The following is a 55,374-nucleotide window of genomic DNA, read 5'->3' on the forward strand; positions in this document are numbered from 1 at the left end:
CCATCGACGGTGTGGCCCAACCCTCCGGCGTGAAGCGCCCGCTCGACATCCCACGCTCGCTTCTCGATTTGCAGCGGGAGGCGATGTATCAGGTGGTCAATGCCAGGGGGGGCACGGCGGGGCGCTCCCGCTTCGACATGGGCGGGGTGAAATGGGCCGGCAAGACCGGCACGTCCCAGGTCCGCAACATCACCGCGGCGGAGCGGGCCCGCGGCGTCTTCCGCAACGAAGATCTGCCATGGGAGCGGCGCGACCACGCGCTCTATGTCGGCTATGCCCCCCATGACGACCCTAAATACGCGATCTCGGTCGTGGTCGAGCATGGCGGCGGCGGCTCCGCCGCGGCGGCGCCGGTGGCGCGGGATGTGATGCTCTATGCGCTCTCGGGCGGGATGCCGCCGGTCTCGGCCTATCCCGCGGGCCAGCAGGGGGAGATGGCCGAATATCTCGCCTCTCTCCCGGTCGACCCCGCTCTGACCCCGCCCGCAGGCAAGTCTGAGGCGTGAGCTATCTCGAATACAACGTCGCCCGCGTCCCGCAGGGCCTGCAGAAGGTGCTGGCGCTCAACTGGGCGCTTGTCCTGCTGATCACGGCCACGGCCTGCATCGGGTTTGTGGTGCTTTACTCGGTCTCCGGCGGCGACTGGCGTTGGGCCGAGCCGCAGATGCAGCGCTTCGCCATGGGGCTTGCGGTGATGTTCATCGTCGCGATGATCCCGATCTGGTTCTGGCGCAACGTCTCGGCGCTGCTCTACGCGATGACGCTGGCGCTGCTCTTGGCGGTGGAACTGGTCGGCGTGACCGGGGGCGGCGCCCAGCGCTGGATCGATCTGGGTTTCATGCGGCTCCAACCCTCGGAGTTGATGAAGGTCACGCTGGTGATGATGCTGGCGGCCTATTACGACTGGCTCCCGCCCTCCAAGGTGAGCCGCCCGCAATGGGTGCTGCTGCCCATCCTGATCATCCTGCTGCCCGTTTTCCTGGTGCTGAAGCAGCCCGATCTGGGCACGTCGATCCTGCTGCTGGCCGGGGGCGGGGCCGTGATGTTCCTCGCGGGCGTCCACTGGGCCTATTTCGCCACGGTGATCGCCGGGGCGGTGGGTCTGGTGACGGCGGTGCTGCAATCGCGCGGGACCGACTGGCAGATCCTTCAGGACTACCAGTATCGCCGCATCGACACCTTCCTCGACCCGGATTCCGATCCGTTGGGGGCGGGCTACCACATCACCCAGTCCAAGATCGCGCTGGGCTCGGGCGGTTGGACCGGCAAGGGCTTCATGCAGGGCACCCAGGCGCGGCTGAACTTCCTGCCCGAGAAGCATACCGACTTCATTTTTACGACCCTGGCCGAGGAATGGGGCTTCGTCGGGGCGCTGTCGCTCCTGGTGCTCTACCTGCTCATCATCGCCTTCTGCATCGCTTCGGCGCTACGCAACAAGGACCGCTATGCGTCGCTGGTCACCTTGGGCATCGCGGTGGCGTTCTTCCTGTTCTTCGCGGTCAACATGTCGATGGTGATGGGGCTCGCGCCGGTTGTCGGGGTGCCCTTGCCGCTGGTCAGCTATGGCGGCTCGGCGATGCTGGTGCTGATGCTGGCTTTCGGAGTGGTGCAATCGGCCCATGTCCACCGTCCGCGCGCCGCCGGGGAAGGGCGCCTGCTGCGACGTTAGCCGAAAGTTTTCCCGAAAACTTTGGGCAAATCCTTCACGAAGGATTTGCGCTCCCGAACCGATCCTGTGCGGCGATTGGCCTATGTTCCGAGCCGCAGAGCGTTATCTGTGCGCCAACGCAACGCACGGAGGCACCCATGTCCGACAAGCGCATCACCGGCCTGCACCATGTGACCGCCATTTCCGGTCCACCCCAGGCCAATGTCGACTTCTTCACCAAGCTGCTGGACCAGCGCCTGGTGAAGAAGACGGTGAATTTCGACGATCCCGGCACTTACCACCTCTATTACGGCAATCGCACCGCCGATCCGGGGACGATTCTGACCTTCTTCCCCTTCGTCGGCGCGCGGCCGGGCCGGCCCGGGCCGGGCATGGCCTCGGCCTATGGCTACTCGGTCGGCGCGGACGTGTTCGACCATTGGGCGGCCGAGGTCGCGAAGCGGGGCGGCAGGGTCTCCGATCCGGAGGAACGGTTCGGCCAGGCCGTCGTCACCGTCACCGACCCGGATGGCGCCGCCGTTGAGCTGATCGCCGAGCCGGGCTCCCACGACCCCGCCGAGGGCGGGTTCCATTCGACGACGCTCTGGCTCCACGATCTAGGCCCGACGCAGCGCCTGCTGGTCGACCATATGGGCTATGAGGAGGCCGGGCACGAGGCGTCGGACGGGTTCGAGCGGCTGCGGCTCAAGGCGCCGGGCGATGCGCGCGGCACGATCGTAGACCTCTACCGCAAGGAGGGCGCGGCCCGCGGGGTGCAGGGCGCAGGCACCATCCACCACGTCGCCTTCCGGGCGCTGGACGATGCCGATCAGCTCGACTGGCGCGACCGGATGCTGCGCGCCGGGATGCAGGTGACGCCCGTGATCGACCGGCAGTATTTCAACGCGATCTACTTCCGGGAGCCGGGCGGCGTCCTGTTCGAGATCGCCACCGATCCGCCGGGCTTCACCCGCGACGAGCCGCTGGAAAGCCTGGGTCAGGCGCTGAAGCTGCCGGACCAGTATGAGCCGCTCCGCGACCGGATCGAAGCGGCGCTGCCCCGGATCTCGGCATGAGCGCCCGCATCCTGACCGGAGGGGATGAGGCCGCCACGCGCGGCCTCGTCCTGATCCATGGCCGCGGGGACTCCGCCCAAGGCATCGCCGGGCTGGTCCCCGTGCTGGGCGCCGCGGAGCGCCGCATCGCCGCGCCCGAGGCGCCAGGCAATTCCTGGTGGCCGACCTCCTTCCTCGCGCCGATGGCGGAGATGGAGCCCTGGGTGGCGCGCGGGCTCGACGCCGTCGATGCGGCGATCGCGGCGACGGGGCTGCCCAAGGAGGCTGTCGCGCTTGCGGGCTTCAGCCAGGGGGCCTGCCTCGCGCTCGAATACGCGGCGCGGCGGGGGCAGGGGCTTCCGGCGGTGATCGCCTTCTCCGGCGGGCTGGTCGGGTCGGCGGACGCCGAGGGCGAGGTCTATGGCTTCGCCGAGAAGGCGCTCGATTACGCGGGAGATCTGACGGGGACGCATATCCTGGTCACCTGCCACGAGCGGGATCCGCATATCCCGCTGTCACGCGCGGAAAAGAGCGTCGCGGCGCTGCGTGGGCTCGGCGCCGAGGCGCGGCTCATCGCGCATCCCGGGCCCGGCCACCAGCCGATGCCCGATGGGATCAAGGCGGCCCGCGCGGTGCTGGCGTAGGGCGAGGATATCTCCGCCCTACCGGCAAACGAAAAGAGCCGCCCCGAGGGGCGGCTCCGTCGTTTCAGGACGCGTCGGTCACTCTTGGTTGCCGAAGAGCGAGAGCAGCATCATGAACATGTTGATGAAGTTCAGGTACAGGCTCAGCGCGCCCATGATGGCGGCCTTGCCCAGCCACTCCGTGTCGCCATGGGCGGCGTGGGCGATGTACTCGGTTTTGATCCGCTGGGTGTCGTAGGCGGTGAGGCCCGCGAAGATCAGCACGCCGATCGTCGAGACCGCGAAGGCCAGAGCCGAAGACGCCAGGAAGATGTTGACGATCGAGGCGACGATGATGCCGATCAGGCCCATCAGCAGGAACGTGCCCCAGCCGGACAGGTCCTTCTTGGTAACGTAGCCCCAGAGGCTCAGCGACGCGAAGGCGATCGCGGTGATGAGGAAGATCTGCGCGATCGAGGTGCCGGTGAACACCAGGAAGATCGACGAGATCGAAATGCCCATCACGGCGCCGAAGGCGTAGAACACGACCTGCGCGGTCGCGGCCGACATCCGGTTGACCGCCGCGGCGAAGCCGAACACGAAGATCAGCGGCGCGAACATCAGCAGCCAGCGCAGCGGCGACGCATAGAGCGTCACGCCGAGTTGCGTGAGCTGCCCGTCGGGCGTGACGGCTAGGCCGGAAATGGCCCAGGCGGCGGCGAAAGTGATGAGCATGCCCACGGACATCGTCCCGTAGACCTTGTTCATGTGGGCCCGGAGACCCTGATCGATCTCCTCGGCGCGAGCGCCGGAGATCTGTCCGGTCCGCAGGGCGTCGTATTGTGCCATGGAACTCCTCCAGATGTGACAGATAAGACGCACGCCATGCGCGCCTTCGACTACGAATATCGGCACGGGCGGGCCTCAGTTCAAGCAGCGTCTGGCTCGGAAACGCCCGGTTTCGATTGATTTTCACTATCAGCTCCGCAGCTTCCTCTCGCGGCGCGCCATCACGTTCCGTGAACGGGGCGGTGATCAAATCTCATTTCCCGAACGCGGCTTGGCCCGATAGTTTGTCGGGGAAAGGATGTCGCATGGCCCGAAATCTTGACCTGACAGCGCTCCGCGCCTTCGCCACCGTCGCCTCGACCGGCGGCGTGACGCGCGCCGCGGCCCTTCTGAACCTCACGCAATCGGCGGTCTCGATGCAGGTGAAGCGCCTGGAGGAGGCGTTGGACACGACCCTCTTGGAGCGGACGAGCCGCGGGATGCGGCTGACGCCCGACGGAGAGAGCGCCTTGGGGACCGCCCGGCGGATGCTGGCGCTTAACGACGAGTTGCTGGACCGCATGCGCAACGCGACGCCGGACGGAGAGATCCGGCTGGGCGTGCCGCATGATATCGTGCCGCGGGCGATTCCGGATGTCCTGCGCGCCTTTGCCGCGGAATATCCGAGGGTGCGCATCACGCTCGTCTCCTCGGTCACGGCGGCCCTGCACGACGCCTTCGCCGCGGGTGAGGTGGACGTGATGCTGGGCACCGAGGCCGCGGTGCGGGACGGGGGCGAGGAGATCGTGCGCCTGCCGCTGATCTGGGTCGGCGCCGAGGACGGACGGGCTTGGCGGCAACGGCCCCTCCGCCTCGCCTTCGAGCAGCACTGCGTCTTTCGGACCAACGCGCAGGCCGCGCTGGACCGCGCGGGCATCCCCTGGGAACTCGCCCTGAGCGCCGCGTCGAGCCGGGCCATCGATGCGAGCGTCGCGGCGGACCTCGCCTGTCACGTGGTCATCGACGGCTTCGACACCGCCGAACTGACCCCGGTGCGCCATGGCGGCGGGCTGCCGGAAATCGGCGATGTGGGCATCACGATTTATGCCGCCGAAACCGAACGCGACCCCGCCCGGGACCGCCTGCTGGAGTTGCTGCGGCAGTCTTACAGGGCGCTCAGGGGGTCACGACAACCTTCCCTGTCGATCGCCGCGTCCTGAGCAGCTCGAGGCCGTCCGGCGCGCGTTCCAGGGGCAGCACATGGCTGATATGCGGCGCGATGTCCCCGCGTTCATACATCGCCATGAGCGCGGCGATGCTGTCGGTGACGACCTCCGGGGCAAAGCGCAGATACCCGCCCCAGTAGACGCCCATCGCGTCGATATTCTTGACCAGAAGGTGGTTGGCCTTGATCTGCGGGACATCGCCGCTGGCGAAGCCGATGACCAGGATCCGGCCGCCGGGATTGGTCGCGCGGAAGGCCGCCTCGAAGGCGGTGCCGCCGACCGCGTCATAGACCACGTCGGCGCCGCCCAGCGCGCGCAGGCGGTCCCGCAGGTCGGGCACCTCCGCGTCGATCAGATGGGCCGCGCCTGCGGCCCGGGCGACCTCCAGCTTGGCGGCGCCGCGCGCGACGGCGACGACTTCGGCCCCCATCCGCGCGCCGAGTTCCACCGCCGTCAGCCCGACCCCCCCGGCGGCCCCGAGCACGACCAGCCGTTCGCCCGCTCGAAGGCGCGCCCTGTGGGCCAGCGCGACATGGCTGGTCGAATAGGCCACGAGAAAACCGGCGGCGACGTCCGAGGGCATCTTTTCGGGAACGGCAACGCAGCGTTCGGCGGGGAAGCAGCCCATCTCCGCCAGCCCGCCCGCCCCGCCGAAGACCGCGACCCGGGCGCCCAGCGCCGGTGCCGAGACGCCCTCGCCCTGCGCGGTGACGCGGCCGCATACTTCCATGCCCGGCACGAAGGGCGGGGCGGGCGTATCCTGATAGCGCCCTTCGATCATCAGAAGATCCGCGAAGTTGAGCCCGCACCCCTCGATGCGCAGCTGTACCTCACCGGGGCCGGGCTGCGGCTCCGGCAGGTCGGTGCAAAGCTGCGGCCCCGTGCCGATCTCCGTGACCGTCCAGCCCTTCATCGTCGTCCCCCGTGTCCTTCGCCACATCCTCGCGGCGGCGGTCGCCACGGTAGCGGAGGGGAGAGACGGGCAACAGGGCCAACAAGGCGCTGAAATCGAGGGTCAAACCGAAGATTTCGTGCTTCGGCCCTTGGGCCATGTGCGCCGCACGTCTTAATCCAACATGCATTCGTGCAAAGACGCTTCTAAAATTGCGTCACTGGCGGCCACGCCCGCAGCGTGGTTGAAACAACTTCAACGTGCATGGGCTCCGAAAATGCTCCGGGCACGTGACCGAGGCAAAGGGGGCGAGGTTTGAAACACCCTGTCGATATTCACGTGGGAAAGCGAATCCGGCACCGGCGCTGGATGATAGGCACGACGCAGCAGCAACTCGCCGAGAAGGTCGGCATCAAGTTTCAACAGATCCAGAAATACGAGACTGGCATGAATCGCGTCTCGGCCTCCCGCCTGTGGGACATCGCCGAAGCGCTGGAGGTGCCAGTGGCGCATTTCTTCGAAGGGCTGGAGGAGAAGGAGGCGGTCGAGCCGGCCGTGGATTTCCTCGCCGACAAGGAAGCGCTGGAACTGATCCGCAGCTATTACACGATCCCCGAGAACCAGCGTCGCCGCCTGTTCGACCTGGCGCGCGTCCTGTCCGAAAGCGTGGCCTGACTCCAAGGCGCGGGGCCGACCCGACTTCGCGCGCTTGACCAGAACCGGCGCGGATGCCACCCGACCCGGGTGAGACCGCCCCGGAGCTTGGTATGCGCGCACTCGATTTGCACTCCCTCGCCGATGTCGCCCACGCCGTCGCGGATGCGGCCCGCGCGCCCGCGCTGCGCTATTTCAGAAAGCCCGTGACCGTGGACAGCAAGGGCGCTGCCTTCGACCCCGTGACCATCGCCGACCGGGAGACGGAGGCCGCCATGCGGGCCGTCCTGGCCGAGCGGCGCCCGGAGGACGGTATTCTGGGCGAGGAGGAAGCGGCGGTGGACAGCCGCTCCGGGCTCACCTGGGTGCTGGATCCGATCGACGGCACCCGGGGCTATATCTCGGGCACGCCGACCTGGGGGGTGCTGGTCGCGCTGCGCGACGCGAGCGGCCCCCTGATCGGCATCGTGGACCAGCCCTTCACCGGGGAGCGGTTCACCGGTTCGCCGGACGGCGCGACCTGGACCCGCGGCGGCGAGACGCGCCGCCTGACCACGCGCGACGTCACCCGGCTGGACGACGCCACCCTTTTCACCACCTTTCCCGAGGTCGGCACCGCCGACGAGGGCGCGGCGTTCCGACGGGTGGCCGCGCGCTGCCGCCTGACGCGCTACGGGCTGGATTGCTATGCCTATGCGCTCTTGGCGGCCGGGCAGGTCGATCTCGTGATCGAGGCCGGGCTACAGGCCTATGACATCGCCGCGCCCGCCGCTTTGATCACCGCCGCGGGCGGCGTGGTGACGAATTGGCGGGGCGGCCCGGCCCATGACGGGGGCACCGTACTGGCGGCGGCCACGCCGGAGCTCCATGCGGATGCGTTGGCGCTTCTCAATGGCTGAGACGCTCATCGCGGGCGGGCTGCTCTGGCGCCCGGAGGGGGTGCGATCGGCCGATCTTCTGATCCGCGACGGCGCCATCGCCGAGATCGGCCCCGGGCTGGCGACCGAAGGCGCGCGGCTCGATGCGGGGGGCTGCCTCGTGACGCCGGGCCTCGTGAACACGCATCACCATCTCTACCAGACGCTGACCCGCGCGGTGCCGGCCGGGCAGGATGCGCTTCTCTTCGGCTAACTGCACGCGCTCTATCCGATCTGGGCGCGCTTCACGCCGGAGCATGTCCATCTCGCCACGCAATTGGGCTTGGCGGAGTTGGCGCTGTCGGGCTGCACGACCTCCTCGGACCATCACTACGTCTATCCGAACGGGGTGCGGCTGGACGACACGATCCACGCCGCCGCCGAGACCGGCCTGAGCTTTCACCCGACCCGGGGCGCCATGTCCATCGGCGAGAGCGGTGGCGGCCTTCCGCCCGATACGCTGGTCGAGGGAGAGCGGGCGATCCTCGACGATTGCATCCGGGTGATCGACGCCTTCCACGACCCCAGCCCGGGCGCGATGTGCCGCGTCGGCATCGCCCCCTGCTCGCCTTTCTCGATCAGCCGGGAGCTGATGCGCGATGCCGCGCTGCTGGCCCGCGACAGGGGCGTGCGGCTGCATACGCATCTCGCGGAGAACGAAGAGGACGTCGCCTTCTCGCTGGAACGGTTCGGCTGCCGTCCCGGCCAGTATGCGGAAGATTTGGGCTGGACGGGGGAGGATGTCTGGCACGCCCATTGCGTGAAGCTGGACGCGGGCGAGATCGATCTTTTCGCGCGGACCGGCACCGGCGTGGCGCATTGCCCCTGTTCCAATTGTCGCCTGGGCTCGGGCGTGGCGCCGTTGCGGGCGATGCTGGATGCGGGGGTGCCGGTCGGGCTGGGGGTGGACGGATCGGCCTCGAACGACGCGGCCTCGCTGGTGGACGAGGCGCGGCAGGCGATGCTGTTGCAGCGCGTCACCCGAGGCGCGGATGCGATGTCGGCGACCGAGGCGCTGAGGATCGCGACAGAGGGCGGCGCGCGCGTCCTGGGCCGTGACGATATCGGCTGGCTGGAGGTGGGGCTGCGCGCCGATCTCGCGATCTGGGACATGCGCGCGGTCGAGGCCGCGGGTAGCTGGGACCGCGCGGCGCTGCTGCTGGCGGGGCCCCGGCGGGTGCGGGATCTCTTCGTCGAGGGGCGGCGGGTGGTCGAGGGCGGCCGGTTGGTCACGGTCGGCCTGCCGATTCTGATCGAACGGGCGGAGCGGGCGGTCCGGGCGCTGATGGGGTAGGGGCGCGCTCCCCTTCGGCGGATGGCACCCTGGTGCGCAGTCGGACTGGGGCTCTGCCCCAGACCCCGGAGTATTTTCCGCCAGAAGAAGGGAGGGGGCGCGCCGTCAGAGCGGCGGTTCGGGTGCCCGGTCCCCGATCTTCTCGCGGAAATGCCGGCGGCAGAGCGAGACATAGCGGTCGTTGCCGCCGACCTCGACCTGTGCGCCCTCGGTCAAGGCGTGGCCCTCGGCATCGACGCGGATGACCATCGTCGCCTTGCGCCCGCAATGGCAGATCGTGCGCACCTCGCGCATCTCGTCGGCCAGCGCCAGCAGCGCTGCGGAGCCGGGGAAGAGTTCGCCCCGAAAGTCGACGCGCAGCCCGTAGCACATCACCGGGACGCCCAGATCGTCGACGACACGCGCGAGCTGCCACACTTGGTCGCGGCTCAGCCATTGCGCCTCGTCCAGCAGGACGCAGGCGCAGGGGCCCGCTTTCAGCCGTGCGGCGATCATCGCGTGAAGGTCCGTGTCGGCGGCATAGGTATCGGCCACGGCCGAGATCCCGATCCGGCTGGCGATGCGCCCGGTGCCCGCGCGGTCATCGAAATTGGCGGTCAGCAGATAGGTCTGCATGCCGCGCTCGTTGTAGTTGTAGGAGGCCTGGAGCAGCAGCGTGCTCTTGCCCGCGTTCATCGTGGAGTAGTGGAAGTAGAGCTTCGCCATGGGCCTGTCCTCTGCCTGCCCGGACCGCCCGGGGCAAGTCAGGATCGGGGCCGTATCGGGAATGCGCGATTCGTGGTATCCTTTGAATTGAAAGGGGGGCGCCGGCCATGACGCGCGACATCGACAGCTTTCTGAAGGCGCGGACCGAGGCTCTGGTCAAGGATATCGGCGTGGAAGCCGCCTGCGCGGCCACGGGCAAATCGAAGGCGACGATCGGTCGCTACTATTCGACCCATGCCGAGCATGCGACCCGCTTTATGCCCGTCGATGCGGTGGCCCGTCTCGAGGCTGCGGCGAGCCACCCGCATGTGACCCTGGCCTTGCTCGAACTCGCGCAGAGCGATGCGCTCGGGGGGCGGCTCGACCGGCTGGCGGCGGCCATGCCCGAGGCCCCGGAGTTGGAGACCATCCGCGCCGCGCTTGACGCCATGGAGTCCCAGCTCAGGCGGGACCGGACCGGGTGACGACCACCGACCCCACCGAATAGCCCGCGCCGAAAGAGCAGATCAGACCCTTGTCGCCTGGCGCCAGATCGGCGGAATGCTTGGCGAAGGCGATGATCGACCCGGCCGAGGACGTGTTGGCGTGGTCCTGGAGGATGTTGGGCTGTTCCTCGGGCGTGGGCGCGCGGCCAAGCACTTTCTTGCCGATGAAGTCGTTCATCGTCTTGTTCGCCTGGTGGAGCCACAAGCGAGTCAGATCGTCTGGCTGAACACCCTCCGAGTCAAGATGATCGGCGATGTGCCTGGAGACCATGGGCAGCACTTCCTTGAAGACCTTCCGCCCGTTCTGCATGAACTGCATGTCGCGGCGGTCCTCCATCTGGTCGCGGGTGCGGCGCAGGAAGCCATCGTTGTTGCGGATATTGTTGGAGAACTGTGTCGCGCAGCGGGTCGATTCGATCGTGAAGCGGGGGCCTTGGGCGAGGTCGTCGGCCTCCAGCACGAGGGCGGTGCAGACGTCGCCGAAGATGAAGTGGCAGTCGCGGTCGCGCCATTCGAGATGGGCGGAGCAGATCTCGGGGTTGACCACGATGGCGCGGTCGATGGAGCCGGCGCGGATCATGTCGGCGGCGGCCTGGATGCCGAAGGTCGCGGACGAGCAGGCGACGTTCATGTCGAAAGCGAAACCGGTGGTTCCCAATAGGTTTTGGATCTCGATGGCAATCGCGGGGTAGGCGCGCTCGTGGTTGGAGGCGGCGCAGAGGACGGCTTGGATCTGGCACGCCTCAAGGCCCGCCATGGCGAGCGCGGCATTGCAGGCGTCGCGCGCCATCTCGGCCATGACGCTCGGGTCGTCGTCGGCGCGGGCCGGCAGGCGGGGATACATCCGGTCGGGATCGAGGACGCCTTCTTTGTCAAGCACATAGCGGCGCTCGATCCCGCTGGCCGAGGTGATGAACGCGGCGCTGGAATGGGGAATGGGCGGCTCCGCGCCCGCGGCGTTCTGCGTGTCGGCGAAGGCGTTGAACGCCGCGACGAGCTCGTCATTGGTGATGGTCTGGGCCGGGGTGAAGACCCCCGATCCGGTGATCGCCGCCTTGCGCATGGGGGCCTCCCTCAGTGGGACAGGGGATGGGGGTTTGGCCGCGTTCGGTCAAGGGTTCCGCAGCGTCGTGATTCCGGTCGTGACGACGGTCATGATCCCGGTCGTGACGCGGTCCGGCGCGCGTTGGGGCCGTTTGGTCACCGCCTGTTAACCGTTTGTGCGCAGGGTGGTCCGCTCGGAGGAGGGTGCGATGGGGCAGACCAAGGCGCAGCGGGCGCGGATGCATGATATGTTCGCGATGATGGAGCGGTTCGAATGGGATCTGAGCCGGGCGGCAACGCGAGAGGCCCGCGTCCCGGAGGAATGGCGCGAGGTCTGGCAGACGCGATCCCGCAAGAAGCAGAAGCTGAGCTTTTGGGTGGATGCGGACGTGGTGACGTTCTTCCGCTCGCTGGGGCCGGGCTATGGCCCGCGCATGAACACCGTGCTGCGGGCCTTCATGCTGGCCCGGCTGGCGGGGCTGCTGGAGGGCGAGGACCTGCCGGAGGCCTACCGTGAGCGCTGGATGGGCAAGCCAAAGCCCTCGGTGGCGGAGGCGCGGGCGATGTATGAGGGGATGGAGTGAGGGGGGTGGTTTCCGATGGCGGCGGGTCGTGGGCGGTGGGCATGGTGATGCCCACCCTACGGTTGCCTGGAGCGAGACGGGATGTGCAGGCCTTTCAATCAAGCATGACCAAGTGGCGTGCCGACGTTTCGGTGACACGCCTCACGGTTCTTGCGGGTCGAACCGGCTCTTGAACCCTTGCGCGGCTGTCCCCTGGCTCAGCAATGCATCAAGTTGGCGCGATATGTCCGTCCAGTCCCACTTCGCGGGTACTTCCAGAAGCGGGAGCCGAGCCATGGCGAAGGCTGCCCGCTTGGTCTTGTCGCGTCGCTCGGTGGCGGCGCCGCCGGAGGTCCAATGCCCACCGCCTTGATACTCGACGACGCAGACCGGCCTGTTCGTCTGGTCGGTCAGACAGAAGTCCACCCTCTTGCGTGAGATGGCGTTGAAACCTTGGCTGCGCATGTTCCGATCCGGATGCTGCACGGAGAGGATGGCGGACATGGCGGTCTCCGCATGGATCCGGAGGTTACGCTCCGAGCAATATCCCGCAAGTTGCTCGCCAAGCCGGGCCTGCGCCTTCGACATCAGGCTTCTGGTATCGAGGTTACATTGCGACAAGGCGGCGAGGCTGGACTGCGCCGCGTCGTTCTCCTTCTTTGCGGGAGTTTCGGTTCGGGGTGCCGCCCGCATGGCGACGACGTTGGTCTTGCGCGACTGGCGGTATGTCTTGCGCCGCCTACCAGAAACCACGGGTTTGAGCGCTGCAATCAGGATCGTGGCGACGAGGGCCAATGCGGCGATCGGTCCAACCTGTGTGATGAGTGTTTCGAGGATCGGCGAAGACTGGGGAGGGACGAGAAATTCCATGACGCAATCGCTCAAGAGATGAATCAATGCGTCGATGCTATGCGGCGTTGGCTCGTCCGGGCAACGATTTCCGTGAGCGCGGACGCTCTCTTGCATGGCCCGGGACGGGAGATGCGGGTTTGCGACAGTGGAAGCGCGATGGCCGCTAGGGCGAGCTTGTTAGCCTTCGCGCTACTGCAACGACCGCACCTCCACAGCCCCCTCGGCACGCGCTTTCATCGCCAGCGCCGCCGCATGCGCCCCCGCCAAGGTCGTGTAGTACGGGATGCGGTCGGACAGGGACACGGCGCGCAGGGACCGGGAGTCCTCGACGGCCTGGGCGCCCTCGGTGGTGTTCATCACCAGCGCGACCTCGCCGTCCTTGATGACGTCGACCACGGTGCGGCCGCCCTCGTAGGCCTTGTTCACATGGCGGCTCTCGATGCCGTGGCGGGCGAGGAACTCGGCGGTGCCCGACGTGGCGAGGATCGAGAAGCCCATATCGACCAACAGACCCGCCGTCTCGGCCAGTTGCGTCGTCTTGTCGGCGTCCTTGATCGACAGGAAGACCGTCCCGCGCTCGGGCAGGACCACGCCCGCGCCCATCTGCGCCTTGAGGAAGGCGCGGGCGAAGCTGCGGTCCCAGCCCATGACCTCGCCGGTCGAGCGCATCTCCGGCCCGAGCAGCGTGTCGACGCCGGGGAAGCGTGCGAAGGGGAGCACCGCCTCTTTGACCGAATACCAGGGCGTGTCGGGGTGGGCGAGCGTCATCAGGTCGCCGATGGGGACGTGGTCGGGGTTGGCGTCGCCCGGATAGGGATCGCGCAGCGGGAAGGTGGAGAGCGGCTCCCCGGCCATGAGGCGGGCGGCGATGGAGGCGATGGCTGAGTCAACGGCCTTGGCCACGAAGGGCACCGTGCGGGAGGCGCGGGGGTTCACCTCGATCAGGTAGACCTCCTCGTCCTTGACCGCGAATTGCACGTTCATCAGGCCAACCACGCCGAGCGCCTTGGCCAGAGCCTCGGTCTGCTCGCGGATGGTGGCGATGACGTCGCGCGAGAGCGTGTGGGGCGGCAGGCAGCAGGCCGAGTCGCCCGAGTGGACCCCGGCCTCCTCGATATGCTGCATGATCCCGGCCACATGGACTTCGGTCCCGTCGGAGAGCGCGTCCACGTCAACCTCGATGGCGCCCGACAGATAGCTGTCGAGCAGGACGGGGCTGTCGCCCGACACCACCACCGCGTCGCGGATGTAGCGGTCGAGTTGAGCCGCGTCGCGCACGATCTCCATCGCGCGGCCGCCGAGCACGTAGGAGGGGCGGATCACCAGCGGGAAGCCCAGCTCTTCGGCGCGCGCGCGGGCCTCGTCGTCGGTGGTCGCGATGGCGTTGGCCGGCTGCTTGAGGCCCAGCTCGCGGACGAGGGCGGCGAAGCGGTCGCGGTCCTCGGCGCGGTCGATGGCATCGGGGGAGGTGCCGAGGATCGGGATGCCCGCATCGTGCAGCGCGTTGGCGAGCTTCAGCGGCGTCTGGCCGCCGAACTGGACGATGACGCCGTGGAGCGTGCCGGCCTCCTGCTCGACGCGCAGGATCTCCATCACGTGCTCGAAGGTGAGCGGCTCGAAATAGAGGCGATCGGAGGTGTCGTAGTCGGTCGAGACCGTCTCGGGGTTACAGTTGACCATGATGGTCTCATAGCCCTGGTCGCTCAGCGCGAAGCAGGCGTGGCAGCAGCAATAGTCGAACTCGATCCCCTGGCCGATGCGGTTGGGGCCGCCGCCGAGGATCACGACCTTCTTGGCCTCGGTGGGCCGCGATTCGCATTCGGCCTCGCCCATCACCGGGGTCTCGTAGGTCGAATACATGTAGGGTGTCTGCGCCTCGAATTCCGCGGCGCAGGTGTCGATGCGCTTGAACTGGGCCTGCACGCCGAGATTGAGGCGGGCGCGGCGGACATTGTCCTCGTCCCGGCCGGTGAGCGCGGCGAGGCGGGCATCGGTGAAGCCCATTTGCTTGAGGCGGCGCAGGCCGTCCTCGGTGACGGGCAGGCCCTCGCGGCGGACGGTTAACTCCGCTTCAACGATCTCTCGGATACGGTCGAGGAACCAGGGATCGAAAGAGGTGATCGCGTGCAGCTCGTCATTGGTGAAGCCCAGCCGCATGGCTTGCGCGATCACGCGCAGGCGGTCGGGCGTCTGGCGCGCCAGCTCGGCGGTCACGCCCGCGCGCTGGTCAGGCGTGGCCTCGGTCGCCAGCGGGTCGAGACCCGCGACCGAGATCTCGTCGAAGCCGGTCAGGCCGGTCTCCATCGAGGCCAGCGCCTTCTGCACCGATTCGTGGAAGCTGCGGCCAATGGCCATGACCTCGCCCACGGATTTCATCGCGGTGGTCAGCAGCGGCTCGGCGCCCGGGAACTTTTCGAAGGCGAAGCGGGGGATCTTGGTGACGACATAGTCGATGGTCGGCTCGAAGCTGGCGGGCGTGACCTTGGTGATGTCGTTGTCGAGCTCGTCCAGGGTATAGCCGACGGCCAGCTTAGCCGCGATCTTGGCGATCGGGAAGCCGGTCGCCTTGGAGGCCAGCGCCGAGGACCGCGACACGCGCGGGTTCATCTCGATCACGACCATGCGGCCATCGGCGGGGTTCACCGCCCATTGCACGTTGGAGCCGCCGGTCTCGACCCCGATCTCGCGCAGCACGTTGATCGAGTGCGTGCGCATCATCTGATATTCCTTGTCGGTCAGCGTCAGCGCGGGCGCGACGGTGATCGAATCGCCGGTATGGACGCCCATCGGATCCACGTTCTCGATGGAACAGACGATGATCGCGTTATCCGCTTTGTCGCGGACGACCTCCATCTCGTATTCCTTCCAGCCGAGCAGGGATTCGTCGACGAGGATTTGGGCCATCGGGCTGGCCTCCAGCCCGGTGCGGCAGATGCGCTCATAATCGGCGCGATTGTAGGCGACGCCGCCGCCGGTGCCGCCCAGGGTGAAGGCGGGCCGGATGATGGCGGGCAGGCCGACATGCTCCAGCGCCTCCATCGCCAGGTCGAGCCCGGCGCGAATGTCGTAGCCGCCGCCCGGCTTCTTCGGGGCGGAGACGATGGTGGCCTTGGGGTTCTCGATGCCCAGGCGGTCCATCGCCTCGCGGAAGAGCTTGCGATCCTCGGCCATCTCGATGGCGGCGCGCTTGGCGCCGATCAGCTCGACGCCGAATTTCTCCAGCACGCCCATATCGTCGAGCGCGAGCGAGGTGTTCAGGCCGGTCTGGCCGCCCATGGTGGGCAGCAGGGCGTCGGGCCGCTCCTTCTCGATAATCTTGGCCACCACCTCGGGGGTGATCGGCTCGATATAAGTCGCGTCGGCCAGTTCGGGATCGGTCATGATCGTGGCCGGGTTCGAGTTGACCAGGATGACGCGATAGCCTTCCTCGCGCAGGGCCTTGCAGGCCTGGGCGCCGGAATAGTCAAACTCGCAGGCTTGCCCGATCACGATGGGCCCCGCACCGATGATCATGATGGACCGGATGTCTGTCCGCTTCGGCATGGGTTCGCCCCCTCAGGATTGGCAAATTCGCCGCGTTATATGCGGGGGGCGGGCGGGCACAACCCTCCGTGTCGACTTCCGCGCGACCTGAGCGGGAACCGACGGCGCGCCCATGCGTTGTCCGCCGACCGAATGCCGCGGGCAAATGACGTGAGGGCGCCCCGCGGCGTCGCGTCATTTCCGCTTGGCGGATCGGGGCACAACTCTAAGTTGCTTCCCGGAAGCGCCGCGCATCGCGGCGTCTTGGGGGAGGAACCCGAAAGATGCGACGCTTTGGTGGAGGGACCAGGACGATGACACATACCGCGATCCTGTTCGGTTCGATCGGCACCCTGGCGGAGACGTCGGAGTTGCAGCGCCGCGCCTATAACGCCGCCTTCGCCGCCCATGACCTCGACTGGGTGTGGGAGCGTCAGCGCTATTACCGCATGCTCAACCGTCCTGGCGGGCGGGCGCGCCTCGCGGATTATGCGGTGGATGCCGGTCAGAGCGTGGATGTCGACGCGGTGCATGCCACCAAGGAGCGCGTCTTCGCCTCGCTGGTGGACCGCTCCGGGTTGGAGCCGCGTCCCGGCGTCGTCGAAACGATCTCGACCGCGCGCCACCGGGGCGTGCCGGTCGGCCTGTGCACCACGACGACGCCCGCGCAGGTCGGCCTGGTGCTGGACGGTCTGGCCCCGCATGTGACCCAGGTCGATTTCGACTGGGTCGGCGATGTCACCATGGTCGACCGCCCCAAGCCCGCGCCGGACATCTATCTGGCCGCGCTGGACGCGCTGGGCCTCAAGCCCGCGGGGGTTCTGGCGATCGAGGACACGCCCGAAAGCGCCGAGGCCGCCCGCGCGGCCGGACTTTCGGTCGTCGGATTTCCGGGGGAGGCCGGAAAGGGCAGGGCGTTTCCATCCGACGCGCCGGTGGTGGATCGGCTGGGCGCCCATATCGTCGATGGCAACCTGAAGCTCGCGGCGGAGTGAGACGGCCCTGGCGGGGTTGACTTCGCCCGGCCCGCACGGTCAGACGGCGCGGCCCGAACGGACCGCTCCGGAGACACGCCATGCACGCCTTCCGCACCCATACCTGCGCCGGCCTTCGCGCCGCTGACGTGGGCGAGACCGTCCGCCTGGCGGGCTGGGTCCACCGCATCCGCGACCATGGCGGCGTGCTGTTCGTCGACCTGCGCGACCATTACGGCATGACGCAGGTGCTGTGCGATCCCGACAGCCCGGTCTTCGCCGAGATGGAGAAGGTGCGCTCCGAGTGGTGCATCCGCATCGACGGCAGCGTGAAGGCCCGCGACCCCGAGCTGGTGAACCCCAAGATCCCGACCGGCGAGATCGAAGTTTTCGTCCGCGACCTGGAGGTGCTGGGCCGCGCCGACGAGCTGCCGCTGCAAGTCTTCGGCGATCAGGACTATCCGGAGGAGACGCGCCTGCGGTACCGCTTCCTCGATCTGCGGCGGGAATCGATGCAGCGCAACATGGTGCTGCGCTCGAACGTGGTGAAATCCATCCGGGAGCGGATGTGGCAGGCCGGGTTCAACGAATTCCAGACGCCGATCATCACGGCCTCCAGCCCCGAGGGCGCGCGGGACTTCGTGATCCCGTCGCGGCTGCATCCGGGCAAGCTCTATGCGCTGCCGCAGGCCCCGCAGCAGTTCAAGCAGCTGCTGATGGTGTCGGGCTTCGACAAATATTTCCAGATCGCGCCCTGCTTCCGCGACGAGGATCCGCGCGCCGACCGCTCGCCGACCGATTTCTATCAGCTCGACATGGAGATGAGCTTCGTCACCCAGCAGGATGTGTTCGACACGATCCAGCCGGTGATCGCGGGCATCTTCGAGGAGTTCGGCGGCGGGCGGCCCGTGGACACGGACTGGCCGCTGATCTCCTACAAGGACGCGGCGCTGAAATACGGCACCGACAAGCCGGACCTGCGCAACCCGATCGAGATGCAGGTCGTCAGCGAGCATTTCCGCGGCTCGGGCTTCGCCATCTTCGCCTCGCTGCTGGAGCAGGAGGGCACCGAGATCCGCGCCATCCCCGCGCCCAAGGGCGGCTCGCGCAAGTTCTGCGACCGGATGAACAAGTTCGCGCAGGGGGAAGGTCTGCCGGGGATGGGGTATATCTTCTGGCGCGAGGGGGCGGACGGCACGGAGGCCGCCGGCCCCTTGGCTAAGAATATCGGGCCGGAGCGGACCGAGGCGATCCGGCAGCAGCTGGGTCTGGGCGTGGGCGACGCGGCCTTCTTCCTGGGCGGCAAGCCCGCGCAGTTCGAGGCTGTCGCGGGCCGGGCGCGCACCGTGATCGGCAAGGAGCTGGGTCTCACCGACGAGAACCGCTTCGCCTTCGCCTGGATCGTCGACTTCCCGATGTACGAGAAGGACGACGACGGGACGATCGACTTCAGCCACAACCCCTTCTCCATGCCGCAGGGCGGGATGGAGGCGCTGGAGGGCGATCCGCTGGACGTGCTGGGCTTCCAGTATGACCTGGCCTGCAACGGCTATGAGCTGGTCTCGGGCGCGATCCGGAACCACAAGCCCGAGATCATGTTCAAGGCCTTCGAGCTGGCGGGCTATGGCGAGGACGAAGTGCGCAAGCGCTTCGGCGGCATGGTCAAGGCGTTCCAATATGGCGCGCCGCCCCACGGGGGCTGCGCGGCGGGGATCGACCGGATCGTGATGCTGCTGGCCGACGAGGCCAATATCCGCGAAGTCATGCTCTTCCCGATGAACCAGCGGGCCGAGGATCTGATGATGGGCGCTCCGTCCGAGCCGATGCCGGGGCAGCTCATGGAACTCGGTTTGCGGCTGGTGCCCAAGGACTGACGAGACCGGGCCTTGCTTGGGCCGCCATGGGGTTCCTATCTATCTAAAATAGCGCCCCATGGAGCCGTCCCGGGATGAGCCTGCCGCCGACCCTCGCCGCGATACGATTCGGCACTGGCCTGTCGCCGGTCCACGCCCCGCCCGCGGGTCCAGTGGACATGATGGCGGCGCTGCTCGGCCCCGACGAGGCGGCCGACGCCATCCCGATCGAGGGTTGGGAGACGCAGGTCGCCCGCGCCGTCGCCTGGGGGGCGCTGCGCCGCGCGCGGCGCGAAAGCGACGCGGCCCGCGCGGCCTATCGCGCCCATGTGGCCGCCATGCGCGACGCGCATTCCGGCGCCCTGGCGCGCAGTCTCGCGCGGGCGGCGGTCACGCGGGACGGCTTCCGAGAGCGCCTCTTCTGGTTCTGGTCCGATCACTTCACCGTGGCCGATGGGCGCGGCTACCGGCGACACACGATCTCCGGCTATCGGGAGGATGCCATCCGGCCCTTCGTCGCCGGCAGTTTCGCGGCGCTGTTGGACTCCGCCGTCACCCATCCCGCGATGCTCGACTATCTCGACCAACGCTGGTCGATGGGCCCCAACTCCCGCAGGGGGAAGCGGGGCGGCGGCCTGAATGAGAACCTCGCCCGCGAAGTGCTGGAGCTGCACACGCTGGGCGCGGGGGGGCCTTATACGCAATACGACGTCACCCAGCTTGCGGAATTGCTGACCGGGCTGTCGTTCGACCGGGAGGGGGCGCCGCGCTTCCGGCCGGCCTTGGTGGAGCCTGGCGCGGAGACCGTGCTTGGCCGCAGCTATGGCGGGGCGCGGCCCGATCCCGAGGCGATCCGGGCGGTGCTGGCCGATCTCGCGGTTCACCCGGCGACGGCGCGGCACGTCTCGGGCAAGCTCGCCCGCCATTTCGTCGCCGAGCATCCCGATGCGGACCTCGTCGCGGCCATGGCGGCCCGCTGGATCGAGACCGGGGGCGACTTGCCCTCGGTCTATGCCGTGATGCTGGACCACCCCGCCTCGGCCGCGCCGGAGCTGCGCAAGGTGCGACGGCCGCTGGACTACATCGCGGCCGCGGCGCGGGCGCTGAACCTGGGCGACTTTCTGCTGGGGCTTAGCCGGGGGCAGGTGCGGGGCGGGATCATGGTGCCGATGGAACTGATGGGGCAGCCCTGGCAGGAGGCGCCGGGACCGGATGGCTGGCCCGAAGCCGCTGAGGCGTGGATCACGCCGCAGGGGCTGGCCGCGCGGATCGACTGGGCGATGACCGTGCCGCGCGACTTGCCGGAGCTGCCCGACCCGCGCGACTTCGTGGAGGTCGCGCTGGGGCCGCTTGCGTCGGAGCGGACGCGCTTTGCCGCCCGCGCCGCCGAGAGCCGGGCGGATGGGATCGGGCTGATCCTGTCGGCGCCGGAATTCCAGAGGAGATGACGCGATGCTCGACCGCCGCCGCTTCCTGACGACGGGCGCCTGTTCGCTGGCGGCCGCGCCGCTGGTGTCGCCGATGGCCTTCGCGTCGCTGCCCTCGGACCACCGGCTGGTGGTCGTGATCCTGCGGGGGGCGATGGACGGGCTGGACGTGTTGCAGCCCTATGGCGATCCGGATCTCGCGCGGCTGCGGCCCGAATTCGCGATCGGACCGGCGGCGGGGGCGCTCGATCTGACCGGCTTTCACGCGATGCATCCGGGCCTGGAGGATCTCCTGCCGCTCTGGCGGGCGGGGGAGTTGGGCTTTGCCCAGGCCGTCAGTACGCCCTATCGCGACGGGCGCAGCCATTTCGACGGGCAGGACATCCTGGAGGCGGGCACCGCCGGGGAGGTGCCGCCGATGATCGGGCGTGATGGCTGGCTGAACCGGCTGCTGGGGGTGTTGCCCGGGGTCGAGGGCCGGACGGCATTCGCCATCGGGCGGGAGGATATGCTTCTCCTGCGGGGCGCTGCGCCCCATGCGGCCTGGGCCCCGGATGCGCGGCTCGAGATGGCGGCGGCGACGCGGGATCTGCTGACGCATATCTACCATGACGATCCCCTCTTCCGGGACCGGGCGGCGGAGGCGTTGCGCCTCTCGGCCCAAGGGCCGTCGGCCAAGCGCGGGCAGGGGGACGGGGTCGAGGCGCTGTTCGGCTTCGCGGCGTCCCAACTTGCCGCCGATTCGCGAATCGCGGCACTGTCGCTGGCGGGGTGGGACACCCATCGGCGGCAGGACCGGGCGCTGTTGCCGCCGCTGCGGCGGCTGGCGCGGGGGATTCTCACCCTGCGCGATGGGCTCGGGCCGGTCTGGGCGCGGACGACGGTGCTGGCCATGACGGAGTTCGGCCGCACCGCGGCGCATAACGGCACGCGCGGCACCGATCATGGGACCGGGGGCGCGATGATCGCGGCGGGGGGCGCGATTGCCGGTGGGCAGGTTTGGGGCGGCTGGCCTGGGCTGGCCGAGGCGGACCTGCTGGACCGGCGCGACCTGATGCCGCTGCGCGACGTGCGGGCCTATGCGGCCTGGGCGCTGCATGGGCTCTTTGGGGTCGATCGGGGCGTCCTGAGCCGGGTCGTGTTCCCGGGGCTGGAGATGGGGACGGACCCGGGCCTGCTGGCCTGACGGTACGGCTTGCTCGGCCGCAGGTGTTCGTGTTCTGTTCCTGTCATGAGCTATAAGCGCCCGCATCGCCACCTCGTCATCGACCGGGAGTTTCCCATCCGTCTGACGGTCGCCGTCCTGCCGGAGCAGCGCGACCTGGTGCAGCGGGCCCTGGCGCGGACGGTGGGAGCGGGCAATTACGGGGTCACGCCCGCGACGCTCTGGAGCGGGACGCGGGCGCATCACCTGCATCTGCGCTCGGTCTATGACGCGCTGATCTTCCTCGCCGCCTGTCCGCAGGCTCGGCTCGTCTGGGAGCCTTATGAGGGACATACCCGCTGAGCCGTCAGAGGAGCGCTGTGAGGCGCGGGTATGGGACCGGGAGGCCCGGGTTGCGAGGGGCAGGCCGACGGCTCATGCAGGCGGAACCCGAGCCAGTCCGAGCACCGCTGGCGGTGCGGGTGGGAGGACAACGCCAGCATGGCATCGACCGCCGCGTCGGGCCGCCTCCTGAGACGGAAAAGGCCGCGCTCGGTCCCCCGGCGCGGCCCTGTCTGGTGGCGATCAGTGTCAGCGTGCGCTTACTTGATCTTGCCTTCCTTGTACTCGACATGCTTGCGCGCGACGGGGTCGAACTTCCGCACGACCATCTTCTCGGTCATGGTGCGGGCGTTCTTCTTCGTCACGTAGAAGTGGCCGGTGCCGGCGGAGGAATTGAGCCGGATCTTGATCGTGGTGGGCTTCGCCATCGGGTGTCTCCTGCGTCGGACGAGCGTCGGCCGGAGCACCGCGCGCCCCGGAGAAATCAGAACCCGGCTTCTATCCGCTGAGCGGGGGCTGTCAAGCCGCGTCGGGGCCAGTCCAGTCGAAGGTCATCAGAACCGCGCCGCCCACCGTTCCGGGGGCGAAGGTGACGTGGGCCGGACGTTCGACGCCGTGGACATAGCTCATATCCACATCGGCCCCCTGGGTGCAGCCGCGCAGTGCCTTGGTAAAGGCGTGCTCCACCGCGGCGCGGTCGGCGGGATGCCAAAGGCTGGCGAAGGAAAGGCCGCGCAGGTCGTCGGGCGAGTCGAAGCCCAGATCGCGGCTGAGCCGTTTGCTGAATGTGGCGATTAAGCCGTCCCGGTCGACCAATCCGATCCGCGCCGTGCTGCGCGCGACCGCATCTATCGCCGTGCCGGGCAGCCGCGGCGTGAAGCCGGCAGAGCCCCCGTCCCCGATCTGTGCGTGTGTCATGTCGTACCCCCGCCATATCGAAATATGGCACTTTCGAATAAAACAAGGATTAACGCAGGGGGGCGTGGCCCTGGCGGGATTTGGCCGAGTGCGGGGGGCCTGTAAGCCGGATTCTGTATGGCGGGCGGACCCGCCATGACGACCATTCGTCTGGGCCGCGAATCGCTTCGCGTCCTCGAGCTGCCAACCCGGACCGCTGGGGCGGAGACCCCCTGCGCTTGCGCACGCGCGATCCCTATTCGGCATTGCTCCCGGTGGGGCTTGCCGTGCGGGGGACGTTGCCGCCCCCCCGGTGGGCTCTTACCCCACCGTTTCACCCTTGCTCCGGGGCACCGAAGTGCGGGCCGAGGCCCGACCCGGAGCGGTCTGTTCTCTGTGGCGCTTTCCGTCGAGTTGCCTCGCCCGGGCGTTACCCGGCACCGTCTCTCCATGGAGTCCGGACTTTCCTCGGAGATCGCTCCCCGCGGCCGTCCAGCCCCCCGCATCGGCGGAGCTAGGTATTCCCGTGCGGCGGGTCAACGGGAAAGCGGCGGGCGATGTCGGCGGCGATGGCGCAGTCCCGCCCGTCGAGCGGGCCTGTCGCCCAAGGGCGGAAGCGGAGGCGCAGGCTGTGCAGGAGCGTGTCGATGGGGACGGCGGCGGTCCATCCCGCGCGGCGCATGTCCCGCGCGAAGCGGGCCTCATCGGTCGCTTGCGCGCCCTTTTCGGGCCAAACGGCGAGGCCCTGCCGCGCGAGGCGGCGCCAGTCGAAGCGGGGGCCCGGGTCGATCTTGCGCCCTGGAGCGCAGTCGGAATGGCCGATCACGCCTTGGGGGGGAATGCCGTGGCGCTTCATCAGGCCGCGCAAGAGCGCCTCCAGCCGCGCCATCTGTGGCTCGGGAAAGGGGGCGGCGCCGTCGTTCGACAGCTCGATTCCGATCGAGATCGAGTTGACGTCGTCGCAGCCGCCCCAACTGCCCGCGCCGGCATGCCAGGCGCGGCGATCCTCGGGGACCAGCCGGGCGACGGGGCCGCGTTCGTCGATGACGTAATGGGCCGAGACCTGGGCGGCCGGGCTGCAAAGCCAGTCGATGGCCGGCCCAGCGCCCCCGCGCATCGCGGTGTAATGAAGGACGATCAGGCGCGGGAGGGCCCCCTGGCGGCGAGCGCCTTGGTTGGGCGAGTCGAGGAGGCGCGGCTCAGGAACGTCGGGGAGCACTCAGTTACGGATGAGGCTGCGGAACGTGGCCGGATCCCAGTCGCAGGCGTTTCCGTCGCCATCGGGGTCCAGACCCAGCCGGTCCCGCTCGGGGCCGCCGGCGCTCAGGAATTCCTCCTGGGCGACATCGTCGGTGCGGTAGCCCTGGCAGCGGCGGGCGGCGGCGCGCTCGCTGGCGGTCAGGCTGCGGCGGAAGCTGCCGGAGGCGCCGACCGGCCGGGCGCGTTCGAGCGCGTAGGACACGATATTGGGGCCGACCTCGTCCGGGCGTTCCAACTCTCGCGGCTGGACCACCTGGAACTGCTGGCGGGCGGCGTTGACGCGGGCGGCGTCGGCCTCGATCGAACGCTGGGCGGCGACGGCGGCGAAATCCTGCTCGCGGCTGAGGCCCGGATTGTCCCGGTCCAGCTCGACGGCGGCCGTCGCGGTGTCCGGGAGGGGGGCCGGAGCGGGGAGCGGCTCGGGGGCCTCCGCGGTCTGGCTGGGCACGGTGACGGGCGCTTGCGGCGCGGGCACGCCCAAGACGGCTCTGGTATCGGCGGCCAACTGCTCCGCCTCGGAGGCAGGCATTGTCCGACCGCTGACCACCACGGCGCTGCTGCCGGGCGGGCTGTCCGGCGGCAGCACGGTCTGCGCAGGGGTGAGCGGGTTGCGGCGCAGCGCGGCCTCACGCGCCGCGATCTGCGCCGGGGTCTCGAAGCCCGGGCCGCGCACGACCGCCCCGCTATCGGGGATCGGGGGCTCACAAGCCGCGAGGACGGTCAGGGCGGCCAACGTGGCCAGGACGGGTCTTACGCGCATGGAAAACGCCTCGGGGTCAGTACCCTGCTTCTCTTACCACCATTTCTCGGGACGTGCCACGAAGCCGGCACGGTCCTCGAGCGACTGTGCCACATTCATCAACGCACCCTCTTCCCAGGGCTTGCCGATCAGTTGCAGCGCCATGGGCAGGCCGCGCCGATCCTGGCCGGTGGGGACCGCGATCCCCGGGAGGCCGGCGAGGTTCACCGTCACGGTGAAGACGTCGTTGAGATACATCTGGATCGGGTCCGCATCCTCCATCGCGCCGAGTTCGAACGCGCTGGAGGGCGTGGCCGGGGTCAGGATCGCGTCGACCCCGGCGGCGAAGACGTCCTCGAAGTCCTTCTTGATGAGCGTGCGGACCTTCCGGGCGCGGTTGTAATAGGCGTCGTAGAAGCCCGCGGACAGCACGTAGGTGCCGACCATGACCCGGCGCTGGACCTCGTCGCCGAAGCCTTCCGCGCGGGTTTTCTCGTACATCTCGGTGATGCCGTCGCCCTGGCTCAGCTTGGCGCGGTGGCCGAAGCGCACGCCGTCATAGCGCGCGAGGTTCGACGACGCCTCGGCAGGGGCGATGACGTAATAGGCCGGGAGGGCGTATTTCGTATGCGGCAGAGAGATGTCGCGGATCTCGGCGCCCGCGTCGCGCAGCATGTCGATGCCTTGCTGCCAGAGGGTGTCGATCTCTTCCGGCATGCCGTCGATGCGGTATTCCTTGGGGATGCCGATGACCTGGCCGCGGATATCGCCGGTCAGCATCGCCTCGAAATCGGGGACGGGCAGATCGGCGGAGGTCGAGTCCTTCGGGTCGTGGCCGGACATGGCGCGCAGGAAAATCGCCGCATCCCGGACGGAGCGGGTCATCGGACCCGCCTGGTCGAGACTGCTGGCGAAGGCGACGATGCCCCAGCGCGAGCAGCGGCCATAGGTCGGCTTGATCCCGGTGATCCCGGTGAAGGCGGCGGGCTGACGGATCGAGCCGCCGGTATCGGTGCCCAGCGCGCCCAGGCAGAGATGGGCCGAGACGGCAGCGGCGGACCCGCCCGACGAGCCGCCAGGGGTCAGGGCGGCTTCGGAATTGCCGGCGCGCCAGGGGTTCACGGCGTCGCCGTAGACCGAGGTCTCGTTCGAGGACCCCATGGCGAATTCGTCCATGTTGAGCTTGCCCAGCATGATCGCGCCATCGTGGAACAGCTTGTCGGTGATGGTCGACTCATAGGGCGGCTTGAACCCGTCGAGAATCTTGGACGCCGCCTGAGAGAGCACGCCCTTGGTGCAGAACAGATCCTTCACACCGATCGGGATGCCGCACATGTCGGGCTGGTCGCCGCGCGCGATCCGGGCGTCGGCGGCCTTCGCCTGCGCGCGCGCGATCTCGGGCGTGTGATGCACGAAGGCGTTCAGGGCGCCCGCGCCCTCAATGGCCTCCAGATGCGCCTCGGTCAGCGCCAGGGCGGTCGTCTCGCCGGCGCGCAGCAGGTCGCGCGCCTCGGCGATGGTCAGGTCGGTCAGGGCGCTCATTCGACCACCTTCGGCACGGCGAAAAAGCCCTCGCGGGCCTCGGGGGCGTTGGCCAGAATCGCTTCGGCCTGGTTGCCATCGGTGACCACGTCATCGCGGCGCTTCAGGCGCATCGGGGTGACCGAGACCATCGGTTCGACGCCGTCCACGTCCACCTCCTGCAATTGCTCGATGAAGCCGAGGATGGCGTTGAATTCGCCTGCGAGGGCGGGCAGGCGCTCCTCTGGGACGGCAATGCGCGCGAGCTTGGCTGTGCGGCGGGCGGTCTCTGTGTCGATGGACATGGGGCCTCGGGGCGGATTGCGGGTGGTTCGGCGCGGTCTAGCGGGCGCGCGCGCCGGGTTCAACGGGGGTAGGGCGGGGATACCCCCGCCCTACGACGGCTCGGCCGAGGGCGCGGGGCGGCGGCGGAGATACAGTTCGAGCAGGAGAAGCTGGGGCAGGAAGAAGCCCACGAACATCGCGCGATCGAAGGCTCCGTCGAACGCCTCGGTGGAGGCCAGCCCTCCGGTCGCCGCATACCAGAGCCCGTATTGCACCCGATAGAGCCAGGAGCCGATTGCCAGCCACATCAGCCGCAGGCCCCAGCGGCGATGGCGGGCGGTGTCGCGCGCGCGGGCGACGCGGATCGTCTGCACCGCCGCCGCCCCCAGCAGCACGCCATAGAGCGCGAAGCCCGCGCTCATCCCCGGCCCGCCCACGGTGCCCTGCCTTGCGATGTAGGTCAGGCCGCCCGCCGCGGTGATCAGCGCGCCGCCCACCACGATTCGGCCCGAGACGCGGTGTACCCGCGGCCAGCGGGTCCGGATCGCCGCGACGGGCTGAAGCAGGGCCAGGACCGTGACCGCCGCGCCCGCGATCATGTGGACGAAGAGCGCGCGGCTGGCCCAGCCGTCCTCGGGATGGACGAAGCGTGTCGGCGTGGCCAGGACCAGATCGAGACCGTCGATGCCCTGCCGGGCCGACACCACCGCGAAGGGCAGGGCCAGCAGCACCGCCAACCCGATCAGCAGCGTCATGGGGCGCGGCAACGTCATCGCGTGGCTCCTTCCGGCGGCCCGCCGTCTCGTATCAGGCGCGCCGAGGTGGGTCGTCCGGCCTCGGCGCGCGGGCGTGCTCTAGAGCCTAGGCTCCGGACCCATTACCCGTCTAGCGTCGTCAGCTGGTTCGTGAGTCACGGGCGCCGTTCCGGGAGGATGGCCATGTCTGAGACCCTTTTCTGGCTGAGCGAGGCGCAGATGGAGCGGCTCAGACCGCTTCTTCCCGACAAGGTTCGCGGCGTGGCGCGGGTGGACGACCGGCGAGTGATCTCGGGCATCGTGCATGTGCTGAAGTCCGGCTGCCGATGGTTCGACACGCCTGCCGAGTAAGGCCCGCGCAAGACGCTCTAGACCGTTGGCGCCGTTGGGCGGAGAGGGCCACTGGGTCCGTATCTTCGAGGCCCTGGCCGATGCCGGCGGCCCGCCCGCGCAGGTCCTCATCGACAGCTCTGCCGTCTCCGCCCACCGTTCCGCGAGTGGAGGAAAGGGGGCGAGGTCGCGCTGGGCGTCGGACGGTCGCGCGGCGGGCGCACGACCAAGATCCACGCGCGCGCGGACCGCTGGTGCCGCCCCGTGCGGCTGATGCTGACCGGCGGCAACGTTGCGGACTGCATCGCGGCAGAGACGCTGCTGGAACGCCTGCCACCCCACGCCCTCGTCGTCCTCGGGGACAAGGGCTACGACAGCACCGCGCTGCGCGAGCAAGTGAAGCGCCTCGGCGCCTTCCCGAACATCCCGCCGAGGAAGAAGCGCAAGCGCCGCATCTTCTGGTGCCGCGACTTCTACCGCGACCGCAACGCCATCGAGCGCATGTTCGGCAGGCTCAAGGACGTCTGCCGGATCGCCACCCGTTACGACCGAAGGGCCGATGTCCTCCTCTCCGCCGTCACCCTCGCCGCCACCGTCAGCTGCTGGTTATGAGTCCGGAGCCTAATGTCACGCGTAGAGAAGTCACATTGACCGAAGTTTCAACCATTGTCATCGACCCGGAAAACGCCGACGCCTTGTACCGCATCGGAGAGAAGTATCCTGCCGGTGTGAACGTCCAACTGTCGCCAGGCGAATTCGTCTTCGAGAAAACCGTCTTCCTCCCATCCAACACGTCGATCGTCGGGTCGGGCAAGGAAAAGACCCGTCTGGTCCTGGCTCCGGGGAGCCATTGCCATCTTTTCACCAATATCGACCATCAACGCGGAAACTCCAATCTGAGTTTGAGCGGCTTTTCCGTGGAAGGCCATGGCGATACGCAGGAGCGGCAGGGTCATCACAAGGCCCTGACCTTCTGCTGCGCTATCTACATGAAGAAGACCCGCGACGTTCGGGTCGAAGACGTGGATTTTCACGACATCCGCCAGACGGCCACTCACTTCAACGGCTCGTCAACTATCACCGTTCGGAACTGCACCATGCGCAAGCTGGGCTGGAGCGGCGTTTCAACCAGCGATGCGTCAAACATGCTGGTGGATGTCACGATAAGCAACGCGGGGCGCGACACGATGCATTCGGGCATTCATCTGGATGGCGGTGTCGGTGTCTTGTGCCGGGCGGACGTCAGTGACACGACCGGCAATGGAGTCATGCTCGATTCTTCCTATAGTCCGCTTCGAAACGTCGTCGTGGAAGGCCGCGCCAGCAACTGCAAGCGCGGGCTGTCACTCAGCGGGTCGGCCGTAAAGGTTTTGGAGACTGTCATGATATCGGGCACCTTCGTAAACAATGCTGAGGTGGGCATCATGGTCTCGAATGCCCGCGGGGTCGTTCTGACTCGTTGCAATGTCTCCGGAAACGGTCAGATCGGCGTGCTTTTTCAGGGGCGAAGCGGCGGCCGGGACTGCATCGTCCATGACTCGACGATCTCAAGCAACCCCGAGGATATCAAGGAACTGCATGCCAGCGGTGGAAACTGGGTGTTTACCGGAGATGTCACCGCGGACGCGACCTGCCCGGTGAACGCGCGCAGCCTGTCCTTCTACACCGCTTCGCGCTGAAGAGAACCCATCCAAATCAGCGAAGCCCAGCCGGATGTCCCATGCGACAAGTCGCGCCGGGGCAACCGAACGGTGTAGTTGAGTGTCTCCACCCATGAGCTGCTCGGCCCGCTGGACATAGCACACGAGTAGCCCTGCCTGCTGGCCGCAAAGGCGCTCGGCAACGGGTTCGTACTGGCCCAGTCCCCCTCCGATCAGCGTGACCGGAGGGTGCTCGTCCGGGTCGAAATTCGGCGGCGCATCGACCGCACGTCCCATCGATCGCCGGGCTCGCGATCGGAAAGCTCATCGTCATCGCGATTGGACAACACCTAGAACTCCGCCGCGACGGAACCAAAGACGGTGCCGTCCAGGGACGATGCTGCACGCGCGATGTGATCGGCCGGGCAGGCTTCGCTCGATGCGGCTGCGTGAACCGCCTTCGCCGACACTCGATTGATTCACTGCAATGCAAGGACGGATCCTTGCCCTTACCGTGATGCCCGATTGGGGAGGGCAAAATGACCGTTACGACACAAAGACGATCCAAGTTGATATCGGTCGTCCTTATCGCAAGTGCTGTCTTGATCGGTCCCGCCAGAGGCGAAACGGGACTCCAGGCCGCACAGCGGGGCGATTTCGCGACCGCGCGGGCGATCTGGACGGAGGAGGCGCGCGCAGGCGATCCGGCGGCGGCCTACAATCTTGGAAGGATGTACACCAATGGCGACGGGGTGCGCCGGTCGAACCAGAAGGCCTTCGAGTGGTATGGGCGCGCGGTTGAGGGCGGATTGGCACAGGCGCAATTTCAGGTGGGCTACATGTATGCCGTCGGTGAAGGCGTGCAGACCGACCTGCGCAAGGCCATTATCTGGACAGGGCGCGCGGCCCGGCAGGGGCATGCGCAGGCGCGGGGAAATCTCCCCGAGATGCAGACATACGTCGCGGCCTCCTATCGCTCCGACGATCAGGACATCGTGCGGGCGTGGGGCTGGTATAGCCTCGCGGGCGAGAACGGCAGCGATCTGGGCAGGGAGATGGCCCGGAATTTACGCGACTTGATGCAAGCGCAGGAAGTTCGGCGAGCCGAGGCATTGCTCCGGGAATGCCGACGCACGGGCTATGTCTCTTGCGACTGATCCCCGTTTCGGGACGGTGCCGCCTAGTTGGAACCGAAGGAGCGATCCATCGGGCCGTCGCGCCGGGGGACAGACCTTCGATCGCTGAACGTTCTGGACGGGGTTCGAGCCATTCCGGCCCCTGGGCAACGCGGTCGCGTAGGGGGGCTTTCCGCGCAGCTCGCGCCCTGCCTACGGCCCCAGCTTGCGCGGCACGGGGTGCATGTTCGCGCGGTGGAAGGCGCGCGTCCCCGCGGCCGAAAGCGTCAGCCGCGCGATCCGCCAGCCCGCGCCGGTGCGCTGGAACGTGTGATCGTACTGCCCCCAGAGCTCGCTTTCCCGCCCGTCCGCGCGGTAGCGGTGCCAAGCGTAGAGGTAGCAGTTCGAGGTCGCGCGGTCGGGGGTCTCGAAGGTCACGGTGACGTTGGAGACATGGTGGCTTGTCGCCGCGAAGAGCGTCGTGGCGCCCTTCGTCACCATGGCATGCAGCGCCGCCGCGCCGGTCACGATATCGACGTCGGGGCCGTAGTCGATGACCGCGTCCTCGGTGAAGAGCGCGGCCACGCCATCGGGGTCGGCGCGGTCGAAATGAAAGCAATAGGCGTGGATCAGGTCGGTGATCTCGGCGCGGTCGCAAAGCCCTTCCAGAGTGCGGGCGTGGGGCATGGCGTCTCCTTTCCTGGGGCTTTCAGCGAGTCTGCAGGAGCCCGCCCTCAATGGGCATGATATGCCCGGTGATCCACGAGGCGCGGTCGGTGCCGAGGAAATGGATGGCCTCCGCGATCTCTTCGGCGCGGCCCCATCGCGAGAGCGGATAGCGTTGGATCACGCCGGACAGCAGCCGTTCGAGGTCGGCCTCATCGGTCGCGCGGGCGCGGAATTGCGACTCCGAGAGGGGCGTGCGCACGGCACCCGGCGCGACGGCGTTCACCCGCACCCCCTCGGCCGCGAAATCGGCGGCCAGCTGGCGGGTGAGCGCCACGACCGCGCCCTTCGCCGCAGAATAGGCGGCGACGCCCTTCATCCCCGCAAGCCCCACCGTGGAGGCGGTGAAGACCAGGGCGCCGCTTGTCTTGACGAGCTCCGGCAGGGTAGCGCGCGCGGTCAGGAAGGCGCCAGTGGCGTTCACGTCGAGCGCGCGGCGCCAGTCTTCGAGGTCGAGCGCGAGGATGCCGCCCTCGACCATCGCGCCCGCATTGGCCGCGACGCAGTCGATCCGGCCCGTGGCCTCCGTCACGCGCGCCACCATCCCGGCCACGGAAGACTCGTCGGTCACGTCGCAGCGCAGGGCCTCCGCCCGGCCCCCGGATTCACCGATCTCGGCGGCGACCCGGGCGGCCGCCTCGCGGTCGATATCGGCGCAGAAGACCGTCGCGCCGTCCGCGGCGAAGCGCCGGGCCGTGGCCGCCCCGATGCCGGAGCCGCCGCCAGTGACGATGACGGTCCGGGGCGTGCTCAAGCGGGGCTCTCGCCCAACTCGATGTCGGGGGCGAAGACCTGCGGGTAGAGCGAGCGCATGGCCGCCTCGTCGAATTCCGCCTTGAAGGCGTGGTGATCCTTCAGCGCGGCGGCGCGGTGGGCCGCGGGGCGGGCGTCGATCTCGCTCATGAGGCGGTCGAGATTGGGGTATTTCTCCATGATGGCGTCGTCGCCCAGCATGTAGGTCAGCCGCGAGCCCCAGCCCCAGACGGCCATATCGACGATCGTATAGGTCTCGCCCAGCATGTAGGGCCCCTTCGCCAGCCGGTCGTCGACGATCTGCCAATGCCGCCGCGCCTCGTAGTCGTAGCGCTTGACCGCGTAGGGCGGCTTCTCGGGGGCGAAGTTGCGGAAGTGGACCGCCTGGCCGGAGAAGGGTCCGAGCCCGGAGGCCACGAACATCAGCCAGGACAGCAGCGCGCCGCGATTGGCGTCGCCCTCGGGCGGCAGGAACTGGCCGGTCTTCTCGGCGAGGTAGAGCAGGATGGCGTTGCTGTCGAAGATCACCGCGTCGCCATCGGTCAGCACGGGCAGCTTGGCGTTGGGGTTCAGCGCCTTGAAGGTGTCCGTGTGCTGCTCGGCCTTCTTGGTGTCGATGGGCACGAGTTCGTGTTCGAGGTCCGCTTCGTACAGGAACAGCGCCACCTTCATCGGGTTGGGCGCCATGTTGTAGAAGAACCGGATCATGCCGCCCCCTTGCCTTGGTCTGGTCTGCGTGCGCATTGTGAACACTTGTGCGCGATGGATCGTGCGTCGGTTCCGCCGCGCCTGTCAACGGCGAAACTGCGCGGCGTCGGGGCGGCGTCGGGATGAGGGAAAGCGGCTGGAGCCATGAAACGTCCTTTGAAGATCGGACTGATCGTCAACCCGAATGCAGGGCTCGGCGGGGCCGTCGGGCTCAAGGGCACGGACGGGCCGGACATCGTCGCGCAGGCGCTCGCCCGGGGCGCCGTGGCGCAGGCCGGGCCGCGGGTGCGGCGGGCCATGGCGAGGCTGGCGGCGCGGGTGCCGGGCGCGGCGCTGGTGACGGTGCCGGGGGCGCTCGGGGCGGAGTGGGTCGAGGGGCTCGACCTCGCAACGGAGGTGCGGGCCTTGCCCCAGGTGACGGGCACCGCGCGCGACACATGGCAGGCGGTCATGGCGATGGCGGATTGCGACCTGATCGTCTTCGGCGGCGGCGACGGGACGGCGCGGGACGTGGCGGGGCGGGTCCCCTCGGGCACCGGTATCCTGGGCGTTCCTTGCGGGGTGAAGATGCATTCCGGCGTCTTTGCGATCTCGCCCGAGGCGGCGGGCGCGCTGCTCGCCGACCTTCTTGAAGGGCAGGGACCGGTCGACTGGGACGACGCGGCCGAGGTCATGGATATCGACGAGGATGCACTGCGCGCGGGCCGGATCGCCCCGAGGCTCTACGAGCAAGCGCGGACTCCAAAGGCGGGCAGCCGCATCCAGGCGTCGAAGGGCGGGCCGCGCAAGGATTGGGGCGCGGAGCTGATGGGGGCCGCCGCGGAGGTCGTGCAGCAGATGGAAGAGGGCACGGTCTACGTCATCGGCCCCGGCACGAGCGCGGGCGCGGTGATGCGGGCCGCCGGTCATGCGCCCACCGTGCTCGGCACCGACGCCATGCTGAACGGCGCGGTCGTCGCGCGCGACGCCACGGCGCGGCAGCTCGAGGATGTAAGCGCCGGCCACCCGGTCAAGATCGTGCTCGGCGTGACCGGCCAGCAGGGTTTCCTCTTGGGGCGCGGCAACCAGCAGATCGGCCCGGCGCTGATCCGCCGCGCGGGCCGGGGCGGGCTGATCGTGCTCGGCACCGAAGACAAGATCGCCGCGCTGGCGCAGCCCCGGCTCTGGGTGGACACCGGCGACCCCGATCTCGACGCCGAGATCAGCGGGTTCGTCCGGGTGCGCACCGGCTATCGGCGGGAGATGATGATGCGTATCGCCGCGAGTTGATTCATGGTGTGCGATATGCGAACTTTTGTGCACAATATTCGGCAACAGACTGAATCGCGACAGGGAGCAAGGTGATGGCAAGCGACATGCGCGCGCATCCATGGATGGCGAATTCCGCGCCCGGAGTGATCGACGAGATGCTGGCGGCGATCGGCGCCGCCTCGGTCAAGGAGGTCTTCGAGCAGATCCCCGAGGATCACTTCCGCAAGACCCCGCTCGACCTTCCGCCGGCGCTGACCTCTGAGATGGAACTCAGGCGCGACCTCGTGAGCAAGCTCAAGAAGAACCTCAGCTGCGAGGACAATCTGAGCTTCCTCGGCGCCGGGGTCTGGCAGCATCACGTTCCGGCCGTCGTGGACGAGATCGTCGGGCGCACCGAATTCGCCACCAATGTCTGGGGCAGCTACCAGTCCGATCACGGGCGCAACCAGACATGGTTCGAATTCTCCTCGCAGCTGGGCGCGCTGCTCAATCTCGATGTCGTGCAGCTGCCCGTCTATTCCTGGGGCTGCGCCATCGGCCACGCCATGCGCATGGCGGCGCGCATCACGGGACGGTCCAAGGTGCTGGTGCCTGCCTTTTCGGACCCCGAGCGGCTGAGCGTGATCCGCACCTATTGCCAGCCGATGGAGATGCAGACCCGGATCGAGGTGGTCGAGGTGGCCGCCGATCCCACCTCGGGCCGGCTGGACCTGGGCGATCTGGCCGACAAGCTCGGCGAGGACGTGGCCGCCGTCTACTTCGAAAACCCGGCCTATCTCGGCACCATCGAGACCGGCGCGGCGGAGATCGCGAAGATGGCCCGCGCCGCCGGGGTCGAGACCGTCGTGGGCGTGGACCCGCTGAGCCTCGGCGTGATGACGGCGCCCGGCGATTACGGCGCGGACATCGTGACGGGGCCGGTCCAGCCGCTCGGCGTGCATATGCACTGCGGCGGTGGGGCAGGGGGCTTCATCGCCTCGCGCGACGAGGAGCGTTACGTGCGCGCCTATAACGGCTTCCTCGTGTCGGTGGTCGAGACTCGCGAGCCGGGCCAGCTCGGCTTCGGGCTCGCCTGTCCGCACCAGAATTCCTACGGGATGCGCGAGAACGGCAACGACTGGACCGGCAATTCCACCTATCTCTGGGCCATCGCGGGTGCAGTCTACATGAGCCTTCTCGGGCCGGAGGGCTTCCGCGAGTTGGGCCAGCTGATCGTGTCGCGCGCGCGCTATGCCGCGAAGCTTCTGGGCGAGGTGCCCGGGGTGCGGATCGTCTGGCCGGACACGACCTTCAAGGAGTTCGTCGTGAATTTCGACGACACCGGCAAGACGGTGGCCGAGGTGAACGACGCGTTGCGCGCGCGGGGCATCTTCGGCGGCAAGGACTTGTCCGGCGAGGGGCTCGGGCTCGGGCAGTCCGCGCTCTACTGCGTGACGGAGGTCCATACGGCGAACGACATCAGGCGCCTGGCAGATACGATGAAGGAGATCCTGGCATGACCGATCTACCCCAGTTTCACGCCGCGAAATGGGACGAGCCGGTGGTCATGGAGATGGGCCGGCCCGGCGGGCGTGGACAGCATTTCCCCGCGCCCGAGGCAGAGGTTTCGGAGGCCGTGGGCGCCGACCTGATCCCGGCCGCCATGGCCCGCAAGGACCGCCCGGAATTGCCCGAGATAACCGAGTTCGAGGCGCAGCGGCACTACCTGCATCTCAGCCAGATGACGCTCGGCATGATGGGGATCAGCCTCTTCGGCACTTGCACGATGAAATACAACTCCAAGACGGCCGAGTTCGCGACCCTGCGTCCCGAGCTGGCGGAGGTGCATCCCTATCAGCATCCCGAGACGCTTCAGGGCGTGCTGGAGATCATGCACGATTTCGACGGCATCCTGCGCTCGCTCTCGGGGATGGACCAGTTCGTGTTCCAGGCGGGCGGCGGGGCTAACGCCGCCTATACCATGGCCTGCGTGGCGCGCGCCTATTGGCAGGACCGTGGCAAGCTGGGCGAGCGCACCGAGATGGTGACCTCGATCCAGGCGCATCCCTGCAATCCGGCCACCGCCGCGGCGGCGGGCTTTAAGGTGGTGAACCTGCCCCTGGAGGAGAACGGCTATCCGTCGCTCGACGCGCTCAAGGCGGCGGTGAGCGAGCGCACGGCGCTCATCATGCTCAACAACCCGGACGACATGGGGATCTACAATCCCGAGATTAAGGAATGGGTGAAGGCGGCCAAGGAGGTCGGGGCGCTCTGCTTCTACGACCATGCCAACTTCAACGGCGTGATGGGCAAGCTTTCGGCGCGGGAGCTGGGCTTCGATGCCTGCATGTTCATGCTGCACAAGACCTTCGGCGCGCCCAAGGCGGGCGGTGGGCCCGCCGTGGGGGCCTTCGGCTGCTCGGACGAGCTCGCGCCCTACCTGCCGACGCCCGTGGTGGTGAAGTCCGGCGACGGCTACGCGCTGGACGACGACCGGCCCAAGTCGATGGGCAAGATCCGCGAGTTCTGGGGCAACGTCCCACAGGTGGTGAAGGCCTATGCCTGGGCGCGGGCCATGGGCGCGGAGGGGATCGACCTCGCCTCCGACATCTCCGTGGTGGCCAACAACTACATGGACAAGCGGCTGTCCGAGATCGAGGGGCTCGCGCGCTCCAATCCCGGCGTGTCCGCGCACCGGATGGAAATGACGCGCTGGTCGCTGGAGCCGATCGCCCAGGAAACCGGGGTCGGCACGGTCGATTTCGCCAACCGCATGGCGGATTACGGCATCGACCCCTGGTGGATGAGCCATGAGCCGTGGATCGTGGCCGAGCCCTTCACGCCCGAGGCGGGGGAGCTCTGGTCGAAGGAGGACATCGACATGTGGATCGATGTCGTCGCCAAGATCTGCGAAGAGGCGCGGTCGGACCCAGAGATGGTCAAGACGGCGCCGCACAACCAGGCCATCGCGCAGGTCAAGGGCGACGCCTTCGAGGATCCGTCGAAATGGGCGATGACCTGGCGGGCGTGGAAGCGCAAGTCGGGCGAGGCGGATACGGCCCGCGGCGCCGCGTGAGCATGGTCTGTCGGCCCGCGCCGACGGAGACCCGTCCCGGGCTCGACCCGGGACCTCCGCCAGCCGGCGGACCCCTCCGGCCGTTGGAGCGGCGCCCGGAGGCGGGCGAGGCCCCGGCTCGGGGGCCGGGGCGCGATGAGCCGGTTGGCCGGTGCTGTGGGTCAGGCCTTCGCGTCGTAAAGATGCGAGACCCCTTCGAGGGGCATCGACGGCGCGCGCCCGAGCGTCAGGTCCGCGGCCACGCGCGCGGTCATCGGACCGGCCGAGAAGCCGACCCAGGGGAAGAGCGCATGCACGAGTCCGGGCGTGCCGGGGTCTTCCCCCAGGATCGGTCGCCAGTCCGCGGTGCCGTTGACCCAGGCCGTCCAGCTGCGCAGGGCGCGGGCCTGCGTCAGGGCGGGCACCACCCGCGCAGCCATGGCCATGTTGCCGGCGAAGCGCGCGGGATTGAGCGTCAGGCCGCCATCCGCGCGCTCTTGCGCGGCCCATCCCCCGCCGATCACGCAGCCGCCATTGGCGAGCTGCTTGAGGCTCAGTTTTCCGGCGGCGGAGTAGACGAGATGCGGCACGATGGGGCCGACCGGCTCGGTCACGGTGACCTGCAACGGGAAGCCTCCGATGGCGAGCGGCGTGCCCACCATCTCGCCGATGCGGCCCGCCGCGGCGCCCGCCGCGTTGACCACCCGCTCGCAGGCGATCGGACCCTTGTCCGTGGCGAGGACGAAGCCCCCCTGCACCGGCGCGAGCCCCGTGACCCGCGTGCCGGTCAGCACCCGAGCCCCCGCCCGCGTCACCGCGCCCGCCAGGGCCGGCGTCACCAGCAGCGGGTTGGCCTTGCCTTCCTCGGCGCAGAATCCGCCACCGATGGCGTCCGGCGCGAGATAGGGTGCAAGCTCCCGGAGTTGCGTGCGATCCAGCACATCGGTCACGACGCCCGCCTCTGCCTCGATCCGGGCCTTGGCGGCGATGCGGGACATCTGCTCTTCGGTCTTGGCGACGATGAGCCCGCCACGCTGACCGACGCCGAGCGGCGCGCCGAGCGCCTCCTCGAGCTCCGCCCACATCGCGAGCGAGGCCTTCAGGAACCGCAGGCAGGGGATGTAGGCCCGTGCCCAGCCCTCGCCCAGCGAGATGAATTCCGGATATTGCACCTGCAGATGCAGCGACCCCGCATTGGCGCCCGAGGCCGCCGCGCCCAGATCGCCCGCCTCGACGAGCGCCACGCTGAGACCTTCGGCCAGAAGGTGCCGCGCGGTCATCAGCCCTACGATTCCCCCGCCGATGATGGCGACGTCGACTGTGTCTCGCGTCACGCCATCCGCTCCACACTTAACTTCCCGACCAAAATGAGGACCATGCCATGACGGCTCCCTTCACCGGCAGCTATACGGTTACCATCACCCCGTTCACCGAGGGGGGGGATGCCATCGACTACGACGCCTGGGCGCGGTTCCTCGACTGGCAGGTGGCCTCGGGCGTGCCGGGCATCATCATCCTCGGCACCACGGGCGAGTTCCTGACCATCACGGACGAGGAACGCTCCGAATACGTGGCCCGCACCGTCGAGCTGGTGAATGGCCGCATGAAGGTGCTGGTGGGCAGCATGAACGCCTACACGCCCAACGCCGTGCGCTACTCGGTCGAGGCCGAGCGGCTGGGGGCGGACGGTCTGATGATCATCCCCCCCTATTACTACACCCCGACCGAGGACGAGATCTTCAACTACTACAAGGCGATCTGCGAGGCCTGCGGGCTGCCGATCATGCTCTATAACAACCCGTTCACGTCGAATGTGGACATGCCCGCGCGGCTGGTGGGACGGCTCACCAAGAGCTTCGAGCAGATCCGCTACATCAAGGAGGCCTCGCAGCGCATCGAGCGTATCCACGACATCATCCTCGAGTCGGATGGGCTGATGAACGTCTGGGCGGGCCAGCGCGTCCTGGAGAGCTACAAGATGGGCGCCGTGGGCTACGTCAATCCCTACGGCAACTACATCCCCCGCGCCTCGGTCAAGTTCGTCGAATGGGCCGAGCAGGGGCGGTGGGAAGACGTGCAGGCGGTTCAGAGCGTGATCGGCAAGTTCGACGCGATCATTACCGAGGGGCACCCGCTCTATGGGCATCAGTGCTATTCCAAGGCGCTGGCGGCGGCGGCGGGCTACCCGGTGGGGGACGTGCGCGCGCCGATCACCACCTTCGAGAGCCTGGGCGAGGAAGGTCGCGCGCGGGTGGCGAAGATGGTGCCGCTGATGGAGGAGCTCGACCGGATCGTGGACGCGATCGAGGCCCGGCCCGCGGCGGCGGAGTAGGGGGATCGGGCCGGTCCCGTCAGCCAGCGACCGGTGCCTGTCGGATCGCGCGGAAGAGCGCCGGAGGCGCCCGCGCATCGCGGCTACGCGGCCCACCAATGCACTCGCCTCCGCATCGGCGCGTCGCCCCCGGCTGGAGCGACGGAGTTTCAAACCGGCGCACCGCGTCCCGGCCTTGCGCCGGGACCTCTGTCTGCGCCGGTGCATTGGCCGGAGACGACAGCGCGACTTGGCTGGCCGAGGTCCCGGCGCAAGGCCGGGACGCGATTCGAGGGTGTCGTCCGGTGCGCGAGAGGGACGAAGATCGAGCATGGGGCCCTCCCTCTCCGCGAGACGCCGCGCGTCCCGCTCCCGATCCGCGCCCGAGGCGGGACGCGTCTGGCTCATCGGATATAGGCCGCGCCATTCAGGTCGATGGTGGACCCGGTCAGGTGCCGGGCGCGGCCCTCGGCGAGAAAGGCGCAGAGTGCGCCGATGTCCTCGGGCGGCACCCATTCGCCCATGGGGAGGCCTGCGGTCACGGCGGCCTCGCCGCCCACCGCTTCGGCGCTGTCGACGGACATCTGCGTGCGCACGACGCCCGGGGCGATGACATAGGCCAGGATGCCGCGGTCGGCGTAGTTGCGCGCCACGGTCTTGGTGGCCGCGGTGATCGCCGCCTTGGATGCGGCATAGGCGATGGCGCGCGGGTTCGACGTGCCCCGCGTGGCGGCCCAGCTGCCGATGCCGATGATCGAGCCGCCTTTTCCCGCGTCGAGCCAGTCGCGCACCGCGTGCCGCAAAAGCCGGGCAGGGGCGTGGACGTTGACCGTCATGGTCTCGGACCAGACGGCGTCCCAATCCTCGATCGGGTCGGGAATGCCGCCGGTCTGGCGCATGATGCCCGCGTTATTGACGAGCGTGTCGATCCGGCCCCCGGCGGCGGCGCGGCAGTCGTCCCAGAAGGCGTCTACCGCGGCCATGTCGTGAAAATCGGCGGAGATCAGCGTGGCCTGTCCGTCCGCGGCGCCCGCCACCGCCGTCTCGGCGCCGGCGCGGTCGCGTCCGTAATGGCCGATCACCCGGGCGCCGGCGGCGACCATGGCCGCGGCCACCGCCGCGCCGATGCCCTTGGAGACCCCCGTGACGACGACGGTCTTGCCCGCGAGTGTTGTCATGGCGTCACGTCCTCTTGACGAAGGGGGTCGCGCGCAGCTTCGGGTTGCAGCGTGCGTAAGGCGCGGGCAGGGCGATCTCGGCCCCGAGGGCCACGGCCGCCTTCCACGTCCAGCGCGGATCCCAGAGCATGCCCCGCGCGAGCGCGACCATGTCCGCCTGGCCCGACAGCAAGATGGTCTCTGCCTGCACCGGGTCGGTGATCTGGCCGACGGCCATGGTGGGGATCTGCGCCTCCCGACGGATGCGCTCGGCGAAGCCCACCTGGTAGCCCGGGCCCACGATGATCTGCTGGCTCTGGTCGAGCCCGCCGCTGCTGACATCGACCATGTCGCAGCCGAGTTCTTTGAGCGCTTGGCAGAAGGCGACGGATTGCTCCACGTCCCAGCCGCCCTCGATCCAGTCCGTCGCCGAGAGCCGGACCAGGACGGGCTTGTCGTCCGGGAATGCCGCGCGCACCGCCTCGAAGATTTCGAGCGGATAGCGCATCCGGTTCTCGGACGAGCCGCCATAGGCATCGTCGCGCCGGTTGGTGATCGGGGAGAGGAACTGGTGCAGCAGATAGCCATGCGCCACGTGCAGCTGGATCACGTCGAACCCCGCGCGGTCCGCGCGGCGGGTGGCGTCGACGAAGGCCGCCTTCACCCGCGCCATCGCGTCCGCATCCATGGCACGGGGCTCCGGCCAGCCGGGCAGGTAGGGCACCGCGGAGGGGCAGTCCGTCTGCCAGCCCTCAGGGCCCTCGATCAGGCCGCCGCCCTCCCAAGGTGCCACCGTGCTGCCCTTGCGGCCCGAATGGCCCAGCTGGATGCCGATGACCGACTGGCCCACGGATTTCATGAAGGCCACGATGCGCGCGAAGGCTGCCTCGGTGGCGTCGTCGTAGAGACCGGTGCAGCCGGGGGTGATGCGGCCCTCGGGCTCGACCCCGGTGGCCTCGACGAAGATGAGCCCCGGGCCGGACTGCGCGAATTGGCCCAGATGGACCAGGTGCCAGTCCCCGGGCACGCCATTCGTGGCCGAATACTGACACATGGGGGCGACGGTGATCCGATTGGGCACCGTGACCCCGCGCAGGTCGATGGGGGAGAATAGGGTGCACGCCATGCTCGACACATTCCGATTGAACCGCGTGTTTCGTGCGGTATAGTAACATTTGTGCGCGATTTGAACATGTCACCGGATGAGTGACAAGCGGAAAGGATCCCGGAATGAGCCAGTTGAGCGTTGCCGCAAGCACCTTCCCCTATCTTTACTCTCATAGCGGGCTGGACGCGCTGAAGCATCTGAATGGGCTCGGCTACGACATCTTCGAGTTGATGATCTTCCCGCCCCATTGCTGGCCGCGCGAGCTGTCCGTGGCCGACCGCAAGGCCTACAAGAGCTGGCTCGACGGCGAGGGCTGCCGGATTTCGTCCTTTTGCTACCCGCTGCTGGACAACAACCCCAACGGGGTGGACCGGCTGATGCGGGCCTATACGCTCGACCGCTACCGCGAGGCGATCGATCTCGCCGCGGAGCTCGAATGCCCCTACGTGGTGGCCATCCCCGGCCCGGTGAACAGCCTCATCAACCCGCCGCATGAGTGGATGCTGAACTGGTTCGTGGAAGGCATGAAGCAGCTGGTGGACTATGCCGACGGCACCGGCGTGCAGCTGCTGCTGGAAAACGTCCCCTTCACCTACCTGCCGACCGCCAAAGACATGGTGGAGACCGCCAAGCTGATCGGCCCGGAGGTCGGGATCAATTTCGACATCTGCAACAGCGCCTTCATCAAGGAGGATCCGGCGGAGGCGATCCGGATGATGGGCGATATGGTCAAGAACGTGCACATCTCGGATTCCGGATATGACGAGTTCGTGCACGCGAAACTCGGCACGGGGATCGTCGATCCCGGCCCGGTGGCGGCGGCTTTGAAGGAGATCGGCTTTACCGGCGAAACGGTGCTGGAAATCATCGCCGACGCGCTGCTGCCCGGTACCGACCCGGATGGCGACATCAAGGCCAGCCATGCCATCCTGGCGGAGAACGGCTGGAAGCCGCTGGGCTAGGTCGGGCGGCGAGACGGCGCGCCGCGCGCCCCGGACTTGGTGCGGGGCCTCGCTCGCGGCCTGCGTGCAGGCGGTTCATGCGCAAGAGCGCACGGGCGTCGGAGGCCCCGGCTCAGGGCCGGGGCGCGACTTGCGACCCTTTTCCGGCGCTCGACTCCTTCGAGGCAGGCATCACGCCGGCCGGAGGCTCGGAGGGGCCACCGACGCTGCCTGCCTCCCCTAGGCCAGCCCCGCCTCGACCGGGACGAGTTGCCCGGTGATCGCGCCGGCCGCATCGGAGGCCAGGAAATACGCCGTGTTGGCCACGTCTTCCGCCGTGGTCATGCGTCCGAGCGCGGTCTCCGCCGCCATGGCCGCCAGCGCTTCCTCGGGCGAGGGACCGCCCTCCGCATGACGCGTTGCGAGACGCGCCATGAGCGCGTCGGTGGCGATCGGCCCGGGGGCGAGCGCGTTCACCCGGATGACCTTCGACCCCAGATCGAGCGCCGCGCAGCGCAGGATGCCCACGACCGCATGTTTCGACGCGGTATAGAGCACCTGCTTCGGATGCGCCTTATAGCCACAGATCGAGGCCATGAGGATCGCCGAGGCCCGCGTCGAGCGCTCCAGATTGGGCACGAAGGCCCCGAGCGTCGCGGCCACGGCCCAGCTGTTCAGCGTCATGACCCGGATCCATTCGTCGCGGTCGAGCTCGGTCACGCCGCGCCAGGGCGGCACCATCCCGGCATTGGCCACGAGGGTGTCCACCACGCCCGCGGCCGCCGCGGCCTCGGCCAGCCGCGTGTCGGCATCCGCTGCGAGCAGGTCCAGGGGAACGGGCGTCCAGTCCTCGGGGCACCCCTCCAGCGCATCGGGGAGGTCGATCGCGAGGATCGAGGCGCCCGCCGCCGCGAAGCGGTCCGCGATGGCGCGGCCCAGCCCCTGTGCCGCGCCGGTGACGACGACGCGCCTTCCTTTGAAATCCTGATTGGCAGACATGTTGCGTAAGATGCTCCCGAAGCCTACAACCGCTTCGACGCTAGCGCACTTTTGTACGCTATGCGAACCCCATTTCAGAGAGGGCCAGCGTGACGACGACAGAGGCACCCACGGTCACGATCCTTGGCGCCGGACCCATCGGCCTGTCCTTCGCCGCGATCTTCCTCGATACGGGGCGCAACGTCACGCTCATCGAGCCCGACCCCACGCGCCGCGCCGAAGTGGAGGCGGGCATCGCCCGTTACCGCGAGGCCATGGACCTGGCCGGGCTGCGGGTCGGGCGGGCCGCGGCGCTCGACCTGCGGCCCGCGCTGCCGGACGCGACGGCGCCTGCGCTGGTGATCGAATGCGGGCCGGAGCGGCTGGACGCAAAGCAGGCGATCTTCGCCGACCTGCTGGCCCGGACCGGGCCGGAGACGCTGCTCGCCACCGCGTCCTCCGCGATCCCCATGTCGCAGATCGTGCCCGAGCCCGCCGCGCAGGCCCGCTGCCTCGTGGCGCATCCGGTCAACCCGCCCTCCGTGCTGCGCCTGATCGAGTTGGTTCCTGCGCCGGGCACGCGGGCCGAGCATCTGACGAGGGCCGCGGCGCTGTTCGAGGGGGTCGGTTTCAGAGCCGTCACGCTCGGGGCGGAGATCGAAGGATTCGTGCTCAACCGTCTCCAGGGCGCGCTCCTGCGGGAGGCGTATCGGCTGGTGGAGGACGGGATCCTCGGCCCGGGCGAGATCGACGATGTGGTGCGCCTGGGCCTCGGGCCGCGATGGGCGCTCTCGGGGCCGTTCGAGACCGCCGACCTGAACACGCCCGGCGGCATCACCGCGCATGCGGCGCGCATGGGCCCGGCCTACAAACGCATGGGCGAGGCGCGCGGCGAGCGGGTGGATTGGTCGCCCGCGCTGGTGGAGCGGGTGGCGGCGGACCGGCGCGCGCGCGTGCCGGAGGCGGACATCCCCGCGCGCGTGGCCTGGCGCGCGGAAGCCGTGGCTCGGCTGGTCGCGGCGCGGGACCGTATCGCCGGGGGCGGCGATGAGTGAGCCCGCGCTCGAATTCGACGGCCGCGCGGTGCCCTTCCGCGAAGGCCAGACCATCGCCGCGGCGCTGACCGAGGCAGGGCAGCGCGCCTTCCGGCGGACTGCGAAGGACGCGCCGCGCGGCATCTTCTGCGGCATGGGGGTGTGCCAGGACTGCCTCGTGACGGTGGATGGCGTGCCCAACCGTCGCGCCTGCATGACCAAGGCCCGCGCGGGCCAGCGCGTCACAACCGGGGAGCCCTTTCCCGCCCTCGACCTCGACGCGCGCCTGCCGGAGCCCGCGCCCGCGCGGGTGCTGGAGCCGGAGGTGCTGGTCATCGGCGGCGGGGCAGGGGGGCTCAGCGCCGCCATTGCGGCCCGCGCGGCGGGCGCGAAGGTCGTGCTCGTGGATGAACGCCCGGTGCCGGGGGGACAGTATTACAAGCAGGCCGCGTCCGGAGCGCCGCTCGACGCGCAACAAAGCGAGGGCGCCGCGCTTGTCGCCGCGGCGCGGGAGAGCGGCGCGGAGCTGCTCGGCGGCGTGGAGATCTGGGGCGCCTTCGATGGCCCGCTCTTTCTCGCCGAACAGGACGGTGCCGCCCTGATCCTGCGCCCCAAGACGGTGATCGTGGCGACCGGCGCCTATGAGCGGCCCGTGATGGTGCCCGGCTGGACCTTGCCGGGGGTGATGACCACCGGCGCGGCGCAGACGCTCTGGCGCAGCTACCGCACGTTGCCCGGGCGGCGCGTGGTGGTCTGCGGGTCGGGGCCGCTGAACGCGCAGGTGGCGTTGGAGCTGGCCGAAGGCGGGGCCGAGGTCGCCTGCGTGGCGGAGCTGGCGCCCATGCCATTCGGCAAGCCCTTCGCGGCGGCGCGGATGGCGCTCGCCGATCCGGCGCTGACCTTGAAAGGTTTCGGGCTGCTCCGCGGGCTGCGCCGCCGGGGGATCGCGCTGCGATATGGAACGGCGCTGCGCGGGATCGAGGCGGCTGATGGCGGGCTCGCGGTGACGCTGGCCGACCGGCGGGACGGGTCTCGGGTCGTCGAGGTGGATGCGGTCTGCATGAATGCGGGCTTCGAGCCGCAGAACGAGATCCTGCGTCTGCTGGGGGCGCAGATGACCTATGATGCCGTCTTCGGCCACCTGCGCTGCACCCGCTCCGAGACGCTGGAAACCTCGGTCCCGGGCGTCTACGCGGTCGGCGACTGCGCCGGGATGGGCGGTGCGCCCGCGGCGCGGGTCGAGGGACGGATCGCGGGGCGCGCGGCGGCTGCGGCGACGGGCCATGGCGAGGCCTATGACCTCTTCGCCGAGCTGCGCACGCTTGCCCGCCACCGGCGGTTCCAGCGCGGGCTCTGGCGGCTCTACGACGTCCGCCCGCGCCCGCCGGAGCCTGGGCAGGGCGAGACGATCCTCTGCCGCTGCGAGGAGGTGTCGCTCGCGGAGGCTACCGAGGGCCACGGCCGCAATCCCGGCCATGTCGGCACGCTCAAGCGCGGCACCCGCATCGGCATGGGGCGCTGTCAGGGGCGGTATTGCGGCCCGGTGGCGACGCGGCTCGTGGCCGGGTGGTCGGGCGCCGAGATCGCGGATCGCAGTTTCTTCGCGCCGCGTGTGCCGATCAAGCCCGTCAGCATCGCTTCGATCCTCGCGGCGCAGGAGGCGCTCGATGACGCCCCCTGACGTGCTGGTGATCGGCGGCGGGATCATCGGCCGCGTCGCCGCGATCGAGCTTGCCACCGCCGGCGCCACGGTCACGATCGTCGATGCGGGGACGAATGCCGGCAGCCACGCCAATGCGGGCAGCCTGCATGTCCAGATGCAGAGCCGCTTCATCCGGCTCTTCCCCGAGCAGGCGCCCAATGTCGAGGCCGCCCTGCCGCTCTATAAACAGGCGGCGTCCGTCTGGGCCGATCTGGAGGCGCGCATCGGAGACTGCGAGCTGACCCGGCAGGGCGGGCTGATGCTGGCGGAGGGCGAGGCGCAGATGGCCTTCCTCGAGGACAAGGCGCGGCGGGAGGAGCGCCGGGGCCTCGACGTGACGCTTCTCGACCGCGCCGCGCTCGACCGTATCGCGCCCTGGATCGGGGCGCAGATCGTCGGCGCCGAGCTTTGCCGCGACGAGGGCAAGCTGAACCCGCTCCTGGCTGGGCGGCGGCTGGAGGCGGAATGCCGTCGCCTCGGCATCACGGTCGTCACCGACAGCGTCCAGGCGCTTGAGCGGGCGGGCGGCGGGATGGTGGCGCATGGCCGGCGGTCCCGCTACGCCGCCCAGGAGGTGGTGATCGCCGCCGCCTGGGGATCGGGCGTCATCGTGCGCGACTTCGGCGTCGACATCCCGACCCGAGCCGAGCCGCTGCACATGAACATCACCGAACCCTGCGCCTACCAGATCGCCCATCTCGTGCAGCACGCCGAGCGTCCGATCACGTTCAAGCAGTTCAAGTCGGGGCAGATCGTCATCGGTGGGGGGTGGCCCGCGCGCGACAACGGGCCTGACGCGGTGCCCTCGGTGCGCGCGGACTCCCTGCTGGGCAATGTCGCGCTGGCCGCGCGGCTCGTCCCGGCGGTGGGCCGGCTGCGCCTCATCCGCACCTGGGCGGGGATGAACACCACCGCCGATGGCGGCTCCATCCTGGGCCGGCTCGCGCGGGAACCCCGCGTGACGATGGCGGTGCCGGGCGATGCGGGCTACACGCTCGGGCCGCTCATCGGGCAGATGGCCGCGTCCATCGTGCTGGGCCAGGCGCCGCCGGCGGACCCCGCCCCCTACGCGCCCGACCGATTCGCCGCCGCTACCGCTTGAGCGCGCGGGAGATGTGCTCCACCGTGACCTGAAGCTTGGGCAGGATCAGGTTCACCATGGTCTCGGGCGTCATGCGCACGCTGGGCACGCCCACGTTGATCGCGCCGACCAGCGCGCCCGTGCTGTCGTGGAGCGGCACCGCGATGGACATCAGGCCGATCTCCATCTCCTGATCCACGAGGCACCAACCCTTGTCGCGCACATCTTCGAGGATGCGTCGGAAGGTGTCGCGATCGGTAACGGTGCGGTCGGTCATCCGGGTCAGCGGCACGTTCTGGATCATGCCCGCCCAGTTTTCTTGCGGCTGGGCGGCGAGCAGCACGCGGCCCGTCGCGGTGTTCGCCGCCGGAAAGCGCGCCCCCACCGTGATGCCCACGCTGATGACCCGGTGATATTGCGCGCCGCTGACATAGACCACGTCGAACTTGTCGAGCACGGCGGCCGAGACGGACTCGCGGATCTCGTCCGAGAGGTGGTCGATGAAGGGGCGGGCGATGTCCCACACGCCCTTGGAGGACAGGACGGAATAGCCGAGTTCCAGCACCTGCGGCGTCAGGTCGAAGAGCTTGCCGTCGGCCACCGCGTAGCCCTCGCGCACGAGCGTAAGTAGGATGCGACGGGCGCCCGCGCGGGTGTTGCCGGTCTCGGCGGCCACCTCCGACAAGGTCATCTTGCGGCCCGTGCGGTTGAAGGCGCGCAGCACCTCCAGGCCCCGGGCGAGGGAGCTGACATAGTCGCGCGGATTGAGCCCGCCCGCATCTGCATCCTCGCTAAAGTCCGGCGCCGCGGTCATCAGCCCCGTCTGTGCAGCGCCTTTCGGCGGAGCCCCCTTTTTCGACCCTTCGCTATCCGCCATCTCGCTGGCCATCTGTTCCTCTCAGCACTTCCGTCGCCATCCTGCCCGAGACCGCGCCCGAATGACACCCAAGGGGGCGGTTCGGCTCGCAATCGCCAAAAAAGTGTATTGCGCGACAGGCGGGAACTTTGCTTATATCGAACAAGAGTGCGCTATGTGAACAGATCAATCGCTCAGGGAGGGCACAGCAAAATGGCACATACTCGGTGGACCGGACCCGGAATGACCCGCCGCACGGCGCTTGGCGGGCTGGCCGCGGCCTCCGCGATGGCGGGCCTGCCGCGCGCGGCCCGCGCCCAGACCGCGCCGCTGCGCTGGTGGTCGCCGCAGAGCTCGCCCGCGCAGGCCGCGGCCTACGAGTTCCAGATCGAAGCGTTCAAGGCCGCCACCGGCATCGACGTCGTCTTCGAGCGGACCTCGGACGAAGGCTACGCGCCGCAACTCGCCGCGGCCTTCTCCTCGGGCGAGGTGCCCGACGTGGTGACGCATCTGCCGTCCTTCGCGGCGCAGACCTACTATGCCAACGGCCTTCTCGAGCCCTTCAATGACGTGATCGAGGCGATCGGCACGGAGAAGTACTACGAGGGCGCCAACAACGTCTTCCTTGCCGAGGACGGCAACTACTGCGCCACCGGCATCGGCAACTCCGCGGCCAACATGCTCTGGGTGCGCCGCGACCTGATGGCCGAGGCGGGCATCGACAAGATCCCGGAGACCTGGGACGAGCTGCGCAATGCCGTGTCCGCGATGCAGAAAGGCGGCATCTACGGCGCGCCGCTGCCCTACGGCGTCAACTCCATGACGTCGCTGATCTTCATCGGCTTCATCCATCAGGCGGGCGGGCAGGTCTTCACCCCCGATCTGCAGGTGAACCTCGACAACGAGGGCACGCGCAACGCGCTCGAGTTCTACAAAGAGATGCGCGAGTATTGCCCGCCGGGCGCGACCAACTACTCCTGGGGCGAGAGCCTGACGGCCTTCGTATCGGGCGCCACGGCGACGGGCATCTACACCGGCCGTGTCCTGATCAACGTCAATGACCAGAACCCGCCGCTGGCCGATCACATTACCTGCGCCACCTATCCGCGCATGTCGACCGACATCGCACCCTGGACGTTCAACGACTTCGCCTCGGTTTTCATCCCGGCGCAGTCGCAGAACAAGGAAGCCGCCAAGCAATTCGCCGCCTTCCTCTTCGATCCTCCGGGCTACATCCGGCAGCTGCACGCCGCCCCGGGCCACGTTCTGCCGATCCTGCGCACGATCTCGGAGAACCCGGAATATCAGGACAACGCCATCATCCAGAAATATAGCTCGGAGGTCGATCTCATGGCGGCCTCGGCGGCGAACGGCTTCAACCTGGGCTACGAGTCGCCCGAGCACCAGTCGAACTCCAAAGCGGGTGAGATCATCGGCTCCAACATCATCTCCGAGATGGTGGGCCGCGTCGTCCTGAACGGCGACAATGTCGATGAGGCGTTGAGCGACGCCTCGCAGGCCATCGAAGCCATCATGGCCTCCTGAGCCGAAAGACATCGGCCTCCGCCGGGTTTGACCCGGCGGAGGCGCAAAAGCCATGCAAGCATCCCAGACCGTTCTAGAACGCCGCTATGCCGCGCTTGGGCTCCTGCTCATCGCGCCTACCGTGCTCGTGTTCTGCGCAGTGATCGTCTACCCGCTGGTCTCCGCGATTTACCTGTCGCTCTTTTCGATCTTCACGCCGACGCTGCAGGGCGAATGGGTGGGGCTCGACAATTACCGGACGCTGCTCGCGAAGGACGAGTTCTGGTCGTCGCTCGTCAACAACCTGATCTGGACCGTCGGCACGCTGACGCTGCAGATCCTGCTCGGCGTCGGGATGGCGCTGGTGCTGCATCAGAACATCTGGTTCCGCAGCCTGGCGCGGTCGCTGATCCTGTTTCCCTACTTCATCTCCACGGTGGTGGCCGTGCTGGTGTGGAAGTGGCTCTTCAACGACCTCTACGGCATCCTCAACCATCTGATGCTCGCCGTGGGAATGATCGACATGCCCGTCGACTATCTCGGCACGATGCCCAACGCGATGATCTCGGTCATCCTGGTGGGCGCGTGGAAGTTCTTCCCCTTCGTCGTGATCGCGGTGCTGGCGCGGCTTCAGACGATCCCCGACGCGCTCTATGAGGCGGCGCGGATCGACGGCGCCGGCCCCATCGCGCGGTTCTTCGACGTGACGCTGCCGCAGCTGCGCGACGTTCTCGTGGTCATCATCATGTTGCGCGCGATCTGGGACTTTAAGGAATTCGACATGATCTACCTGCTGACCGGCGGCGGGCCCATCACCTCGACCCAGACGCTGCCGCTTCTGGTCTACAAGGAGGCTTTCGCGCTCAACCAGATGGGCATGGCGGCGGCCTATGCGGTCGTGATGATGCTGATCATGCTGGTCTTCATGATCGTCTATATCCGCCGCACCCGGCAGGAGGCGGACACGTGATCCGGCGCGTCGCCTTCAACCTCTTCGCCTGGGGCATCGTGCTGGCGGTGGCGTTCCCGCTGTTCTGGATGCTGGTCACCAGCGTGAAGCCGCAGTTCGAGCTCTTCCGCCGTCCGCCCACCTTCCTGCCCGAGACCTGGACGCTGGAGCACTATATCCGCCTGATCCAGGACACCCCGTTCCTGACCTATTTCAAGAACTCGATCATCCTGTCGACGGCCACCACGCTCGTCGTGGTCGCCATCTCCACGCTCGGGGCCTACAGCCTCGTGCGGTTCAAGTATCGGGGGCGGGAAAGTCTCGCCTTCCTCGTGCTCTTCACCTATCTGCTGCCCTCGGTCGTGCTCATCATCCCGCTCTATCTGATGCTGGTGAGCATGGGGCTGTCGAACACCATCTTCTCGCTGGTCATCGCCTATACGACCTTCGCGCTTCCTTACGCTTTGTGGCTGCTGCGGTCCTTTATGGCGGGCATTCCCGAAGACCTGGAGAGCGCGGCGCTGGTCGACGGGGCCAGCCGCATGGGCGCCTTCGTGGACGTGATCCTGCCGCAGCTTTTGCCGGGCATCATATCCACGGCGCTCTTCACGTTCATCCTGTCGTGGAACGAATATCTCTACGCGCTGGTCCTGGTGAACTCGGACTCGGCGCGGCCCCTGACGACCGGGGTGATGAACATGCTGGTCTCCAGCTTCAACATCGAATGGTCGCTTCTCATGGCGGCATCGGTCATGATGAGCGTTCCCCTCATCATCGTCTTCGCCTTCCTGCAAAGCTATCTGACCCGCGGTTTCGGCGCGGGCGGGGTCAAGGGGTAATCAATGGCAGCGGTCAACTTCGACAAGGTCGTCAAGTCCTTCGGCGCCTTCACCGCCGTGCACGGGCTCGACCTGGCCATCGACGAGGGCGAGTTCGTCTCGCTCCTCGGGCCGTCGGGCTGCGGCAAGACCACGACGCTCAGGATGCTCGCGGGGCTGGAGTTCCCCACCTCCGGCGAGATCAGCATCGGCGATCGCGTGGTGAACGACCTCGCCCCGGGCGAGCGCGACATCGCCATGGTCTTTCAATCCTACGCGCTCTACCCGCATATGACGGTGGCCCAGAACATCGCCTATCCGCTCAAGAAACGCGGTGTGCCCAAGTCCGAGCGCGGCGCGATGGTGCAGAAGACGGCGGAGCTTCTGCAGCTGACCGAGCTTTTGTCGCGCAAGCCCCGGCAGCTGTCGGGCGGGCAGCAGCAGCGCGTCGCCCTGGGCCGCGCGCTGGTGCGCGACCCGAAGGTCTTCCTCCTCGACGAGCCGCTCTCGAACCTCGACGCCAAGCTGCGCGGCTACATGCGGGTCGAACTGGTCGAACTCCACCGCCGCCTGGGCCGCACCATGGTCTACGTGACCCATGACCAGCTCGAGGCGATGACCATGTCGGACCGCATCGCCGTTATGGAAGGCGGGCGGCTCCAGCAATTCGCGCCGCCGACCGAGGTCTATCGCGCGCCCGCCAACCGCTTCGTGGCGGGCTTTATCGGCACCCCCGCGATGAACCTGATCGACGGCGAGATCCGGCAGTCTGGCGGCACTTGGCAGTTTCACGCGCCGGGGCTGACGCTCGACTGCCCGCCTCTGCTGGACAGTGCGCGGCCCGGCCCCGCCTGCCTCGGGATCCGTCCCGAGGGCGTGGTCTTCGGCAGCGGCCCGATCGAGGGGGTGGTGCAGGTCGTGGAGCAGACCGGACACGAGAACATCGTCGTGGCGCGGATCGGCGCGGATATGCGGCTCACCGGGCGGGTCGGAGCGGAGCGCGTCTGGCAGGCCGGCGAGACGGTCCGCTGCGGCATCGATATCGACCGCGCTCACATTTTCGCCGCGGGCGCGGCGGGCGAACGGCTGAACCGGCCCGGCCTCCGCCCGGTCGAGGCGCCGGCGGTCATCAAGGCGGCCCGTTAGGGCGCCCCGGTACGAGGAGAAATCGAGTTGGATAGATCGAGTGTCGATTGGGCGGGCCCCATGGTCGCGATCACGACCCCCTTTCACGCGGACGGCGCGGTGGATGAGGAGGCCTTCGTCGCGAATATCGACCGCCTCTTCGATGCGGGCGCGAGCGGCATGGTCGCCGCCGGCTGCACCGGCGAGTTCTGGGCGCTGTCCTTCGACGAGCGCGCCCGGCTGGCGGCCCTCGCGGTCGAGGCCTGCGCGGGGCGCGGCCCGGCCATCGTCGGCACCGGCTCCATCCGCGAAGGCGAGGTTGTCGACCAGATCCACGCGGCCAAGGAGGCCGGCGCCGACGGCGTGTTGGTGATGCCGCCCTACTTCGTCCGCCTCTCCGAATCTGAGACGATCGCGCATTTCGAGGCGGTGGACGCGGGCTCGGTCTTGCCGATCCTGCTCTACAACATCCCCGGAAACGCGGGGAACGCCATCACGCCCGCTATCGCGGACCGGCTGGCGGATCTCGATCATGTGGTGGGCATCAAGGAATCGAGCGGCGACTGGAACAATTTCCACGAAACGCTGATCCGCACCAAGGACCGCATCCGCGTCTTCTGCGGGCCATCATCGGTCTTTGGGGTGCCCGCGACGCTTGCGGGGGGCGACGGGCTGATCGACTGCTTCCCGAACGTCTGGGACAAGGGCTGCCTCGATCTCTGGCACGCCACCAAGGCGGGGCGGATGGCGGAGGCCTGGGCGCTTCAGGCGACGGGGATCGCCATGACGGATCTTTTCACCAGCGAGGGCCGGACGCTCTATCCCGCGACGAAGGCGGCGATGGATTACCTGGGTCTCGCCGGAGGCGGCATGCCGCGCCCGCCGCTGCGCGCGCTGGAAGGCCCGGCGCTGCAGGGCTTGAAGGACGGTATCGACAAGCTCATGGCGCCGCCCGCCAAAGTGGCCTGAGCCAAAGCGACGAAGGGAGAGGGTCATGGATCTGGGACTACGGGGCAAGCACGCCATCGTCACCGCCGCGAGCCGCGGGCTGGGCCTCGCCACGGCGCGGTCGCTGGCGCGCGAAGGGGTGAACCTGACGATGAACGCGCGCTCGGCCGAGGCGTTGGACGAAGCGGCGGAGGCGATCCGCGCGGAATTCGGTGTCGAGGTGCGGGCCGTCGCCGCCGATTTCAACGAGGCCGAGACGCGCGCGCGGCTCATGGACGAGGCGGGCGCGCCGGACATCCTGGTGAACAATCCCGGCGTCCGGCAGGTGCCCACGCCCTATGCGGAGATCACGCCGGAGGACTGGCGCTACTGGCTGGAGGTGCATTTCCTGTCCTCGGTGGACATGATCCAGCGGGCCGCGCCGGGCATGGCGGAGCGCAAGTTCGGCCGGATCGTCAACATGTCGGTGAGCTTCATCAAGTTCCCGGCGCAGGGCTTCGCCCATAGCCACGCGGCGCGGCTGGCGCTCTCGGGGGCCACGGCGTCGATGGTGCGCGACCTGATCCCGCATAACGTGACGATCAACACCGTCTGCCCCGGGCTTTTCGACACTGACGCGCTGCATACCAACCTCCACGGCCATGCGAAGCGCGGCAACACCACCTATGAGGCCATCGTGGAGAACCGGCTACAGTCCTGTCCGGCCGGGCGCTTCGCTGATCCGTCCGAGTGCGGCGACCTGATCGCCTATCTCTGCTCGGCGCAGGCTGGCTTCATGTCCGGGCAGAACATCGTCAACGACGGCGGCGTGTATCAGGGGCTCTTCTGATGAAGGTCGCCATGGTGTCGGGCGGTGGCCGCGGCGTGGGCGCGGCCATCACCGAACGCCTGCTGGCCGATGGCTGGGCCGTCTCGGTGGGGCTGCGCGACATGGGCCAGGCGGCGCGCTTCGCCGCCGCCGGCGACCGCATCGCGGCGTTTCGCTTCGACGCCGACGACCCCGCCACCGCGGCGCCCTGGGTCGATGCGACGGTCGCGCGGTGGGGCCGGCTCGACGCGCTCGTGAACAATGCCGGGATCCTGCGCAGCGTGGATTTCGAGACCGGGGACGAAGCCGATCTCGACGCGATGTGGGCGGTGAACGTCAAGGCGCCGTTCCGCCTGACGCGCGCGGCGTTGCCGCATCTGAGGGCCACCGGCGCGGGCCGCATCGTCAACATCGCCTCCACCGACGCGAAGCGCTACCGCGCGGGCGTCTCGGTGGGCTACACCATGACCAAGCACGCGCTGCTGGCGCTGACGCAGGCGGCGCGCTTCGCCGGGTGGGAGGACGGCGTGCGCGCCACGGCCATCTGCCCCGGCGCCACCGATACCGACCTTATCGCCGACATCCCCGGCGTCACGCCCAAGGATCAGCGTATCCGGCCCGAGACCGTCGCCCACATGGTGGCCTTCGTCATCGGCCTGCCGAACCAGGCCAGCGTACCGGAACTGATCGCCAATACCCGTTTGGAGAGCCTGATATGACGCCGCTCGACCTCGATCGCCGCAACGACGAACTGGCCGCCTGGGACCGCGATTGCCTGCTGCACCCGACGACCCACACCGCCCAGCATGCCCGTGGCGACACACCCGGGCGCATCGTGACCGGGGGCGAGGGCGTCTTCGTCACCGACCGCGACGGCAACCGCTTCCTCGACGCTTTCGCGGCGCTTTACTGCGTGAACGCGGGCTACGGGCGGACCGAGATCGCCGACGCCATCGCCGAGCAGGCCCACAAGCTGGCCTATTTCCACGCCTTTGCCGGCCATGGGAACGAACCCGCCATCCGGCTCGCGAA

At 68.5% G+C, this 55,374-nt stretch carries 52 protein-coding genes, 1 other RNA gene and 3 pseudogenes (2 of these 56 cut by a window edge); 34 read left to right on the plus strand and 22 right to left on the minus strand.

The genetic code is table 11. The annotated features are described in order from the left end of the window. From mrdA to DTQ71_RS15190, 4 genes are all read left to right on the plus strand, one after another. Window positions 1–506, plus strand: partial view of a penicillin-binding protein 2 gene (mrdA, locus tag DTQ71_RS15175; protein WP_109565144.1) — the end only. 1,435 nt of this gene lie to the left of the window's left edge; only the last 506 of its 1,941 coding nucleotides appear in the window; the start codon falls outside the window, past its left edge; its stop codon occupies window positions 504–506. Continuing rightward, window positions 503–1,669 carry a rod shape-determining protein RodA gene (gene rodA, locus DTQ71_RS15180; RefSeq protein WP_109565145.1) on the plus strand — a complete coding sequence of 389 codons (1,167 nt, stop codon included), beginning with the start codon at window positions 503–505 and terminating at the stop codon, window positions 1,667–1,669. The genes mrdA and rodA overlap by 4 nt, the downstream gene beginning before the upstream one ends. Window positions 1,670–1,806: 137 nt before the next feature. After that, window positions 1,807–2,724, plus strand: a complete 918-nt coding sequence (locus DTQ71_RS15185; protein ID WP_109565146.1) for a ring-cleaving dioxygenase — start codon at window positions 1,807–1,809, stop codon at window positions 2,722–2,724. Next, a complete protein-coding gene (locus DTQ71_RS15190; RefSeq protein WP_109565147.1) occupies window positions 2,721–3,347 on the plus strand; it encodes an alpha/beta hydrolase in 627 nt (208 codons plus the stop codon). The genes DTQ71_RS15185 and DTQ71_RS15190 overlap by 4 nt, the downstream gene beginning before the upstream one ends. 78 nt (window positions 3,348–3,425) lie before the next feature. Here the strand turns inward: DTQ71_RS15190 and DTQ71_RS15195 are convergent, their stop codons facing one another. Further along, window positions 3,426–4,175, minus strand: coding sequence for a Bax inhibitor-1/YccA family protein (locus tag DTQ71_RS15195; protein ID WP_109565148.1), 750 nt, complete (start codon window positions 4,173–4,175; stop codon window positions 3,426–3,428). Window positions 4,176–4,420: 245 nt separating this feature from the next. On the opposite strand from DTQ71_RS15195, the gene DTQ71_RS15200 reads away from it, so the two are divergent. Beyond that, on the plus strand, window positions 4,421–5,314 hold the full coding sequence (locus tag DTQ71_RS15200) for a LysR family transcriptional regulator (RefSeq protein ID WP_109565149.1): 894 nt from the start codon (window positions 4,421–4,423) through the stop codon (window positions 5,312–5,314). Here the strand turns inward: DTQ71_RS15200 and DTQ71_RS15205 are convergent. Further along, a complete protein-coding gene (locus tag DTQ71_RS15205; protein ID WP_109565150.1) occupies window positions 5,271–6,233 on the minus strand; it encodes an NADPH:quinone oxidoreductase family protein in 963 nt (320 codons plus the stop codon). The genes DTQ71_RS15200 and DTQ71_RS15205 overlap by 44 nt on opposite strands. A gap of 294 nt (window positions 6,234–6,527) precedes the next feature. Between DTQ71_RS15205 and DTQ71_RS15210 the strand changes: the two genes are divergently transcribed. The 3 genes and pseudogenes from DTQ71_RS15210 to DTQ71_RS15220 all read left to right on the plus strand — a co-directional run bounded on the left by DTQ71_RS15210 (window position 6,528) and on the right by DTQ71_RS15220 (window position 9,077). Beyond that, window positions 6,528–6,887: a helix-turn-helix domain-containing protein gene (locus DTQ71_RS15210; RefSeq protein ID WP_109565151.1), complete on the plus strand. Its 360-nt coding sequence runs from the start codon at window positions 6,528–6,530 to the stop codon at window positions 6,885–6,887. Window positions 6,888–6,979: 92 nt separating this feature from the next. Next, the gene (hisN, locus tag DTQ71_RS15215; protein ID WP_109565152.1) at window positions 6,980–7,765 is read left to right on the plus strand and encodes a histidinol-phosphatase; all 786 of its coding nucleotides are present in this window, start codon (window positions 6,980–6,982) and stop codon (window positions 7,763–7,765) included. Continuing rightward, window positions 7,758–9,077 (plus strand): annotated as a pseudogene (locus tag DTQ71_RS15220) (8-oxoguanine deaminase). The gene hisN and the pseudogene DTQ71_RS15220 overlap by 8 nt, the downstream one beginning before the upstream one ends. Before the next feature lie 105 nt (window positions 9,078–9,182). Here DTQ71_RS15220 and DTQ71_RS15225 read toward each other — a convergent pair. Next, window positions 9,183–9,782: a thymidine kinase gene (locus tag DTQ71_RS15225; RefSeq protein ID WP_109565153.1), complete on the minus strand. Its 600-nt coding sequence runs from the start codon at window positions 9,780–9,782 to the stop codon at window positions 9,183–9,185. Window positions 9,783–9,889: 107 nt separating this feature from the next. Between DTQ71_RS15225 and DTQ71_RS15230 the strand changes: the two are divergent. Next, window positions 9,890–10,114 (plus strand): annotated as a pseudogene (locus tag DTQ71_RS15230) (hypothetical protein); the annotation flags it as partial. A 109-nt stretch (window positions 10,115–10,223) separates the two neighbouring features. Here DTQ71_RS15230 and DTQ71_RS15235 read toward each other — a convergent pair. After that, window positions 10,224–11,330 carry a beta-ketoacyl-ACP synthase III gene (locus DTQ71_RS15235; RefSeq protein WP_109565154.1) on the minus strand — a complete coding sequence of 369 codons (1,107 nt, stop codon included), beginning with the start codon at window positions 11,328–11,330 and terminating at the stop codon, window positions 10,224–10,226. A gap of 190 nt (window positions 11,331–11,520) precedes the next feature. On the opposite strand from DTQ71_RS15235, the gene DTQ71_RS15240 reads away from it, so the two are divergent. Continuing rightward, the gene (locus DTQ71_RS15240; protein WP_109565155.1) at window positions 11,521–11,895 is read left to right on the plus strand and encodes a BrnA antitoxin family protein; all 375 of its coding nucleotides are present in this window, start codon (window positions 11,521–11,523) and stop codon (window positions 11,893–11,895) included. Window positions 11,896–12,036: 141 nt separating this feature from the next. Here the strand turns inward: DTQ71_RS15240 and DTQ71_RS15245 are convergent, their stop codons facing one another. Then, the gene (locus DTQ71_RS15245) at window positions 12,037–12,744 is read right to left on the minus strand and encodes a DUF2726 domain-containing protein (protein WP_170125448.1); all 708 of its coding nucleotides are present in this window, start codon (window positions 12,742–12,744) and stop codon (window positions 12,037–12,039) included. Window positions 12,745–12,915: 171 nt separating this feature from the next. Continuing rightward, on the minus strand, window positions 12,916–16,269 hold the full coding sequence (gene carB, locus DTQ71_RS15250) for a carbamoyl-phosphate synthase large subunit (RefSeq protein ID WP_109565157.1): 3,354 nt from the start codon (window positions 16,267–16,269) through the stop codon (window positions 12,916–12,918). Window positions 16,270–16,562: 293 nt separating this feature from the next. On the opposite strand from carB, the gene DTQ71_RS15255 reads away from it, so the two are divergent. From DTQ71_RS15255 to DTQ71_RS15275, 5 genes are all read left to right on the plus strand, one after another. Then, window positions 16,563–17,243, plus strand: a complete 681-nt coding sequence (locus tag DTQ71_RS15255) for an HAD-IA family hydrolase (protein WP_170125449.1) — start codon at window positions 16,563–16,565, stop codon at window positions 17,241–17,243. A gap of 80 nt (window positions 17,244–17,323) precedes the next feature. Next, window positions 17,324–19,096 carry an aspartate--tRNA ligase gene (aspS, locus tag DTQ71_RS15260; protein ID WP_109565159.1) on the plus strand — a complete coding sequence of 591 codons (1,773 nt, stop codon included), beginning with the start codon at window positions 17,324–17,326 and terminating at the stop codon, window positions 19,094–19,096. 74 nt (window positions 19,097–19,170) lie between these two features. Then, window positions 19,171–20,523, plus strand: a complete 1,353-nt coding sequence (locus DTQ71_RS15265; RefSeq protein ID WP_109565160.1) for a DUF1800 domain-containing protein — start codon at window positions 19,171–19,173, stop codon at window positions 20,521–20,523. 4 nt (window positions 20,524–20,527) lie between these two features. Then, on the plus strand, window positions 20,528–21,688 hold the full coding sequence (locus tag DTQ71_RS15270) for a DUF1501 domain-containing protein (protein WP_109565161.1): 1,161 nt from the start codon (window positions 20,528–20,530) through the stop codon (window positions 21,686–21,688). 45 nt (window positions 21,689–21,733) lie between these two features. Beyond that, the gene (locus tag DTQ71_RS15275; RefSeq protein ID WP_109565162.1) at window positions 21,734–22,009 is read left to right on the plus strand and encodes a hypothetical protein; all 276 of its coding nucleotides are present in this window, start codon (window positions 21,734–21,736) and stop codon (window positions 22,007–22,009) included. 239 nt (window positions 22,010–22,248) lie between these two features. Here the strand turns inward: DTQ71_RS15275 and rpmG are convergent, their stop codons facing one another. The 8 genes from rpmG to DTQ71_RS15315 all read right to left on the minus strand — a co-directional run bounded on the left by rpmG (window position 22,249) and on the right by DTQ71_RS15315 (window position 27,463). Then, window positions 22,249–22,416 carry a 50S ribosomal protein L33 gene (gene rpmG, locus DTQ71_RS15280; RefSeq protein ID WP_055661766.1) on the minus strand — a complete coding sequence of 56 codons (168 nt, stop codon included), beginning with the start codon at window positions 22,414–22,416 and terminating at the stop codon, window positions 22,249–22,251. Between the two features lie 91 nt (window positions 22,417–22,507). Beyond that, a complete protein-coding gene (locus tag DTQ71_RS15285; protein WP_109565163.1) occupies window positions 22,508–22,906 on the minus strand; it encodes a PAS domain-containing protein in 399 nt (132 codons plus the stop codon). Window positions 22,907–22,992: 86 nt separating this feature from the next. Then, window positions 22,993–23,389: RNase P RNA component class A (gene rnpB, locus DTQ71_RS15290), an RNA gene on the minus strand. A gap of 10 nt (window positions 23,390–23,399) precedes the next feature. After that, window positions 23,400–24,104 carry an N-acetylmuramoyl-L-alanine amidase gene (locus DTQ71_RS15295; RefSeq protein WP_484131448.1) on the minus strand — a complete coding sequence of 235 codons (705 nt, stop codon included), beginning with the start codon at window positions 24,102–24,104 and terminating at the stop codon, window positions 23,400–23,402. Beyond that, window positions 24,105–24,905, minus strand: coding sequence for a hypothetical protein (locus tag DTQ71_RS15300; protein WP_109565164.1), 801 nt, complete (start codon window positions 24,903–24,905; stop codon window positions 24,105–24,107). A 33-nt stretch (window positions 24,906–24,938) separates the two neighbouring features. Next, on the minus strand, window positions 24,939–26,426 hold the full coding sequence (gene gatA / locus DTQ71_RS15305; RefSeq protein ID WP_109565165.1) for an Asp-tRNA(Asn)/Glu-tRNA(Gln) amidotransferase subunit GatA: 1,488 nt from the start codon (window positions 26,424–26,426) through the stop codon (window positions 24,939–24,941). Further along, on the minus strand, window positions 26,423–26,710 hold the full coding sequence (gene gatC / locus DTQ71_RS15310; protein WP_109565166.1) for an Asp-tRNA(Asn)/Glu-tRNA(Gln) amidotransferase subunit GatC: 288 nt from the start codon (window positions 26,708–26,710) through the stop codon (window positions 26,423–26,425). Before gatC ends, gatA begins: the two co-directional genes overlap by 4 nt. A gap of 90 nt (window positions 26,711–26,800) precedes the next feature. Beyond that, window positions 26,801–27,463 (minus strand): DUF2306 domain-containing protein, encoded by a 663-nt coding sequence (locus DTQ71_RS15315; RefSeq protein WP_109565167.1) that lies wholly within the window; start codon window positions 27,461–27,463, stop codon window positions 26,801–26,803. 165 nt (window positions 27,464–27,628) lie between these two features. Here DTQ71_RS15315 and DTQ71_RS15320 point away from each other — a divergent pair. From DTQ71_RS15320 to DTQ71_RS15330, 3 genes and pseudogenes are all read left to right on the plus strand, one after another. Continuing rightward, window positions 27,629–28,387 (plus strand): annotated as a pseudogene (locus DTQ71_RS15320) (IS5 family transposase). 35 nt (window positions 28,388–28,422) lie between these two features. Then, window positions 28,423–29,454, plus strand: coding sequence for a right-handed parallel beta-helix repeat-containing protein (locus tag DTQ71_RS15325; RefSeq protein ID WP_170125450.1), 1,032 nt, complete (start codon window positions 28,423–28,425; stop codon window positions 29,452–29,454). 563 nt (window positions 29,455–30,017) lie between these two features. Beyond that, window positions 30,018–30,572 carry a tetratricopeptide repeat protein gene (locus DTQ71_RS15330; RefSeq protein WP_170125451.1) on the plus strand — a complete coding sequence of 185 codons (555 nt, stop codon included), beginning with the start codon at window positions 30,018–30,020 and terminating at the stop codon, window positions 30,570–30,572. Window positions 30,573–30,743: 171 nt separating this feature from the next. On the opposite strand, the gene DTQ71_RS15335 is transcribed toward DTQ71_RS15330, so the two are convergent. The 3 genes from DTQ71_RS15335 to DTQ71_RS15345 are packed head-to-tail and all read right to left on the minus strand — an operon-like array spanning window position 30,744 to window position 32,717. Further along, window positions 30,744–31,217, minus strand: coding sequence for a nuclear transport factor 2 family protein (locus tag DTQ71_RS15335; protein WP_109565170.1), 474 nt, complete (start codon window positions 31,215–31,217; stop codon window positions 30,744–30,746). A gap of 22 nt (window positions 31,218–31,239) precedes the next feature. Beyond that, window positions 31,240–32,010, minus strand: coding sequence for an SDR family NAD(P)-dependent oxidoreductase (locus tag DTQ71_RS15340; RefSeq protein WP_170125452.1), 771 nt, complete (start codon window positions 32,008–32,010; stop codon window positions 31,240–31,242). Then, window positions 32,007–32,717 (minus strand): glutathione S-transferase family protein, encoded by a 711-nt coding sequence (locus tag DTQ71_RS15345; RefSeq protein ID WP_109565172.1) that lies wholly within the window; start codon window positions 32,715–32,717, stop codon window positions 32,007–32,009. The genes DTQ71_RS15340 and DTQ71_RS15345 overlap by 4 nt, the downstream gene beginning before the upstream one ends. A gap of 144 nt (window positions 32,718–32,861) precedes the next feature. On the opposite strand from DTQ71_RS15345, the gene DTQ71_RS15350 reads away from it, so the two are divergent. From DTQ71_RS15350 to gcvPB, 3 genes are all read left to right on the plus strand, one after another. Continuing rightward, window positions 32,862–33,986 (plus strand): ATP-NAD kinase family protein, encoded by a 1,125-nt coding sequence (locus DTQ71_RS15350; protein ID WP_109565173.1) that lies wholly within the window; start codon window positions 32,862–32,864, stop codon window positions 33,984–33,986. A gap of 74 nt (window positions 33,987–34,060) precedes the next feature. Then, on the plus strand, window positions 34,061–35,467 hold the full coding sequence (gene gcvPA / locus DTQ71_RS15355; RefSeq protein WP_211317145.1) for an aminomethyl-transferring glycine dehydrogenase subunit GcvPA: 1,407 nt from the start codon (window positions 34,061–34,063) through the stop codon (window positions 35,465–35,467). Further along, a complete protein-coding gene (gene gcvPB / locus DTQ71_RS15360; RefSeq protein WP_109565174.1) occupies window positions 35,464–37,023 on the plus strand; it encodes an aminomethyl-transferring glycine dehydrogenase subunit GcvPB in 1,560 nt (519 codons plus the stop codon). The genes gcvPA and gcvPB overlap by 4 nt, the downstream gene beginning before the upstream one ends. 161 nt (window positions 37,024–37,184) lie before the next feature. Here gcvPB and DTQ71_RS15365 read toward each other — a convergent pair whose 3' ends face one another. Next, window positions 37,185–38,336, minus strand: coding sequence for an NAD(P)/FAD-dependent oxidoreductase (locus DTQ71_RS15365; protein ID WP_109565175.1), 1,152 nt, complete (start codon window positions 38,334–38,336; stop codon window positions 37,185–37,187). A gap of 47 nt (window positions 38,337–38,383) precedes the next feature. Between DTQ71_RS15365 and DTQ71_RS15370 the strand changes: the two genes are divergently transcribed. After that, a complete protein-coding gene (locus DTQ71_RS15370; protein ID WP_109565176.1) occupies window positions 38,384–39,334 on the plus strand; it encodes a dihydrodipicolinate synthase family protein in 951 nt (316 codons plus the stop codon). Between the two features lie 383 nt (window positions 39,335–39,717). Here the strand turns inward: DTQ71_RS15370 and DTQ71_RS15375 are convergent, their stop codons facing one another. Both DTQ71_RS15375 and DTQ71_RS15380 read right to left on the minus strand, forming a co-directional pair. After that, window positions 39,718–40,491, minus strand: a complete 774-nt coding sequence (locus tag DTQ71_RS15375; RefSeq protein ID WP_109565177.1) for an SDR family NAD(P)-dependent oxidoreductase — start codon at window positions 40,489–40,491, stop codon at window positions 39,718–39,720. A 4-nt stretch (window positions 40,492–40,495) separates the two neighbouring features. Continuing rightward, window positions 40,496–41,596 carry an NADH:flavin oxidoreductase/NADH oxidase gene (locus DTQ71_RS15380; protein ID WP_109565178.1) on the minus strand — a complete coding sequence of 367 codons (1,101 nt, stop codon included), beginning with the start codon at window positions 41,594–41,596 and terminating at the stop codon, window positions 40,496–40,498. A gap of 104 nt (window positions 41,597–41,700) precedes the next feature. On the opposite strand from DTQ71_RS15380, the gene DTQ71_RS15385 reads away from it, so the two are divergent. Further along, entirely contained in the window at window positions 41,701–42,540 is an 840-nt protein-coding gene (locus DTQ71_RS15385) for a sugar phosphate isomerase/epimerase family protein (protein ID WP_109565179.1), read from the plus strand. Between the two features lie 219 nt (window positions 42,541–42,759). On the opposite strand, the gene DTQ71_RS15390 is transcribed toward DTQ71_RS15385, so the two are convergent. Continuing rightward, window positions 42,760–43,518 carry an SDR family NAD(P)-dependent oxidoreductase gene (locus tag DTQ71_RS15390; RefSeq protein ID WP_109565180.1) on the minus strand — a complete coding sequence of 253 codons (759 nt, stop codon included), beginning with the start codon at window positions 43,516–43,518 and terminating at the stop codon, window positions 42,760–42,762. 89 nt (window positions 43,519–43,607) lie between these two features. Between DTQ71_RS15390 and DTQ71_RS15395 the strand changes: the two genes are divergently transcribed. From DTQ71_RS15395 to DTQ71_RS15405, 3 genes are read left to right on the plus strand one after another with little or no spacing between them, the layout of a single operon-like run. Further along, on the plus strand, window positions 43,608–44,552 hold the full coding sequence (locus DTQ71_RS15395) for a 3-hydroxyacyl-CoA dehydrogenase NAD-binding domain-containing protein (protein WP_211317146.1): 945 nt from the start codon (window positions 43,608–43,610) through the stop codon (window positions 44,550–44,552). After that, window positions 44,545–46,212, plus strand: a complete 1,668-nt coding sequence (locus DTQ71_RS23560) for an FAD-dependent oxidoreductase (RefSeq protein ID WP_109565182.1) — start codon at window positions 44,545–44,547, stop codon at window positions 46,210–46,212. Before DTQ71_RS15395 ends, DTQ71_RS23560 begins: the two co-directional genes overlap by 8 nt. Continuing rightward, entirely contained in the window at window positions 46,199–47,335 is a 1,137-nt protein-coding gene (locus tag DTQ71_RS15405; protein WP_170125453.1) for an NAD(P)/FAD-dependent oxidoreductase, read from the plus strand. The genes DTQ71_RS23560 and DTQ71_RS15405 overlap by 14 nt, the downstream gene beginning before the upstream one ends. Here the strand turns inward: DTQ71_RS15405 and DTQ71_RS15410 are convergent. Next, window positions 47,325–48,128, minus strand: a complete 804-nt coding sequence (locus tag DTQ71_RS15410; RefSeq protein WP_170125454.1) for an IclR family transcriptional regulator domain-containing protein — start codon at window positions 48,126–48,128, stop codon at window positions 47,325–47,327. The genes DTQ71_RS15405 and DTQ71_RS15410 overlap by 11 nt on opposite strands. 285 nt (window positions 48,129–48,413) lie before the next feature. On the opposite strand from DTQ71_RS15410, the gene DTQ71_RS15415 reads away from it, so the two are divergent. The 8 genes in view from DTQ71_RS15415 to DTQ71_RS15450 are tightly spaced (at most 52 nt apart) and all read left to right on the plus strand, a layout consistent with a single transcriptional unit that may run on beyond the window. After that, entirely contained in the window at window positions 48,414–49,715 is a 1,302-nt protein-coding gene (locus DTQ71_RS15415) for an ABC transporter substrate-binding protein (protein ID WP_170125455.1), read from the plus strand. A gap of 52 nt (window positions 49,716–49,767) precedes the next feature. Continuing rightward, window positions 49,768–50,664: a carbohydrate ABC transporter permease gene (locus DTQ71_RS15420; RefSeq protein WP_109565186.1), complete on the plus strand. Its 897-nt coding sequence runs from the start codon at window positions 49,768–49,770 to the stop codon at window positions 50,662–50,664. Continuing rightward, a complete protein-coding gene (locus DTQ71_RS15425; RefSeq protein WP_109565187.1) occupies window positions 50,661–51,482 on the plus strand; it encodes a carbohydrate ABC transporter permease in 822 nt (273 codons plus the stop codon). Before DTQ71_RS15420 ends, DTQ71_RS15425 begins: the two co-directional genes overlap by 4 nt. Before the next feature lie 3 nt (window positions 51,483–51,485). Next, window positions 51,486–52,607, plus strand: coding sequence for an ABC transporter ATP-binding protein (locus DTQ71_RS15430; RefSeq protein ID WP_109565188.1), 1,122 nt, complete (start codon window positions 51,486–51,488; stop codon window positions 52,605–52,607). Between the two features lie 27 nt (window positions 52,608–52,634). Beyond that, a complete protein-coding gene (locus DTQ71_RS15435; RefSeq protein ID WP_146204876.1) occupies window positions 52,635–53,555 on the plus strand; it encodes a dihydrodipicolinate synthase family protein in 921 nt (306 codons plus the stop codon). A 25-nt stretch (window positions 53,556–53,580) separates the two neighbouring features. After that, window positions 53,581–54,363, plus strand: a complete 783-nt coding sequence (locus tag DTQ71_RS15440) for an SDR family oxidoreductase (protein ID WP_109565190.1) — start codon at window positions 53,581–53,583, stop codon at window positions 54,361–54,363. Then, the gene (locus DTQ71_RS15445; RefSeq protein WP_109565191.1) at window positions 54,363–55,061 is read left to right on the plus strand and encodes an SDR family NAD(P)-dependent oxidoreductase; all 699 of its coding nucleotides are present in this window, start codon (window positions 54,363–54,365) and stop codon (window positions 55,059–55,061) included. The genes DTQ71_RS15440 and DTQ71_RS15445 overlap by 1 nt, the downstream gene beginning before the upstream one ends. Further along, window positions 55,058–55,374: the start of an aminotransferase class III-fold pyridoxal phosphate-dependent enzyme gene (locus tag DTQ71_RS15450; RefSeq protein WP_109565192.1), read on the plus strand. 1,072 nt of this gene lie beyond the right edge of the window; the window shows 317 of its 1,389 coding nt (coding positions 1–317); its start codon is at window positions 55,058–55,060; its stop codon lies off the right edge, out of view. The genes DTQ71_RS15445 and DTQ71_RS15450 overlap by 4 nt, the downstream gene beginning before the upstream one ends.

Source organism: Jannaschia seohaensis (assembly GCF_900116765.1).
GTDB lineage: Bacteria > Pseudomonadota > Alphaproteobacteria > Rhodobacterales > Rhodobacteraceae > Jannaschia > Jannaschia seohaensis.

Bases quoted from the DNA above. Each gene is read 5' to 3' on its own strand.
- DTQ71_RS15185 (WP_109565146.1), top strand. From the start codon at position 1,807: ATGTCCGACAAGCGCATCACCGGCCTGCACCATGTGACCGCCATTTCC.
- DTQ71_RS15190 (WP_109565147.1), top strand. From the start codon at position 2,721: ATGAGCGCCCGCATCCTGACCGGAGGGGATGAGGCCGCCACGCGCGGC.
- DTQ71_RS15195 (WP_109565148.1), bottom strand. From the start codon at position 4,175: ATGGCACAATACGACGCCCTGCGGACCGGACAGATCTCCGGCGCTCGC.
- DTQ71_RS15200 (WP_109565149.1), top strand. From the start codon at position 4,421: ATGGCCCGAAATCTTGACCTGACAGCGCTCCGCGCCTTCGCCACCGTC.
- DTQ71_RS15205 (WP_109565150.1), bottom strand. From the start codon at position 6,233: ATGAAGGGCTGGACGGTCACGGAGATCGGCACGGGGCCGCAGCTTTGC.
- hisN (WP_109565152.1), top strand. From the start codon at position 6,980: ATGCGCGCACTCGATTTGCACTCCCTCGCCGATGTCGCCCACGCCGTC.
- DTQ71_RS15225 (WP_109565153.1), bottom strand. From the start codon at position 9,782: ATGGCGAAGCTCTACTTCCACTACTCCACGATGAACGCGGGCAAGAGC.
- DTQ71_RS15235 (WP_109565154.1), bottom strand. From the start codon at position 11,330: ATGCGCAAGGCGGCGATCACCGGATCGGGGGTCTTCACCCCGGCCCAG.
- DTQ71_RS15240 (WP_109565155.1), top strand. From the start codon at position 11,521: ATGGGGCAGACCAAGGCGCAGCGGGCGCGGATGCATGATATGTTCGCG.
- DTQ71_RS15245 (WP_170125448.1), bottom strand. From the start codon at position 12,744: ATGGAATTTCTCGTCCCTCCCCAGTCTTCGCCGATCCTCGAAACACTC.
- carB (WP_109565157.1), bottom strand. From the start codon at position 16,269: ATGCCGAAGCGGACAGACATCCGGTCCATCATGATCATCGGTGCGGGG.
- DTQ71_RS15255 (WP_170125449.1), top strand. From the start codon at position 16,563: ATGACACATACCGCGATCCTGTTCGGTTCGATCGGCACCCTGGCGGAG.
- aspS (WP_109565159.1), top strand. From the start codon at position 17,324: ATGCACGCCTTCCGCACCCATACCTGCGCCGGCCTTCGCGCCGCTGAC.
- DTQ71_RS15265 (WP_109565160.1), top strand. From the start codon at position 19,171: ATGAGCCTGCCGCCGACCCTCGCCGCGATACGATTCGGCACTGGCCTG.
- DTQ71_RS15270 (WP_109565161.1), top strand. From the start codon at position 20,528: ATGCTCGACCGCCGCCGCTTCCTGACGACGGGCGCCTGTTCGCTGGCG.
- DTQ71_RS15275 (WP_109565162.1), top strand. From the start codon at position 21,734: ATGAGCTATAAGCGCCCGCATCGCCACCTCGTCATCGACCGGGAGTTT.
- rpmG (WP_055661766.1), bottom strand. From the start codon at position 22,416: ATGGCGAAGCCCACCACGATCAAGATCCGGCTCAATTCCTCCGCCGGC.
- DTQ71_RS15285 (WP_109565163.1), bottom strand. From the start codon at position 22,906: ATGACACACGCACAGATCGGGGACGGGGGCTCTGCCGGCTTCACGCCG.
- DTQ71_RS15300 (WP_109565164.1), bottom strand. From the start codon at position 24,905: ATGCGCGTAAGACCCGTCCTGGCCACGTTGGCCGCCCTGACCGTCCTC.
- gatA (WP_109565165.1), bottom strand. From the start codon at position 26,426: ATGAGCGCCCTGACCGACCTGACCATCGCCGAGGCGCGCGACCTGCTG.
- gatC (WP_109565166.1), bottom strand. From the start codon at position 26,710: ATGTCCATCGACACAGAGACCGCCCGCCGCACAGCCAAGCTCGCGCGC.
- DTQ71_RS15315 (WP_109565167.1), bottom strand. From the start codon at position 27,463: ATGACGTTGCCGCGCCCCATGACGCTGCTGATCGGGTTGGCGGTGCTG.
- DTQ71_RS15335 (WP_109565170.1), bottom strand. From the start codon at position 31,217: ATGCCCCACGCCCGCACTCTGGAAGGGCTTTGCGACCGCGCCGAGATC.
- DTQ71_RS15345 (WP_109565172.1), bottom strand. From the start codon at position 32,717: ATGATCCGGTTCTTCTACAACATGGCGCCCAACCCGATGAAGGTGGCG.
- DTQ71_RS15350 (WP_109565173.1), top strand. From the start codon at position 32,862: ATGAAACGTCCTTTGAAGATCGGACTGATCGTCAACCCGAATGCAGGG.
- gcvPA (WP_211317145.1), top strand. From the start codon at position 34,061: ATGGCAAGCGACATGCGCGCGCATCCATGGATGGCGAATTCCGCGCCC.
- gcvPB (WP_109565174.1), top strand. From the start codon at position 35,464: ATGACCGATCTACCCCAGTTTCACGCCGCGAAATGGGACGAGCCGGTG.
- DTQ71_RS15370 (WP_109565176.1), top strand. From the start codon at position 38,384: ATGACGGCTCCCTTCACCGGCAGCTATACGGTTACCATCACCCCGTTC.
- DTQ71_RS15375 (WP_109565177.1), bottom strand. From the start codon at position 40,491: ATGACAACACTCGCGGGCAAGACCGTCGTCGTCACGGGGGTCTCCAAG.
- DTQ71_RS15380 (WP_109565178.1), bottom strand. From the start codon at position 41,596: ATGGCGTGCACCCTATTCTCCCCCATCGACCTGCGCGGGGTCACGGTG.
- DTQ71_RS15385 (WP_109565179.1), top strand. From the start codon at position 41,701: ATGAGCCAGTTGAGCGTTGCCGCAAGCACCTTCCCCTATCTTTACTCT.
- DTQ71_RS15390 (WP_109565180.1), bottom strand. From the start codon at position 43,518: ATGTCTGCCAATCAGGATTTCAAAGGAAGGCGCGTCGTCGTCACCGGC.
- DTQ71_RS23560 (WP_109565182.1), top strand. From the start codon at position 44,545: ATGAGTGAGCCCGCGCTCGAATTCGACGGCCGCGCGGTGCCCTTCCGC.
- DTQ71_RS15405 (WP_170125453.1), top strand. From the start codon at position 46,199: ATGACGCCCCCTGACGTGCTGGTGATCGGCGGCGGGATCATCGGCCGC.
- DTQ71_RS15410 (WP_170125454.1), bottom strand. From the start codon at position 48,128: ATGACCGCGGCGCCGGACTTTAGCGAGGATGCAGATGCGGGCGGGCTC.
- DTQ71_RS15415 (WP_170125455.1), top strand. From the start codon at position 48,414: ATGACCCGCCGCACGGCGCTTGGCGGGCTGGCCGCGGCCTCCGCGATG.
- DTQ71_RS15420 (WP_109565186.1), top strand. From the start codon at position 49,768: ATGCAAGCATCCCAGACCGTTCTAGAACGCCGCTATGCCGCGCTTGGG.
- DTQ71_RS15430 (WP_109565188.1), top strand. From the start codon at position 51,486: ATGGCAGCGGTCAACTTCGACAAGGTCGTCAAGTCCTTCGGCGCCTTC.
- DTQ71_RS15440 (WP_109565190.1), top strand. From the start codon at position 53,581: ATGGATCTGGGACTACGGGGCAAGCACGCCATCGTCACCGCCGCGAGC.
- DTQ71_RS15445 (WP_109565191.1), top strand. From the start codon at position 54,363: ATGAAGGTCGCCATGGTGTCGGGCGGTGGCCGCGGCGTGGGCGCGGCC.